We start from the raw sequence: 55535 nt of genomic DNA, 5'->3' as shown, positions 1-55535 counted from the left end.
GAGTGGAACTCACCGGCTGGTTCAGCGAAGACTTCACCCTCGCCGAACTGAAGACCCTGCGCGCCATCGAGCGCATCCCCACGATCCGCCCGGGCAATGCGCGCCTGGACGGCACCTTCGAGATCCCCACCCTGCAGGAGATCATCGACCTGGTGAAAAGCCTGCAGATCAGCCAGCAACGCACCATCGGCCTGTACCCCGAGATCAAGCACGGCACCCACTTCCAGCGCCTCGGCCTGGCCATGGAACGCCCGCTGGTGAAGACCCTGCACCGCAACGGCTACCTCGGTCCGCGCGCGCCGGTATTCATCCAGTCCTTCGAGGTGAACAACCTGAAGGAACTCAAGCGCCTCACCGGCATCCGCCTGGTCCAGCTCTACGGCAGCGGCCAGCCCTACGACCAGCAGGCTGCCGGCGGCAGCCTGACCTACGCCGAGATGGCCACCGCCAAGGGCCTGCGCCAGGTGGCGCGCTACGCCTACGGGGTCGGTCCGGACAAGAGCTACGTGATTCCCCGCGATGCCAACGGCAACCTCGGCCAGCCGACCCGCTTCGTCGGCGACGCCCACGCCGCCGGGCTGAAGGTGCATCCCTACACCTTCCGCGCGGAAAACAGCTTCCTTCCGGCGGAGTTCCGCAGCGCCGACGGCAACCCGCAGTCGCGCGGCGACCTGGCCGGCGAGATCAGGGCCTACCTCGACGCCGGCATCGACGGCCTGTTCAGCGACCAGCCGGACGTCGCCGTGCGCCTGCGCGAGCAGCGCTGACGCAGCCCGACCGGCGCTCGTACGCGGGCGCCGGCCTCATGGACACTCGATGTAGCCGTCGAAGGGCTGTGCCTTGCCTTTCTCCAGTGCCTGCCGCCTGATGTTCCGGCAGATCCGCCGATCGCGCTCGTGCATGGCGTCGATCGACGGGTTGCCAGTGGGTTCCATGCCCTTGTGGTCCTTCACGCCAAAGGTCACCAAGGGCTGCTCCGGCTCCACCCGGAAGCGCGACGGCGTTTCCTTCTCCTCCTTGCGCGACGGCGGATCCGCCGCCAGGGTCGGCAACTGGTCGGCCTGCACGCCATAGCGTTGCAGCAAGGAGCCATCGGGCAACTCGTCGGCCAGCGCGCCCGCCATCCCCAGCAACAGCGCCAGGGGGTATCGGCGTACTACCTTCATCTCAGTGTTCCTCTCGCTACCGGCGCCGAACGCTTTCGCCACGGCACCAGTCAAAATCCCACACCCCGCCGCCAGCCGGCTGGCAAGCCAGCATGAGCCGCCGGGGCGCTTTTTGCTATGTTTGGCGCTGATCAGACGCCGTTGGCCGGGCACGATTCACGCTCGGCAGGGAAATCGACACAGGAGGTGACTTGAGTCACACGACGCATCCCGGCCTCGACGCCCTCTGGCTGACCGAGGCCGTTCGCCTGCGCGAGGAGCAGGCCGGTCCGCTGGAAGACAGCGAGGCGGTTCGCCAGGCGCTGGCCCAGGGCGGTTCCCTGCCGCGCCGTATTCTCACCCGCGCCCACTGGCTGGGCCGCCGCGAGGGCCTGCTCGACGCCCAGCGGACCTGGCGCCAGGGTTCGCGGCTGGCGCTGGCCCTGCTGCTGGTGCTGGCCCTGGCCAGCGGCGCCGGACTGGCCTTCGCCGCGCTCGGCGATGGCCAGCGCCCGGTCAACGTGTTCTGGGCGCTGGCCAGCCTACTCGGCCTGCACCTGCTGACCCTGCTCGGCTGGGCCCTCGGCCTGCTCGCCGGCGGCGAGGCCGCGGGCGCGCTCGGCCGGCTCTGGCTGTGGCTCAGCGACAAGCTGGCGCGCGATGCCCGCGCCGCGCACCTGGCGCCGGCGCTATTGGTCCTGCTCGGCCGGCGCCGGCTGGCGCGCTGGGGCCTCGGCGCGCTGGTCCACGGGCTCTGGCTGCTCGGCCTGCTGACCGCGCTGGCCATGCTCCTCGGCCTGCTGGCGACCCGCCGCTACGGTTTCGTCTGGGAAACCACCATTCTCGGCAGCGATACCTTCATCGCCCTTACCCAGGCGCTCGGCGCCCTGCCGGCGTTGCTTGGCTTCCCGTTGCCGGACGCCGAGCTGATCCGCGCCAGCGGCGACGCCGCCCTGGCCAGCGAAGCCGCACGGCACGCCTGGGCCGGCTGGCTGGTAGGCGTACTGCTGGTCTATGGGGTCCTGCCGCGCGCGCTGCTCGGTCTGCTCTGCCTGTGGCGCTGGAAACGCGGCCTGGCCCACCTCGACCTGGACCTCGACGACCCAGGCTACAGCCTGCTGCGCGAACGCTTGATGCCGGCCAGCGAACGCCTCGGCGTCAGCGACGCGGCACCGGACTGGCTGCCGGAGCCGCAGGGCGGCCAGTCCGGCCAGGAAGCCGCCGGAGCGGTGCTGGTGGCGGTGGAGCTGGACGATCGCCGGCCCTGGCCGCCGAAGCTCGCCGAAGGCGTCGCCGACGCCGGCATCCTCGACGACGGCCAGCAGCGCCGTCGCCTGCTCGAACAACTGACCCGCTACCCGCCGGCGCGCCTGGCCATCGCCTGCGACCCGCGTCGCTCGCCGGACCGCGGCACCCTGGCACTGCTCGGCGAACTCGCCCGCTGCGCCGCCAGCACCCGCATCTGGCTGCTCCAGGCTCCGCCCGGCGAAGCGCTCGACAGCGACCGCCTGGGTGACTGGCACGCCGCCCTGGAACGCCTGCAACTGCCGCACGGCGAGACCTCGCCGCTGGCCTGGCTGGAGACCGGCCATGACTGAGCCGCTGATCCTGGCCGTGGTCGGCCACACCAATACCGGCAAGACCTCGCTGCTGCGCACCCTGACTCGCGACCGTGGATTCGGCGAAGTCTCCCATCGCCCCAGCACCACCCGCCACGTCGAGGGCGCCAGGCTGTCGGTGGACGGCGAAGCGCTGCTGGAACTCTACGACACGCCCGGCCTGGAAGACGCCATCGCCCTGCTCGACTACCTGGACGCCCTGGAGCGCCCCGGCGAGCGTCTCGATGGCCCGGAACGCATGGCGCGGTTGCTGGACAGCAACGAAGCGCGCGGGCGTTTCGAACAGGAAGCCAAGGTGGTCCGCCAGTTGCTCGCCTCCGACGCCGGGCTCTACGTGATCGACGCCCGCGAACCGGTGCTGGCCAAGTATCGCGACGAACTGGCGGTGCTCGCCGGCTGCGGCCGGCCGCTGCTGCCGGTGCTGAACTTCGTCGCCAGCCCGCAGCATCGCGAGGAGGAGTGGCGCGCCGCCCTCGCTCGCCTGGGCCTGCACGCCCTGGTGCGTTTCGACAGCGTGGCGCCGCCGCTGGACGGCGAGCGGCGCCTCTACGAGAGCCTGGCGCTGCTGCTGGAGCGCGCCCGGCCGCAACTCGACCGGCTGATCGCCGACCATGAGACCCAGGCCGCCGCGCGCCTGCGCGCCGGGCAACGGCTGATCGCCGAATTGCTGGTCGACGTCGCCGCCTGCCGGCGCCTGGTGCCCGGCGGCGAAAGCGCCGTGCAGGAAGCCACCCGCGACCTGCACCAGCAGGTGCGCAAGCGCGAGCAGGCCTGCGTGGAAGCGTTGCTGCGGCTCTACGCCTTCGCCAGGGACGACGCCCGCGCCGCCGACCTGCCGCTGCTCGACGGCCGCTGGGGCGACGATCTGTTCAATCCGGAGACCCTGCGCCAACTCGGTATTCGCCTCGGCGGCGGGGTTGCGGCCGGTGCCGCGGCCGGCGCCGGCATCGACCTGCTGGTGGGCGGCGTCACCCTTGGCGCCGCCGCCGCCCTCGGCGCCCTCGCCGGCGGCGCCTGGCAGACCGTCGGCCACTACGGCTCGCGCCTGCTCGGCAAGCTCAAGGGCGCCCGCGAGCTGACTGTCAACGACGCCGTGCTGCGCTTGCTCGCGCTGCGCCAACGGCAGCTCCTGGCAGCCCTGCAAACGCGCGGCCACGCGGCGGTCGAGGCGATCCGCCTGGAAACCCCGGAGGACAAGCAGTGGCGCGAAGGCAAGCTGCCGGAAGCGCTGCGCAAGGCGCGCGCGCATCCGGAGTGGTCGTCGCTGAACGGCAGGCGGGTGGGCGGCAGCGACCGCCAGGAACAGATCGACGCGCTGGCCGAATTGCTGGAGAGCGGGCGCGGGGAATGACAGACTGGGCGACGATCGCCCAAGAGGTAGGCCCATGCCCTTCGTTTCCTACGCGCAGAACCTGGAAGACGTCCGACTCTGGCGGGCCCTGAAACTCTTCCCCAGGGGGTTCTACATCGACGTCGGCGCCAGCCACCCGCGGATCGACTCGGTCACCCTGGCGTTCTACGAGCGCGGCTGGCGCGGCATCAACATCGAACCGCTGCCCCACCTGCACCGCGAGCTGGAGCGGGAACGGCCGGAAGACCTCAACCTGAACCTCGCCATTGGCGAGCGCGAAGGCCGCGCCACGCTCTACGAGATGGCCGCCTCGGGTCTCTCCACCCTGGACCCCGAGCTAGCCCGCCAGCGCCAGGCCGAGGGCTGCACGGCCACCCCGCGCGAAGTGAAGGTCAGCACCCTGGACGCGATCTGCGCGGCCCATGTCGAAGGGCCGATCCACTTCCTCAAGATCGACGTCGAAGGGCTGGAAGGCGCGGTGCTCCGCGGCCTCGACCTGAACCGCTGGCGCCCGTGGCTGATCCTCGCGGAAACTCCATTCGACCACGACCCCGAGTGGAAAGCGCCGCTGCTCGCCGCGGGCTACCGTTTCGTCCACTTCGACGGCCTCAACGGCTATTACCTGGCGGAGGAACAGGCACGCCTGGAAGGCGCCTTCGCGCTACCGCCGAACCTGCTGGACGACTTCCAGCTCTGCCATGGCCATGCCATGAGCCATCCGGTCGCTCCGCTGGAGCAGGCCCTGGAACAGGCGCTGCAACGCGCAGAAGATGCGGAGCGGGCTTTGCGGGACTGGCGCGCGCTTCCCTGGTACCGTCGCCTGTTCGGTTGAGCGGAGCCGACGGCTCCGCCGAAGGGTCAGACCGCGACCGGTGCCTTGATGTGCGGATGGGCCTCGTAGCCGACCAGCTCGAAGTCCTCGAAGCGAAAGTCGAACAGATCCTTCACCTCGGGATTCAGCTTCATGCTCGGCAACGGCAGCGGCTCGCGGGTCAGCTGCAGGTCGGCCTGCTCCAGGTGGTTGGCGTACAGGTGGCAATCGCCGCCGGTCCAGATGAACTCGCCCGGCTGCAGGCCGGCGACCTGCGCCACCATCAGGGTCAGCAGGGCATAGCTGGCGATATTGAAGGGTACGCCGAGGAAGATGTCCGCCGAACGTTGGTAGAGCTGGCAGCTGAGCTTGCCGTCGGCGACGTAGAACTGGAACAGCGCGTGGCAGGGCGGCAGGGCCATCTCGTCGATCAGCGCCGGGTTCCAGGCGGAGACGATCAGCCGGCGCGAGTCCGGATTCTTCTTCAGCATCGCCATCAGGTTGGCGATCTGGTCGATGTGGCGGCCGTCCGGCGCCGGCCAGGAGCGCCACTGGTAGCCATACACCGGGCCGAGGTCGCCGTTCTCGTCGGCCCATTCGTCCCAGATCGAGACGCCGTGCTCCTTGAGGTAGGCGATATTGGTGGAGCCCTTGAGGAACCACAGCAGCTCGTGGACGATCGACTTGAGGTGGCACTTCTTGGTGGTCACCAGGGGGAAGCCCGCGGCCAGGTCGAAGCGCATCTGGTGGCCGAACACGCTATAGGTGCCGGTGCCGGTGCGGTCGCTCTTGAAGGTGCCGTGCTCGCGCACGTGGCGCATCAGGTCGAGGTACTGTTTCATCGGAGGCTCGGATCGATATCGGTGCGGCGCCGACGTGGCGGCTCCCACCGAGGGATGACAGAAGGATGGCCAAGTCTACGGCGACGGAGCCTGCATCGCCAGTTCGGCGCGACCGGCGCAAGCCATGCACGCCCTGGAGCGGAAAGCCGGCTGCCCGGAGCGGATGACGCCTGCGACGTTATCCGCCCCGGGCACGAAAAGCGGCTCAGGCCGCCTTCGGCTGCGCCGCGTCGCGGCGGTAGGCCCAGACCATCAGGGCAATGCCGGCCAGCACCATCGGTACGCAGAGCACCTGGCCCATGGTCAGCCAACCCCAGGCGAGGTAGCCGAGCTGGGCATCCGGCACGCGGACGAATTCGACGACGAAGCGGAAGATCCCGTAGCACAGCACGAACAGGCCGGAGACCGAGGCGGTCGGCCGTGGCTTGCGGGTGAACAGCCAGAGGATGACGAACAGCGCCACGCCTTCCAGGGCGAACTGGTACAGCTGCGAGGGATGCCGCGGCAGCGGGCCGCCGTTGGGGAAGACCATGGCCCAGGGCACATCGCTGACCTTGCCCCACAGTTCCGAGTTGATGAAGTTGCCGATGCGCCCGGCGCCCAGGCCGATGGGCACCAGCGGGGCGATGAAGTCCATCAGCTGGAAGAAGCTCTTGCCATGGCGCTTGCCGAACCACCAGACCGCCAGCATCACGCCGAGCAGGCCGCCATGGAAGGACATGCCGCCTTTCCAGACCTCGAAGATCAGCGTCGGGTTGGCGATGTACTCGTCCAGGTTGTAGAACAGCACGTAGCCCAGGCGGCCACCGAGGATCACGCCGCAGGCGACCCAGAAGACCAGGTCGGAAAGGCGCTCCTTGGTCCAGGTCGGGTCGAAGCGCTTCATCCGGCGCGACGCCAGCAGCCAGGCGCCGCCGATCCCGATCAGGTACATCAGCCCGTACCAGTGGATCTTCAGCGGGCCGATGGCCAGCGCAACCGGATCGATCTGGGGATACGTCAGCATCGATAACTCCTACGACAGAAAAGCGAGATCGGGGGTCAGGAAACTTATGCCCACGCTGAACAGCAGCAGGGCGAACAGTCGCTTGAGTACGCGCGGCGACAAACGATGCGCCAGGCGCGCGCCGAAGCGGGCGAACAGCATACTGGTGGCGGCGATGCCGACCAACGCCGGCAGATAGACGTAGCCCAGGCTCCACTCCGGCAACTGCGGGTTGTGCCAGCCGACCGCGATGAACGACAGAGCGCCGGAAATGGCGATAGGAAGGCCGCAGGCCGAGGAAGTCGCCACCGCCTGCTGCATCGGCACGCTGCGCCAACTGAGGAAAGGCACGGTCAGCGAACCGCCGCCGATGCCGAAGATCGCCGAGGCCCAGCCGATCACCGCGCCGGCCAGGGTCAGGCCGCCCTTGCCGGGCACCTCGCGGCTACCCTTGGGCTTGAGGTCGAGAACCATCTGCAAAGCGACCAGGATGGCGAACACCCCGATTATCTTCTGCAACAGCGGCCCCTTGATCTGCGCCGCGGTCAGCGCGCCGAGGGCACTGCCGATGAGAATGCCGAGGGTCATCCAGGCGAACACCGGCCAGCGCACCGCGCCGCGCCGATGGTGTTCGAGAATGGAATTGATCGAAGTGAAGACGATGGTCGCCAGGGAGGTGCCGACCGCCATCTGGGTCAGGACGTCGCCGCCGAAACCGTGCGCGGTGAAGCTGAAGACCAGCGCCGGGACGATGATCAGGCCGCCGCCGACGCCGAACAGTCCGGCCAGCACGCCGGCACAGGCGCCCAGCACGATATAGAGGAGAAACTCCATGCACGCCCCCGTTGGAAAGCCGGCATGGTAACGGAATTGCGCGCCGTGCGGCAGGCGTCGTGCTTGAACGGCGATGGCGGATGCCTTTAGCCTGACGGCCAGCCCATCCCAAGGATCGCGCATGTGCCTGATCGTCTTCGCCTGGCAACCGGGGCACGCCCTGCCGCTGCTGGTCGCCGCCAACCGTGACGAATTCTATGCCCGCCCGAGCCTGCCGCTGGCGGCCTGGGAGGACGCCGAGGGGGTATTCGCCGGACGCGACCTGGAGGCCGGCGGCACCTGGCTGGGGCTCGGCCCGGCCGGCCGTTTCGCCGCCCTGACCAACGTCCGCGATCCGTCGCAGGCTCTCGGCAAGCGCTCCCGTGGCGAACTGGTGGCGGACTTCCTGCGCGGCGGCGGCAACCCGGCCGACTACCTGGCGCAGGTCGCCGGGCGCGCCGCGGACTATTCCGGCTTCAACCTGCTCATTGGCGATCGCCATCAGCTCTGGCACTACAACCCCCGCGTGGGGCCACCGCGCCTGCTGCCGGCGGGGATCTACGGGCTGTCCAACGCGGCCCTCGATACGCCCTGGCCGAAGCTGCTCAAGGCTCGCGCCGCCCTCGCCGAGCGGCTTGCCGAGCCGCATCCGCAGGCCCTGCTGGAGCTGCTGGCCGACGCAGCGCCGGCCGCCGACGGCCAGTTGCCGGATACCGGCGTGGGTCTGGCCACGGAACGCCTGCTCTCCAGCGTGTTCATCGCCAGCCCGAGCTACGGCACTCGCGCCAGCAGCGTCGTACTGGTACACGCCGACGGCACGCGGGAGATGATCGAGCGCAGCTTCGGGCCGTCCGGCGCCCGGCTCGGCGAGGTCAGCCTGGTGCTGCCGCCAGGCTGACCTTCAGCAACAGGCCACGCAATCGCGACGCTGCTTGGCCCGATAGAGGGCGTCGTCCACCCGGCACAGCAGCAGGTCGAGGGTCTCGCCATCATTCAGCACGCCGACGCCAAAGCTGGCGGTCAACCGCTCGCCCATCTCGAAGGACTGCGAGCGAACCCGCTGGCGCAGGCGTTCGGCCAAGGCCGCCGCGGCCTCCAGGCCGGTTTCCGGGAGCAGCAGGATGAACTCCTCGCCACCCCAGCGCGCCAGCACGTCGACCTCGCGCAGCTCGCTGGCAACCAGGCGGCCGAAGGCGACCAGCACGCGATCACCGGTGGAGTGGCCGAACAGGTCGTTGATCCGCTTGAAGTGATCGACATCGATCATCACCAGTGCCGTGGCGCGTCCATGGCGCTGCCGGCGCATCCATTCATGGTGCAGGCACTGCTCGAACTTGCGTCGGTTGTACAGCTCGGTGAGCGGATCGATTTCGCTCAGGCGCTGGGCCTCGGCCATCTTCGAGGCCAGCGCCTGGTTGACCCGGTGCAGCGCCTCGGTGCGCTCGGCCACCAGTTCCTCGAGACGCAGGTTCCAGTCGAACAGTTCCTCGTTGCGCTGCTGCAACTCCAGCTCGACCAGCTTGCGCTGATGGATCTCGTGGTGCGCACCGATCATCCGCCGCGGCTCGCCGCGCTCGTCGAACTCGACGAAACGCCCGCGATCGCTGATCCACAGGTAATCCCCGCTGTAGGTGCGGCAGCGGTATTCCTCGCAGTATTCCGGGCTTTCGCCGTCGAGGTAGGCCTGGAAGCTGGCCATCACCCGCGGATAGTCCTCGGGATGGATGATGCTCTTCCAGGTCTCCACGCTCTCCGGCAGGCTATGCGGCGGATAGCCGAGCATCAGGTACCAGCCGGCGCTGCGGCTGACCTGGTTGGTCGCGATGTTCCAGTCCCAGATCCCGTCGCTGACGATCTCCAGGGCATATCGCAGGGTTTTCTCAAGGTCTTCGCGTGACAGCGGAAGAAGACCTGGCGGCTTCGACGCCCGTTCGTCCATTTTGCGGCAATCCCTCGCACGTTCGACTGGCCAGTGGCCTCTACCGAATGGCAGGCAGTCTATACGCTTGCGGGGAAAGCGTAAGCGCCGCACGACGAAGCGTCCGGCGCGCGGGAAATCAGGGCTGGACGGTAGCCGCCGGGTTGATCACGCGACCCAGGCCGAGGTTGCGCAACGCCAGGTGCAGCGAGCTGTGGATGACCTGCGGGTTGTCGAAGGTGAGCAACTGGCCGAGCAGGTCCCGGGCCTTGTCCAGGGTGATCTGGCGCAGCAGCCACTTCACCTTGGGCAGGTTGGTGGCGTTCATCGACAGGCTGTCGAAGCCCATCGCCATCAGCAGCACGGCAGCCGCGGGATCGCCGGCCATCTCGCCGCAGATGCTCACCGGCTTGCCTTCCAGGTGGGCATCGTCGACCACCTTCTTCAACGCATGCAGAACGGCCGGATGCAGGTAGTCGTAGAGGTCGGCGACCCGCGGATTGTTGCGGTCGACCGCCAGCAGGTACTGGGTCAGGTCGTTCGAACCGACCGAAAGGAAGTCGACCTGGCGGGCCAGCTCGCGGGTCTGGTACACGGCGGCGGGAATCTCGACCATCATGCCGATGGGCGGCATGGCGATGTCCACGCCCTCGTCGCGCACCTCGCCCCAGGCGCGGTGGATCAGGTGCAGGGCCTCTTCCAGCTCGTGGGTGCCGGAGATCATCGGCAGCAGGATGCGCAGGTTGTCCAGTCCTTCGCTGGCCTTGAGCATGGCGCGGGTCTGGACCAGGAAGATCTCCGGGTGGTCGAGGGTGACGCGGATGCCGCGCCAGCCGAGGAACGGGTTGTCTTCCTTGATCGGGAAGTAGGACAGCGCCTTGTCGCCGCCGATATCCAGGGTGCGCATGGTCACCGGCAGCGGGTGGAAGGCACTGAGCTGCTCGCGGTAGATCGCCAACTGTTCCTTCTCGCTGGGGAAGCGGTCGTTGATCATGAACGGCACTTCGGTGCGGTACAGGCCCACTCCCTCGGCGCCACGCTCCTGGGCGCGGGCGACATCGGCGAGCAGGCCGGTGTTGACCCAGAGCGGCATGCGGTGGCCGTCGAGGGTCTCGCAGGGCAGCTCGCGCAGGGCCGCCAGGCCCTTGCTCAGCTCGCGCTCCTCGGCGACCACGTCGCTGTACTGGCGCACCAGCTCGGCGGAGGGGTTGGTGTAGACCTCGCCGTGGTAGCCATCGACGATCAGGTCGATGCCGTCGACCTTGGAGTACGGCAGGTCGACCGCCCCCATCACCGTGGGGATGCCCATGGCACGGGCGAGGATCGCCACGTGCGAGTTGCCCGAGCCGAGCACCGAGACCAGGCCGACCAGGCGCCCTTCCGGCACCTCGCCGAGCATCGCCGGCGACAGCTCCTCGCTGACGATGATGGTCTGCTCCGGGTAGGTCAGGTTCTGCTTGCGTTCTTCCTGCAGGTAGGCGAGCAGGCGGCGACCGATGTCCTTGACGTCGGAGGCGCGCTCGCGGAGATAGGCGTCGTCCATCAGCTCGAAGCGCTGCACGTGCTCCATCACCACCTGGCGCAGGGCGCCCTGGGCCCACTGGCCGGTACGGATGATGCGCTTGACCTCGTTGCCGATGGAGGCATCGTCGAGCATCATCAGGTAGACGTCGAACAGCGCGCGTTCTTCCTTGCGCAACTGGCTGGCGAGCTTGCTCGACAGCGCGCGCATGTCGGCGCGAACGCCCTCCAGGGCCTGCTTGAACAGGGCGATCTCGGCGTCGATGTCGTCGACCTGCTTGTCCGGCACCACTTCCAGGTCGGCCGGCGGCAACACCACCACCGCCTTGCCCACCCCGACCCCGGGGGCGCCGGGCACGCCGACGAACTTGGCTTCCTGGATGCCCTTGCCGAGCTTGCCCAGGCCGCGGATCGAACCGGTCGCCTCGGCATGCGCGATGACCCCGGCGAGCTGGGCGCTCATGGTGACGAGGAAGGCTTCCTCGCCTTCGTCGAACTGGCGGCGCTCCTTCTGCTGCACCACCAGCACCCCCATCACCCGCCTATGGTGGATGATCGGCGCGCCGAGGAACGACGCGTAGCGCTCCTCGCCGGTCTCGGCGAAATAGCGGTAGCGCGGGTGGGCGGCGGCGTTCTCCAGGTTGAGCGGCTCCTCGCGGGTGCCGACCAGGCCGACCAGGCCTTCGCTGGGGGCCATGCTGACCTTGCCGATGGAACGCTTGTTGAGGCCTTCGGTGGCCATCAGGACGAAACGCTGGGTCTCGGTGTCGAGCAGGTACACCGAGCAGACCTGGGTACCCATGGCTTCCTTGACCCGCTGCACGATGATGCCCAGCGCCGCCTTCAGATCCTTGGCGGAGTTCACTTCCTGGACGATCTTGCGCAGCGTGTTGAGCATGCTCGGGGCCTTGTCTCCGTGTTCAGTCCCGCGCCAGAAGGCGCGGGGCCAGTTCCTTCAGGGCGCGGCGGTAGACCTCGCGCTTGAAGGTCACCACCTGTCCCAGGGGGTACCAGTAACTCACCCAGCGCCAGCCGTCGAACTCGGGCTTGCTGGTGATATCCATGCGCACGCGCGCCTCGTCGGACATCAGCCGCAGCAGGAACCATTTCTGCTTCTGGCCGATGCACAGCGGCTGGCTGTGGGTCCGCACCAGGCGCTGCGGCAAACGGTAGCGCAGCCAGCCGCGGGTGCAGGCCAGGATGCGCACGTCCCCGGCCTCCAGCCCGACTTCTTCGTTCAATTCGCGATACAGCGCCTCTTCCGGCGTTTCGCGATCATTGATGCCTCCCTGCGGGAACTGCCAGGCTTCCTGATTGATACGCCGCGCCCACAGCACCTGCCCCGCCTCGTTGGCGAGAATGATGCCGACATTCGGGCGAAAACCATCGGAATCGATCACGCTGGGACATCCTCGAAATCGCATGTGCCCGCATTGTTCCATAAAGCTTGTGATAGCGGCAACGCGCGGCTTTGCGACTCGTGCGGGGAGGATACAGGGCCGGCAAAAGCCGGTAGGCTAGGGGTTTTCCCAAGGCCCGGTGGGAGCCTTCGCAAAAGGCTCTCGCGGCCCTCCCGCCACCCGCCAACCGATGGAGTCACCCCGTGCGTCTGGCCCTTTTCGATCTCGACAACACCCTGCTCGCCGGCGACAGCGACCATAGCTGGGGCGAATGGCTGTGCCAGCGCGGCCTGGTCGACGCCGCCGAATACCAGGCGCGCAACGACGCCTTCTATGCCGACTACGTGGCCGGCAAGCTCGACGTCCTTGCCTACCAGGCCTTCACCCAGGCGATCCTCGGTCGCACCGAGATGGCCCAGCTGGAAACCTGGCACCGCCAGTTCATGCAGGAAGTGATCGAGCCGATCGTGCTGGCCAAGGGCGAGGCGCTGCTCGCCGAGCACCGCGCCGCCGGCGACCGGCTGGTGATCATCACCGCCACCAACCGCTTCGTCACCGGCCCGATCGCCGAACGACTCGGGGTGGAGACCCTGATTGCCACCGAGTGCGAGATGCGCGACGGCCGCTACACCGGGCAGACCTTCGACGTGCCCTGCTTCCAGGGCGGCAAGGTGGTTCGCCTGCAACGCTGGCTCGACGAGAACGGCCTGAACCTGGAAGGCGCCAGCTTCTATAGCGACTCGCTGAACGACCTGCCGCTGCTGGAGAAGGTCAGCCGGCCGGTGGCCGTCGACCCCGATCCGCGCCTGCGCGCCGAGGCGGAAAAACGCGGCTGGCCGATCATTTCCCTGCGTTGACCCACTGACAGGCGCGCCGTCCGACGGGCGGCGCCACGGCGGACCCAGGATGCTCCACACCCCCGCTCCCGGCTCGCTGCGGCCGGTCGTGATCGTCGCCCTGGTCACCGCGCTATGCCTGGCCGGCGATTCGATGCTTTATATCGCCCTACCGATCTACTGGCACGAGGTCGGCCTGGAGGCGCTCTGGCAGGTCGGCGTGCTGCTGTCGATCAACCGCCTGATCCGCCTGCCCTTCAATCCGCTGATCGGCCGCCTGTACAAGCACCTGGCACTGAAGACCGGCCTGCTCCTGGCGGTCGTCATCGGCGTGCTGAGCACCGCCGGCTACGGCCTGGCCAGCGGTTTCCTGGCCTGGGTGCTGCTGCGCGGACTGTGGGGGATCGGCTGGTCGTTCTTCCGCATCGGCGGGCTCTCGGCGGTGGTCTACTGCGCCGCCGACCACCAGCGCGGCCACGCCATGGGCCTGTACAACGGCCTCTACCGCCTGGGCAGCCTGGTCGGCATGCTGCTCGGCGGGCTGCTGGTGCCGGTCCTCGGCCTGCCGGCGCTGGCGCTGTCCTTCGCGCTCCTGGCACTGCTCGGCCTGCCGCTGCTGGCGAAGGGTTTCGACCTGCCGGAGAATCCCGCCGGACATGCGCGGACCTCCGCCGCAACGGCATCCACCAGCGTCGCCAGGCGCCCGCCGCCGCGCGGCCTGGTGATCCTCAGCGGCTTCGCCACCGCGCTCCTGATCCAGGGCGTGCTCGCCGCCACCCTGAGCGCGCTGATCGCCCGCAGCTTCGGCACCGAGGTCAGCCTGCTCGGCCTGGCGCTCAGCGCCGCCGGCCTCTCCGGGATCATCCAGGCCCTGCGTTGGTCCTGGGAGCCCTGGCTGGCCGGGCGCTTCGGCGCCTGGTCGGATGGCCCGCGCGGGCGTCGGCGCTTCTACGTGGCTGCGCTACTGGTCGGCGCAATGGGCTTCGGCCTGCTTTCCAGCAGGCTGCCCATTCTCGCCTGGCTGGCCATCGCCCTGCTGGTGATGCTGGTCGCCACCGCCCTCACCACCCTGACCGACGCCCTCGCCGCCGACGTCGCCCGCGCCGGCGACGTGGTCGGCTTCATGACCCGCTACTCCATCGTCCAGGACCTCGGTGCCGCGCTGGGCCCGGCCCTGGCCTTCCTCCTGCTGGAGCGGCCCGGCGGCTTCGCCTGGTTGTACTGGGGCGGCTCCCTGGCGTTCCTGGTCCTGGCGTTGCTCTGGTTGCGCCGAGCGGACCCTCAGACCGGCTTGTTGACCATCAGGTAGAAGATGACCATGAAGGCGATGAAGGCCGGCCAGCCGAGGATGAACCAGGCGTTCATGTAGCGGTACGCCAGCGGTTCGATGGGCCGCGCCTCGCGCAAGGCCGCCTCGGCCATGTCGCGTACGCGGATCTGCAACCACACCACCGGTAGCCAGCAGAGCCCGGCGAACACGTAGAGGCCCAGGCTCCACAGCAACCAGCCCTGGGCCAGCGACCAGCCGGCGACATGCACCATGGCCAGGCCGCTGAGCGGCTGGAACACCGCGGTGGTGGCGATGAACAGCCAGTCGGCGGTGACCAGGTGGCGGAAGGTCACTGCGATCACCGGCAACTGCCCGCTGCGCCAGGCACGCAGGGCGTAGTAGGCCGACCCCAGGCCGGTGCCGAAGAGAATGGTCGAGGAAAGGATATGCAGGGTCTTCAGCAGCAGGTAAAGGTTCATCCACGGGCCTCCCTGGTTCGAGGTTCGTCGCCCAGCAGCCAGAGCGTGGCCACCATCAGCACGATGTTCTTGCCGACCGCCATGTAGGGGTCGTACCAGTAGTGCGGCAGGATCAGGCTGATCGCCAGGCTGTAGCCAAGCATCAGCCAGAACTGCGCCAGCAGCGCGCGCCGACGCCAGCGGCGGAGCAGCAGGCCGACGCCGAGCGCGCCGTCGAGCAGGGCCCCGGCGATCACCGCCAGGCTCGCCGGCCAGCCGTGGATGCCGGCCTCGCCGAGGATCCGCAGGCCCCAGCCGTAACCCGGCCCCAGGCAGGCGACCAGGGTACCCAGCCAGATCAGCACCAGGGCCGCCAGCATCAGCGGCCGCATCAGAGCCGCCAGGCTGCGTGCCGCCTGCGGCCAGCCGAGCAGCCGACTGGCCAGCGGCGCGCAACGATAGCCGCAGGCCTCATCGAGGAGTGCCGGGTCGGCCAGGTTGTCGTGGCGCACCAGCTTCAGCATCGATGGACTCAGTGTCCGCCAGCCAGCACGCCGGCCAAGCCCGCCCAACGCATCGAGAAGCGCCGCGGGCGGCACCACATAGCGGCCGCGCGGCCAACCCTGGGCGCGGCGCAGCTCGTCCAGCAGCTCGCCCTGGGTCAGCGCCTGCGGACCCACCAGCGGAATCACCTGCGCCCGCTCCGGCCAGCGGCGCAGCAAGGCCAGCACCGCGCCGACCAGGTCCTCGACATGCAGCGGTTGCAGGCGCGCGCGATTGTCCAGCAAGGGAATCAGCGGTAGCGGCGACAGGCGTTCCAGCCAGGCGCTGCTGGCGCCGCCCGGCCCCAGCAGCAGGGACGGGCGCAGCACCAGCGCCGGGATGCCCAGTTCCAGCAGGTGGCGGTCGGCCGCCGCCTTGCTGGCGAGGAAGGCCACGTCCGGGTGCGCACCGGCGCCCAGCGCGGAAATCTGCAGGACCTTCGCCCCATGGGCTGCAGCGAGGTCGAAGAGTGTTCGCGCGCCGCTGTCCTGGACGCGAGCCATGCTCGCCTCGTCGAGGCTCATGGTGCCGGCGGCATTGATCAGCAGGTCGACCCCGGCGGGCCAGGCGAAGCTGTCCGGCCTTTCCGCAAGCCGCTCCAGGTCGAGCGCCAGCCAGCGTACGCCGGCAGGCGCATCGACCGGCGGGCGGCGCGCGGTGAGGAGCAGTTCGTGTCCGGCGGCGAGCAGCGCCGGGAGCAGGTGCCGCCCGACGAAACCTCCCGCGCCTACCAGCAGAATACGCATGCGTTCCTACAGAACCGGCGAAGGCCGGTGAAGTCCATTTCGTTGGCGTTTCAGAGCGGCTTGCTGACCATCAGTACCGCCACCGCGATGAAGCTGGCCGCACCGAGCAGGGCCATGACCAGGCCCACCTTGATCTCGCGCAGGGTCTGCTCGCCCAGCGCGGCCCCCGCCGTCTCGGCGGCGCCGGCCTGGTGCTGGACCCGCGCCAGGCGGCCGGCGAGGACCAGCCAGAAGATGCAGCCGAGCAGATAGAGGCAGGCGCCGAACAGCAGCCAGCTCTGGCCCAACGGCCAGCCGGCCAGGTGCACCAGCCACCAGCCGCTGACCGGCAGGGCCAGCAGGCTGAGCCCCAGCAGCGGCCAGCCGATCAGGCGGACCCGCTTGAAACCGCGCGCGACCCGAGCCGCGTCGCCCGTCCGCCAGCTGCGCCAGGCGTAGAACGCCAGGCCGAGCAGGCCGCCGAACAGCAGCACGGTGGCGACTCCGTGGAGAATCTTGATCTGGAGAAAATGTTCCATCAGCGCATCCTTGTCCGTGTTCCCGGCCCGTTTGAGGGGCCGGGGGCGGGCTCAGTTCCCGAGGAAGGAGATCACCTGCCCGTGAAGCTTAGCAGCCCGTGTCGGCGAGCCGCCGCGGGTCAGCCGAGGAACAGCTGGTAGGCCGGGTTGGCGGTCTCGTCCCAGTACGGATAGCCGATCGCCTCCAGGGTCTGCGGGATCAGGTGGCGCTCGTCTTCCGGCACCTGCAACCCGGCCACCACCCGGCCGTCGGCCGCGCCATGGTTGCGGTAGTGGAACATCGAGATGTTCCAGCGCCCGCCGAGCTTGGTGAGGAAGTTGAACAGCGCGCCGGGCCGCTCGGGGAATTCGAAGCGGAACACCATCTCGTCGCTGACTTTCACTGCATGGCCGCCAACCATATGGCGGATGTGCAGCTTGGCCAGTTCGTTGTCGGTCAGGTCGAGGACCGGGAAGCCCTTCTCGCGCAGATAGGCCACCAGCGCCTCGCGCGGGTCGTTCTCCGGGTGGGTCTGCACGCCGACGAAGATGTGCGCCTCGCTGCCGCTGTGGTAGCGATAGTTGAACTCGGTGATCTGGCGCTTGCCGACCGCCTCGCAGAAGGCCTTGAAGCTGCCCGGCCGCTCGGGAATGGTCACCGCGATGATCGCTTCGCGGCGCTCGCCCAGTTCGGCGCGTTCGGCGACATGCCGCAGGCGATCGAAGTTGACGTTGGCGCCGGAGTCGATCGCCACCAGGGTCTGCCCCTCGGCGCGCTCGCGCTCGACGTACTTCTTGATCCCGGCCACCGCCAGCGCGCCGGCCGGCTCGGTGATCGAGCGGGTGTCGTCGTAGATGTCCTTGATCGCCGCACAGATCTCGTCGGTGCTGACGGTGATCACTTCGTCGACGTGGTCCTTGCAGATGTCGAAGGTGTGCTGGCCGATCTGCGCCACCGCCACGCCGTCGGCGAACAGCCCGACCTGGCCCAGCACCACCCGCTCGCCGGCGGCCATGGCCGCCTGCAGGCAGTTCGACTCGTCCGGCTCGACGCCGATCACCTTGATCTCCGGACGCAGGTACTTGACGTAGGCGGCGATGCCGGCGACCAGTCCGCCACCGCCCACCGGGACGAAGATCGCATCGAGGCGGCCGGGCTGCTGGCGGAGGATCTCCATGGCCACGGTGCCCTGGCCGGCGATGGTGTCCGGATCGTCGTAGGGATGGACGAAGGTGTAGCCCTTCTCGTCGACCAGCTTCAGCGCGTGGGCCAGCGCCTCGGGGAAGGCGTCGCCGTGCAGCACCGCCTTGGCGCCGTGGGCGCGCACCGCCTGGACCTTGATCTCGGGGGTGGTCTTGGGCATCACGATGACCGCCCTGATCCCCTGCCGCTTGGCCGCCAGGGCCAGGCCCTGGGCGTGATTGCCGGCCGAGGCGGCGATCACCCCGCGGGCCTTCTCCTCCTCGGTGAGCTGCGCGACCTTGTTGTAGGCGCCGCGGATCTTGAAGGAAAACACCGGCTGCAGGTCCTCGCGCTTGAGCAGGACCTGGTTGCCGAGGCGTTCGGACAACTGGCGGGCGGGTTGCAGGGGCGTTTCCACCGCGACGTCGTAGACGCGCGAGGTGAGGATCTTCTTGACGTATTGTTCGAGCATCGGAGGCGGTTCGGCGGACTTCACGGAAGCCCGGAGTCTACTCCAGGCCCGCCGGGCGGACTACCGGCGCGCCGCAGGAAAACACCGCGACTGCCGGTCATCCGGGGCAAGACCGGAGGACGCCAGGCCGCTATAATTCGTCCCTTCGTATCGCAGCGGCACAGGACGTGCCGGAAACCCGCCGGGCCGCCCCGGCCGCGCGCACCCTCCGCCTGCGCCGCCGGGACGGCCGGCCAGGCAACCAGACAGGCACCCGGGATGAACCAGGATCAGCTCAAGCAGGCAGTGGCACAGGCCGCCGTCGACCACATTCTTCCGCACCTCGACAGCAAGAGCATCGTCGGCGTCGGCACAGGCTCCACCGCCAACTTCTTCATCGATGCCCTGGCCCGCCACAAGGCCGAGTTCGACGGCGCAGTAGCCAGTTCGGAGGCCACCGCCAAGCGCCTGAAGGAGCATGGCATCCCGGTCTACGAGCTGAACACGGTCAGCGAGCTGGAGTTCTACGTCGACGGCGCCGACGAAAGCAACGAGCGCCTGGAGCTGATCAAGGGCGGCGGTGCCGCGCTGACCCGCGAGAAGATCGTCGCCGCGGTGGCCAAGACCTTCATCTGCATCGCCGATGCCAGCAAGCTGGTGCCCATCCTCGGCCAGTTCCCGCTGCCGGTGGAGGTCATCCCGATGGCTCGCAGCCACGTCGCCCGCCAACTGGTGAAGCTCGGCGGCGATCCGGTCTACCGCGAAGGCGTGCTGACCGACAACGGCAATATCATCCTCGACGTGCACAACCTGCGCATCGACAGCCCGGTGGAACTGGAAGAGAAGATCAACGCCATCGTCGGCGTGGTCACCAACGGCTTGTTCGCCGCCCGCCCGGCCGACTTGCTGCTGCTCGGCACCGCCGACGGCGTCAAGACCCTCAAGGCCTGAGCCCGCTCGCCCCAGGCCGATGACCGGAGCGGGGCGACACTGCAACAAAAGCGGCTACGCTGTGTCTCAGCAGACGGCTGGTCCGTTGCGATCCGCCTCACCCTGTGAACAAGGAGCTAGACATGGCAGCCAAATTCCATCTGAAGAAAGCGAAAGACGGCCAGTTCCACTTCAACCTGCATGCCGCCAACGGCGAGATCATTCTCACCAGCGAACTGTACAAGGCCAAGGACTCGGCGCTCGGCGGCATCGAGTCGGTGCGCAAGAACTCCCAGCGCGACGGTGCCTTCGAGGTCAAGCCGGCCAGCAACGGCAAGTTCCACTTCGTACTCAAGGCCACCAATGGCCAGGTCGTCGGCCAGAGCCAGCTCTATGCCAGCCAGGCCAACGCCGAAGCCGGCGTGCAGTCGGTGAAGCGCGCAGCGCCGGAAGCCGGTCTCAGCGACGAAAGCTGACCCAGCCCTGGCCGCCGTCGACACCGGCGGCGGCTGCGGGCCTCAGGACAGCCATTCGATGGCGAACGGCTTGTGCCGGATGCGCAAGCGCCGCGCCTCCTGGCACGCCTGCGGCGGCCGACGCTCCAGCGCCTCGACGCAGGCCTGCGGATCGTCCAGCGGCAATTCGCCAAGCACGTCCAGCGGCAACTCCCACCAGCGACTCGCCAGCAGTCGCTCGATCAGCTCCGGCGCGAAGCGATAGCGGAGCACCCGCGCCGGCGAGCCCGCCACCACCGCGTAGGGCGGCACGTCGCGATTGACCAGCGATTGCGCGCCGATCACCGCGCCGGTGCCGATCTCCACCCCATCGAGGATCAGCGCGTCACGCCCGATCCATACATCGTGGCCGATCCGCGCCGGGGTCGCTTCGCGCTCGGGCTGCAACGGCTTGCGCAACAGCTTCGGATTGGCGGTGAAGGCGTGGGTGCTCAGCCAGTGCATTGGATGCGAGCGGCGCGGCTGACCGATCACCACCCCGGTGGCGATCGAGCAGAAGCGGCCGATGCTGGCCACCTCCAAGAACTCGCAGCCGCTGACCACGTCGGTATAGGCGCCGACCTCCAGTGCCGGCGAATGGATCTTCGCCTTGCCCAGCTTCACGTTCGGCTCCAGCGTCACCTGCGTGCCGTCGCGCAGCGTCTCGACCCCGCTGGCCATGCGGCAACCGTGACGTGCCAGGGCCTTCTTCAGGCGACGGTTGAGCAGGGCTTCGCGGAAAATGTTCATGCGACGGGTATCCAGGAGATCGGCAGGGCGAGCACTGTAAATCGACCGCTCGCGGTTACCAAGCCCCGAAACGGGAAGTCACGCCCCAGTACCGGCTATCGCCGGTAACACTACGTCCAGCACGAAGCTTCCCGCCCATCGCCAGGAGCGACGCTTCTTACAACCTGGCGACACCGCAGGTCGACCAGGCGTCACTTCGTGCCACCGGGACATGAAACGGTCCGCATCCTGCTTTCCGCGGCGCGAGCATCATTCGATGCACCATCGTACCGACACAGAGGAAAGTGCCGTGTTCAAACCATTAGCTGTCGCTGTAGGCCTGGGATGTGCCGCGCTGTCGTTGGGCGCCAACGCCTACCAATACGGGGAATACGCCGGGGAGACCCTGGAGCGCCTGATCACCGACTACCCGGGCCGCTATCGCGGCACCGCCAGCTTCGCCGGCGCCAGCGAACTGATGCAGTCGCGCCTGGGCTTCGGCTACCAGACCAGTCGCCAGGACTTCACCTGGGCCGGCAACCGCAGTTCACAGAACGTCATCGCCTCGGCGCCCGGTAGCAGCGGGAAGTTCCTGGTACTCGGCGCGCACTACGACACCTACTACGGTCGCCCGACCCTGCAGGGCCTGGACGACAACGCCTCGGGCGCGGCGGTGCTCACCGAGATCGCCCGCAACCTCGGCGGCATCGCCCTGGAGAACGGCCTCGAGGTGGTCGGTTTCGGCGCCGAGGAGGAAGGCCTGCGCGGTTCGCGTGCCTACGTCGAGTCCCTCGACGCCAGCCAGCGCGCCAACCTGCTGGGAATGATCAACCTCGACAGCCTGGTCACCGGCGACAAGATGTACGCCCATGCCGGCTCCAACAGCGTGTCCAGCCCGGCCCTCGGCGCCTACCGCGAACAGATCCTGCGCATCGCCCGCGAGCTGGACATCCCGTTGTTCACCAACCCCGGCCTGAACGCCGAATACCCGGCGGGTACCGGCTGCTGCAGCGACGGCGAAAGCTTCAACGGGATGGACATCCCGGTGTTGTTCATCGAGGCGACCAACTGGGAACTGGGCGACCTGGACGGCTACGAGCAGACCGACAACCCGGCGATTCCCGGCGGCTCAACCTGGCACGACCCGGCCGAGGACAACAAGGAAGTACTGACCAACGCCCTCGGCCAGGAGCGCATCGAGCAACGCATGCGCGACTTTTCCCGCCTGCTGACGCGCCTGGTGCTGGAGCTGACCAACGCCGACCTGCTGGCCTCCACCGCCTCCGGCGGCGCCCTGGCGCGGCAGATGGAAGACCAGTTGCAGCGCCAGCATCAGGCACTGACCCGCCTGCACGACCGCCGCTGGCTGACCCTGCTCGGCAGCAACCGGCCGGTAGGCAGCTTCGACGGCGAGGTGGGCGCGGAGGGCGAGGTCTCGCCGGACAGCGGTTTCGACATGCCTGGCAATCCGGAGTCCAGGCGCGCCGGCGTGCATCTGCTCGGCGACTACCGCTACAGCGAGGCCCTGACCCTCGGCGGCAGCCTGGCCTTCCAGCGCAGCCGCGACAAGCTGGACCATGGTGGGCGCATCGAGGGCGACACCTGGCAGCTCGGCCTGTTCGGCCTGTACAACGACGGCGGTCCGGAATGGCTGGCCGGCGAGCTGAACCTCGGGCATACCCGCTACGACAGCAAGCGTTCGGTCTACCTCCAGGCCGCCGGCGGGCCGGTGCTGCTCGACCAGCGTCTGTCGGGCGACACCTCGGCCTGGTCCTGGGGCGCCCGGCTGGAAGGCGGCTATGACTTCAGCTTCGGCGAACTGCGGAGCGGGCCGCTGGCCGGCCTCGACTACATGCACTACCGCATCGACGACTTCCGCGAGGACGAGGCCCTGCGTACCGCACTCGGCTACGAGAAGCAGGACTACGACTCGCTGGAGGCGAGTCTCGGCTGGCGCCTGCGCGGCGAGCTGGCGCTGGGCGCGAGAATGCGCCTGCAACCCTACGCCAGCCTGCGCTGGGTCCGCGAGCTGGCGGACGGACGCCTGGACGACATGGACCTGACCAGCCGCGGCGACGGGCGTGTCCGGGTCGCCGACATGGGCGGCGTGGACAAGGATTTCGGCCGCGCCCAGCTTGGCGCGCAACTGGCGATCACCGAGCAGCTCGGGGTCTTCGCCGAAGCCAACAGCCGCTTCGCCCACAGCGAAGGCAACCAGGCGGGCTATTCGCTCGGGGTGAACTGGCAGTTCTGAGCGGGCCAGGGGACGCTCCTGCCGTCCCCGTATGCCGCGTCAGGGCTGCGCCGGCTCGTCCTTGCTGAACACGTAGAACAGGTTCGGCTCGCTGACCAGGTAGAGCACGCCACGGTCGTCCATCGCCACGCCCTCGGCCTGCGGCACGCTGCGCTTCAGGCCGTGCATGCCGCGCAGCAGCGACAGGGTGCTGACCGGCTCGCCGTCGGTGTCCAGCTCGACTACCAGACGCGACTCGTCGGACAACGCCAGCAGGTGCCCGGTGCCCTCGTCGAACTGCAGGCTGGACAGGTCGCGGACGAACAGGCGCTTGTCGCGCCCGGGGTCGTCCACCACGTGCACGGCGAACGGTTTGTCCGCCTGGGTGTGGGGGAAACCGTGGATCTCGTAGATGCGCACCGGGTCACGCTCCTTGGCGACGAACAGGCGCTTGCCCTCGGCGTCGTAAGCTAGCCCTTCGAAACCCTTGTTGCCGTTGAGGCCGATACCCAGCGAAAGCTGCTGGGCATCGGCAGCGTCGATGAAGCGCGTGTCGTCCTCCAGGCGCACCTTGACCAGGCGTTGCTGGCGCTCGTCGGTGATCACGTAGACGCCGCGGCTGATGTACTCGATGGCCTCGGCGTCGCCGAAGCCGGTCAGCGGGATGGTCCGCAGTACCTTGCCCTGCAAGGACAGCTCGATGATCTGCGCCGGCTGGTTGGTCACGGTGAACAGGGTGCGCCGGTCGGAATCGAAGGTCAGCGCGGAAACGTCGTCGTTCAACCCCTCGATGGGCTGCGCCTCGATCCGCACGCGGTAGTCCGGCAGCCATATCGAGCGCTCTTTCCAGGCATCGGCGTGACGCCACTCCTGGACGGCGAACCAGGCCCGGTCGAAGACCCGGAAGCTCTGGCCGAGAAGGACCAGCGCGGACAGCGCGACCAGCAGGACGGCCAGCAGCAGACGGCGAGGCGTGAAAGCTCGGGACATGGAAAACGGCTCGGGAGTTTGGGCGTGGATAGTCATAGCATAGAGCCTGTACGCTGTATGGAAACGGGCTGCGCCCGACCTTTCCTACGCAAGCTACGGCTCCAGGCTGAAGCCAAGCTTAAAGTCAGCCAGCCGCCCGGGCGACTCGGACAGGTCCGAGTTTCCTGTCCGAAAGAGACGACAAGAGAGCATCCGCAGTCTTCTTCCAGCGCCACCAGATTGGCCTGTTCGATCCCTTATTGGCCGCATCTATCGTTCTGCGCCCGCGGCGCCCCGGTCATTATCGAACCGCAGCAGGTGAAGCGGGCCCCAGAAACCGCAAAACCTCAACAATAACAACTGCTTGACTGCATGGAATTCAGCATGACCAGCGCGATAGCCATCGAGCGGATCTGCATGGAATTCGGTACCCCCGGCCAAGGCCTGAAGGCCCTTGACGATGTGTCCCTGGATATCCACGCCAACGAATTCTTCACCCTCCTCGGCCCTTCCGGCTGCGGCAAGACCACCCTCCTCCGCCTCATCGCCGGCTTCGAACAGCCCAGTTCCGGCAGCATCCGCCTCTATGGCGAACACATGGAAGGCCTGCCGCCGTTCCGCCGCCCGGTCAACACGGTGTTCCAGAGTTATGCGCTGTTCCCGCACATGAGCGTCGCCGACAACATCGGCTTCGGCCTGGAGATGCAGGGCCGCCCGCGCAGCGAGATCGACGCCACCGTGAGCCGCATGCTCGACCTGGTGAAGCTGCCGGAGGTCGGCAAGCGCCGCGCCGACCAGTTGTCCGGTGGCCAGCAGCAACGCATCGCCCTGGCCCGCGCGCTGGCCAGCCGGCCCAAGGTGCTGCTGCTCGACGAGTCGCTGTCGGCGCTGGACCTGAAGCTGCGCAAGGAAATGCAGATCGAGCTGAAGCGCCTGCAGCACGAGACCGGGATCACCTTCATCTTCGTCACCCACGACCAGGAGGAAGCGCTGACCATGTCCGACCGCATCGCGGTGATGAGCAAGGGCAAGGTGTTGCAGGTCGGCACGCCCAGCGACATCTACGAGGCGCCGCTGAACCGGGCGGTCGCCGACTTCATCGGCGAAACCAACTTCCTCGAGGGCCAGGCCGACGCCGACGGCGTGCGCCTGGCGGACGGCCAGCGGCTGGCCGCGACGACCCCGGGCAGCGGCGCTGTGACCTTGGCGATCCGCCCGGAGCGCACCGAACTGGCCGCCGACGGCCAGTTGGAAGGCGTGCTGGAAAACATCGTCTATGTCGGCACCGATACCGTCTACCACCTGAACGTGGCCGGACAGCCGGGCTTCCGCGTGCGCCAGCAGAACCGCGACGGCGCACGCTGCCCGCACAGTCCGGGGGCGAAGGTGCGGGTGCGGATTCCCGCCGCCGCCATCCGGGTGCTTGCCGAATGAGCACCGCCGGCCGACCTACCGCGCAACAGTCGGCCGAACGCCGGCAGCTGCGTCGGCGCCTGCTGCTGAGCAGCCCGGCGATGCTGATGCTGGTGCTGTTCCTGGTGATCCCGCTGGGCATCATGTTCGCCGTGTCGATCCAGCAATCCGGCGACTACGGCGGAGTGAAATGGGGCCAGCACAGCCTGGAGGCCTACCTCAATTTCCTCTGGGAACGCGACCTGGACGACAGCCTGGTGTTCAACGCCGACTACCTGGGCATCTTCCAGCGCTCGTTCTGGCTGTCGCTGCTGACCACCCTCGGCTGCCTGGCGCTCGGCTTCCCCACCGCGCTGTACCTGGCGTTGCAACCGGAACGCCGGCGCAACCTGCTGCTGTTCCTGGTCACCGTGCCGTTCTGGACCAACCTGCTGGTGCGGGTCTACGCCTGGATCCTGCTGCTGCGCAACGGCGGGCTGGTGGACGCCGGCCTGCAAGGCATCGGCCTGACCGACACCGGGCTGGGGCTGCTCTATACCGACAACGCGGTGATCATCGGCCTCCTTTATACCTACCTGCCGTTCATGGTGCTGCCGATCTACAGCAGCCTGGAAAAGATGGACTGGCGCCTGGTGGAGGCGGCATTCGACCTCGGCGCCAACCGCTGGAAAGCGCTGCGCCGGGTGATCGTGCCGCTGGCGATGCCGGGGATAGTCGCCGGCTGCATCCTGGTATTCATCCCGGCCCTGGGCAGCTACATCATTCCGGAATTGCTCGGCGGCGGTAAGGCGCTGATGATCGGCAACCTGATCCAGCTGCAATTCGGTACCGCGCACAACTGGCCGTTCGGCGCCGCCCTTTCGTTCGCCCTGCTGGCCTTCGTCCTGCTGGCGATGCTGATCTACAACCTGCGCTTCCGGGCCAACGCCGGCGGAGGCCAGCCATGAACGGCCGCAATCCACTCTGGACCTTCAGCGGCGTGCGCCAGGCCGCCTGGCTGTTCTTCGCCTTCCTCTACATCCCGATCCTGGTGCTGGTAGTGCTCAGCTTCAACAGCGGCCAGTCGGCGACGCTCTGGGAGAGCTTCAGCCTGAAATGGTATGCGGTGGTGGCCAACGATCCGGAAATCCTCCGCGCGGCGAAGAACTCGCTGCTCGTCGCCACCCTCGCCACCCTGGCCTCGACCGTCCTGGCCACCCTCGCCGCGCTGGGCATGCGCGGTCGCGCCTTCCGCGGGCAGACCCTGATGAACGGCGTTCTCGGCCTGCCGCTGCTGGTGCCGGAGATCGTCACCGCGGTGGCGACCCTGATGTTCTTCTCCTTCATCGGCCTGAAGCTGTCGTTGTTCACCATCCTCATCGCCCACATCGTGTTCTGCATCCCCTTCGCCTACCTGCCGATCCGCGCCCGCCTGGAGGGCCTGGACCCGCGCCTGGCGGAGGCCGCCGCCGACCTCTACGCCTCGCCGTGGAAGGCCTTCTGGAAAATCACCCTGCCGCTGCTGATGCCCGGCGTGCTGTCCGGGGCGATGCTCGCGTTCATCATCTCGATGGACGATTTCGTCATCACCTATTTCGTCGCCGGCGCCGGCGCAACCACCCTGCCGGTGTACATCTTCAGTTCCATCCGCATGGGCATATCCCCGAAGATCAATGCGATTTCCTCGATCATCCTCATGATTTCCATCGCCTTCGTCGCCCTGTCGTACTACCTCGGCCAACGCCGCCGCTGAGAACCTGCCTCCACGAAGAAAAAACAGAAGATCGCCAGGAGTCCATCATGACCTACCGCACACCGCTCACCCTGCTCTTCGCCGCCGGTCTAGCCCTGGGCGGCCAGGCTCGCGCCGAAGGCACCCTGCACTTCGCCAACTGGTCGGACTACTACCCGCCGGAGTTACTGAAAAAGTTCGAGAAGGACACCGGGATCAAGGCCACCCTCGACGCCTACGACAGCAACGAGACGCTGCTGGCCAAGCTCAAGGCCGGTGGCGGCGCCTACGACGTGGTGGTGCCGTCGGACAGTTTCATAGAAATATTCGTCAAGGAGGGGCTGCTGCAAAAGCTCGACAAGAGCCAGTTGCCGAGCCTGGGCAATCTGAAGGAAAACTTCCGGACCCTTGGCTTCGATCCCGGCCACGACTACAGCATTCCCTATCTCTGGGGCACCACCGGCTACAGCTACGATACGGCGAAGGTGCCGGGCGGCAGGCTGGAAGAAAGCTGGAAGCCGTTCTTCGAACCACCAGCCGAGCTGAAAGGCAAGGTGGTGGCTCTAAACTCCATCGAGGAACTGTTCATTCCCGCCACCTACTACCTCGGCATCGACGAATGCACCGAGGACGCCAGGGAAGCGCAGAAGGTCCTCGACCTGCTGCTCAGGCAAAAGCCGGCGCTGGCCATGTACAACAGCGACGGCACCATCGAGCGCATGGCCGCCGGCGAGGTCGCCATGCACCAGCAGTGGAACGGCGCCTTCCACCGCGCCCACGCCCAACGCGCCAGCCTCGAATACGTCTATCCGAAGGAAGGCATCCGGCTGTTCATCGACAACTTCGCGATTCCGCGCGACGCCAGCAACGTCAAGGAAGCCCACGTCTTCATCGACTGGATGATGCGCCCGGAGAACATCGCCGCCGCCTCCAACTTCGCCAAGTACAACAACGCCATCGTCGGCTCGGAGAAATTCATGGAGAAAGCACTGTTCGACGACCCGGCGATCAACACCCCGCAGGACAAGCTCGACCGCCTGAAGCCGTTCAAGCTCTGCTCGCCGAAAGCCCTGGCGTTGCGCAGCAAGGTCTGGACCAAGCTTAAGAAATGATCGACGCGGCGCTGGCGGCCAGCTCGCGCCAGCGCTGGCCGGCCAGCCAGCTTGGCCATTTCGATCCCTTTTTGACCGTCTACAGGGTTCTCCCCGGCGAAACCGGATTGCTAGAGTCGAACCGCGCCCTCCTCGAGGGGTCGCCCGGAGCCGCGGAAACGGCGCCGGCAGAGCCCAAGGGAACCTCGCGACCGCGAGCTAGAAATCCAACAAGAACGCTTCCTGAGAACGCCATGAACACTATCGACGCCCCAACGCCCGTGCCCGCACACGCCACGCGCCCTCTCGTCACTGCCATTTCCACCGACCCGGCGGAAACCCCAGCGGTTTTCCACTAGCCCGTCCATTCACCCGGCGCAGGAAAGGTCCGCCCAAGCGGCCGCCTGCGGGATCGATACGGCATTTCGCGAGGAGCGGAACATGGCCAGCGAACGCAACAACGGCATCCTCATCGGCGGCAAGCGCCCCGAGTACGTCCACAGCGCCCAGGGCACCGGCCTGCGGCGCATCCTCGGGCTTCCCGCCCTGGTCTTCTTCGGGCTGGTCTACATGGTTCCGCTGACCATGTTCACCACCTACGGGGTAGTCACCGAGATCACCGGCGGTCGTACCGCCAGCGCCTACCTGATCACCCTGGCGGCGATGCTCTTCACCGCCTTTTCCTACAGCTTCATGGTGAAGAAATATCCCATCGCCGGCTCGGCCTATTCCTATACCAGCCTCAGCTTCGGCCCCTGCGTCGGCTTCCTCGCCGGCTGGTCGCTGCTGCTCGACTACCTGTTCCTGCCGATGATCAACTACCTGCTCATCGGCCTGTTCCTCAACATCGCCTTCCCGATGGTGCCGGCCTGGGTCTTCGTGCTCGCGGCGATCGGCCTGGTCACCGTGCTCAACGTGATCGGCATCAGCTCGGTGGCCGGCATGAGCAACGTGATCGTCGGCGCCCAGTTCGTCTTCGCCGTGGTGTTCGTCGCCATGGCGGTCAAGCACCTGGCCGGCATCCCCTCGCTGGACCTGAGCCTGCCCTTCGTCGGTGACGGCAGCCAGCCGGGCTTCGCCCCGTTGATGGCCGGCGCGGCGGTGCTGTGCCTGTCGTTCCTCGGCTTCGACGCGGTCTCGACCCTGGCCGAGGAAACCCGCGACCCGCAACGCGACATCCCGCGCGCCATCGTCATCACCACGGTCGGCGCCGGCCTGCTGTTCACCGTGCTGGCGGTCTTCAGCCAACTGGTGTTCCCCGGCAGCGTATTCCAGGACGCCGAGTCGGCGGCCAACGAAGTGATGCTGGCGGCCGGCGGCAAGTTCCTCGCCAGCTTCTTCACCGCCGCCTACGTCGCCGGCGCCGCCGGCTCGGCGCTGGCCTCGCAGGCCTCGGTGTCGCGCATCCTCTACAGCATGGGCCGCGACGGCATCCTGCCGCGGCGCGTGTTCGGCAGCCTCTCGGAGCGCTTCAAGACGCCAGTGATCGCGATCCTGGTGGTCTCGGTGATTTCCCTGCTGGCGGTGGTCATCGATCTCACCACCCTGGCCTCGATGATCAGCTTCGGCGCGCTGGTGGCGTTCTCCGCGGTGAACCTGGCGGTGATCCGCAGCTACCTGCTGCTCGACGGCCGCCGCGCCCCGCGCGACCTGCTGCGCTACGGGCTGGTGCCGGCCATCGGCCTGGGCCTGACCCTGTGGCTGTGGACCAGCCTCTCGGCGCTGACCCTGGTGATCGGCCTGACCTGGTTCGCCGCCGGCCTCGCCTACCTGGCGTTGCATACCGGCGGTTTCCGCCGCAAGGCGCCGACCGTGACCTTCTCCGAACAGAACTGAGCCCGGGAGCCCGACATGCTGACCATCTACAGCGACGACCATCGCCTGCACCACGGCCGGCACGAACTGATCGGCGGCCAGTTCACCCCCTGCTTCGAAAAACCCAGCCGCGCCGACATGGTCCTCGACCGCGTGAAGGCCGTCGGCCTCGGCGAAGTCCGCGCACCGCGCGACTTCGGCCTGGAACCGATCCGCCGGGTGCACAGCGAGGGTTTCGTGCGTTTCCTGCAGAACGCCTGGCAGGACTGGCTGGCCACCGGCCGCAGCCACGACATGCTGCCGATCGCCTGGCCGACCCGGCGCCTGCGGCAGACGGAGCCGGACAACATCGACGGTCGCCTCGGCTACTACTCCTTCGACGCCGGCGCGCCGATCACCGCCGGGACCTGGCAGGCGATCACCAGTTCGGCCAACGTCGCCCTCAGCGGCCAGTCCGAACTCGCCAACGGCGCGCGCTCGGTATTTTCGCTCTGTCGCCCGCCGGGCCACCACGCCGCGGCCGACTACATGGGCGGCTATTGCTTCTTCAACAATGCCGCCATCGCCGCCCAGGCCTTCCTCGACCGGGGCGCCGGGCGGGTGGCGATCCTCGACGTCGACTACCACCATGGCAACGGCACCCAGGACATCTTCTACGACCGCGCCGATGTGCTGTTCACCTCGATCCACGGCGATCCGCGCTTCGAATACCCCTATTTCCTCGGCTACGCCGACGAGAAGGGCAACGGCGTCGGCACCGGCTACAACTTCAACTACCCACTGGCGGCCGGCAGCGACTGGGCGACCTGGAGCCAGGCGCTGCAGGCGGCGATCCGGCAGATCCAGGCCTATGCGGCGGACGTCCTGATCGTTTCCCTGGGGGTGGATACCTTCAAGGAGGACCCGATTTCCCAGTTCCGCCTGGACAGCCCCGACTACCTGCGCATGGGCGAAGCCATCGGCAAGCTCGGCCTGGCCACGCTGTTCGTGATGGAGGGAGGCTACGCGGTGGAGGAAATCGGGATCAACGCGGTGAACGTGCTACAGGGTTTCGAAGGGGTTCACCGGTAAGCCCGCCCGCAACTTCGCCCGGTCGGAACGCGAAACGGCCCGCCTCTCTTCCGGGAGGCGGGCCGTTTCGATTCAGGGCCTTACTTGATCACTTCGACGAACTCGACGTCGATCTCGCGGCCGACCAGGTCGCGGTCGACTTCGCCGGTCAGCTTGACCCGGGTCTTGTCGTTGATTTCCATCGGCGGGAAGTCTTCGTCGTCGATCTCCACCTTCATGCTGCCGGTGGCATCGCGGAACTCGTAGATGTCGCCCTTGATGCGCTTGACGATGGTGCCCTGGAGGACCACCGGGGTGTCGTCGGCGGCTTCCAGCGCGGCCTTCACCGTGGTGGTGGTCGGGGTAGCGCCCGGGCCGGTATAGCCGGCGGCCAGGGTGACGGTGGAGAACAGGCCGATGGCAGCGATGAGGGGCAGGTGACGAAGTTTCATGGGTAACGCCTCGTAGTTGGTTTCGATGGGTCCAGGCTACGAAGCCTTGCTGAAACCAGGCTTAATCGGCGCTTAAGCGAAGCTTAATCGGCGTCGCTGGTGGCCAGGCGCTCGCCGCTCTTCTTGCGGAACACGTAGAACAGGTTCGGCTCGCTGACCATGTAGATGGTGCCCTCGTCGTCGATGGCCACCCCTTCGGCGCGCGGGATCTTGCTGTCCAGGCCGTTGAAGCCGCCGAGCAGGCTGATGAAGCTGACCGGCTCGCCCTTCTCGTCCAGCTCCAGCAGCAGATGCGATTCGGCCGACAGCACCAGGGTATGGCCGGTACGCGGGTCGACGCTGAGGGCCGAGACGTTGCGCATGTACAGGTCGTCGCTCGGTAGCGCGGTCATCGCCCCGCTCAGGCTCGGCCCGCCGTCGCTCTTCCAGCTGAACAGGGTCATCGGATCGCGCTCCTTGCTCAGCAACAGACGCTGCTGGCGCGGATCCCAGGCGATGCCCTCGAAGCCCTTGTTCTTCTTGCCGATATTGCCCAGCGGGAATTCGGCCAGGCTCTTGGTGCTCAGCTCGGCGGTCTGCGGGTCGACATGGAAGATGGTCAGGGTATTGCGGCGCTCGTCGGTCACCGCGACGTTGCCGTTCTCCAGCACCGCCACGCCTTCGGGATTGCTCAGGCCGAGCAGCGGGATGGTGCGCAGCACGTCGCCGGTGAGCGACAGCTCCACCAGCAGCGGCCGCTTGCCGGTAACGGTGAACAGGGTCCTGGTTGCCGGGTTGTAGGCCAGGTCCGAGGTTTCTTCCTCCTCCAGGCCCCGCAACGGCTTGGCGTCGATCACCACCCGATAGCCCGGCAGCCAGATGCTTTCGTCGCGCTGCTGCTGGCTGGCCTGGCTTTCCTTCCACCAAAGGCCGGCGCGATCGTCCCAATGCATGACGATGGTCAGCACCACGCCGACGAGCACGACGAACGCCGGCAGCAGCCAGCGGAAACGGGGAAGCTTGGAGGCAAGGGACATGGGCGAGGCTCGACTGTTTGGCCAGGTGTTTTCTTGGGCGTCGCCATGAAAGGGCATTGCCCCCGGCCTGTCAATCGAAGCGTCGGCCAGCCGACCGACAGTCGCTTCCGCTGCCGGCGCTAGGGAAGTCGGCCGCCCCCGGCGGCCGCAGCGGTTCAGAGCACGCGGGTCTCGAAACGGCTGGCGCCCGGCAATTCGAGCAGCAACTCGTCGCCGCTGTTCAGCGGCCCGACCCCGGACGGCGTGCCGGTCAGCACCACATCGCCGGCCTGTAGCGAGAAATGCCCGGCGATGTGCTGGATCAGCGGCACGATCGGATTGAGCATGTCGCGGCTGTTGCCGTCCTGGCGCACCTCGCCGTTGATGGTCAGGCGGATGCCGATGTCGGTCGGGTCGGGAAACTGGTCGGCGTTCACGAACGGCGACAGCACGCCGGCGCCATCGAAGCTCTTTGCCAGCTCCCAGGGCAGGCCCTTTTCCTTCAGTTTCGCCTGGACCTCGCGCAAGGTCAGGTCCAGCGCCGGCGCATAGCCGGAGATCGCGTCGAGGACCTCCTCGCGGTTCGGCTTGCGCGACAGCGGCTTGCCGATCAGCACGGCGATTTCCGCCTCGTAGTGTACCGAGCCGCGCTCCTGCGGCAGGCTCAGCCCGCCGCTCACCGGCACCACGCAGGAGCCGGGCTTGATGAACAGCAGCGGCTCGGTGGGAACCGGGTTGTTCAGTTCCTTGGCGTGTTCGGCGTAGTTGCGCCCGACGCAGACCAGCTTGCCCAGGGGGAAGTGGATCGGGGTGCCGTCGATATATTGATGCTGGTAACTCATTTACCGACTCCTGAACGGGTGGAAAGGCATCCGTGGCGCCCGCCACAGACGAGAAGGGCCGGATGACCGGCCCTCTGCGTTGCGACACCTGCTACTCGGCGAAGATCTTGCCGGGATTCATGATCCCGTTGGGGTCGAACACCGCCTTCAGTGCCTTCATGTAGGCAATTTCGGTTTCCGAGCGGGTGTAGGTCAAGTAGTCGCGCTTGGTCATGCCCACGCCATGCTCGGCGGAAATCGAGCCGTTGTACTTCTCGACGGTCTCGAACACCCACTTGTTGACGGTCGCGCACTTGGCGAAGAACTCGTCCTTGCCGAGGTTTTCCGGCTTGAGGATGTTCAGGTGCAGGTTGCCGTCGCCGATGTGGCCGAACCACACCACCTCGAAGTCCGGGTAGTTGGCCTCGACGATGGCGTCGATGTCCTTGAGGAAGGCGGGCACCCGGGAAACCGTGACCGAGATGTCGTTCTTGTACGGCGTCCAGTGGGAGATGGTCTCGGAGATGTACTCGCGCAGCTTCCACAGGTTCTGCAACTGCTGCTCGCTCTGGCTCATCACCCCGTCCAGCACCCAGCCCTGCTCGACGCAGTGCTCGAAGGTGGCCAGCGCCTCGTTGGCGACTTCCTCGGTGGTCGCCTCGAACTCCAGCAGGGCGTAGAACGGGCAGTCGGTTTCGAACGCCCGCGGTACGTCGCCACGGGCCAGGACCTTGGCCAGGGCCTTGTCGGAGAAGAACTCGAAGGCGGTCAGGTCGAGCTTGCTCTGGAAGGCATGCAGCACCGGCATGATCGAGTCGAAGTCGGGCGTGCCGAGGACCATAGCGGTGAGGTTCTTCGGCGTGCGCTCCAGGCGCATGGTCGCCTCGACCACGAAGCCCAGGGTGCCTTCGGCGCCGATGAACAGCTGGCGCATATCGTAGCCGGTGGCGTTCTTGATCAGGTCCTTGTTCAGCTCGAGCAGGTCGCCCTTGCCGGTGACGACCTTCATCCCGGCCACCCAGTTACGGGTCATGCCGTAGCGAATGACCTTGATCCCGCCGGCATTGGTGCCGATATTGCCGCCGATCTGGCTGGAACCGGAAGAAGCGAAGTCAACCGGGTAGTACAGGCCGTTTTCCTCGGCGAAGGTCTGCAGTTGCTTGGTAACCACGCCCGGCTGGCAGACTACGGTGCGGTCGAAGGCATTGAAGTCGAGTATCCGGTTCATGTAGTCGAAGGCCACCACGACTTCGCCGTTGGCCGCCACGGCCGCGGCGGAGAGCCCGGTACGACCGCCCGACGGGACCAGACCGACCTTGTGCTGGTTGGCCCAGCGGACGATCGCCTGGACCTGCTCGACGCTCTTGGGGAACACGATGGCCAGCGGCGCAGGGGCGAAATGCTTGGTCCAGTCCTTGCCGTAGGCGTCCAGGGAGGCGGCGTCGTCGAGCAGCTTGCCAGGCTCGACCAGGGGCTTGAGCGATTCGATCAGGGCTTCGCGGGTCATTCGGGAACTCTCAAATGATTCATGGTCGTCCTGAGAACAACTCAGGTCGCAACCGGGCAAGGAAAAGGGAGAACATGCTAGCATACGCCCCCCGCGCTTAGTGCCTCTGGGCGCCGAGTTGCGGGTGCCGGCCAGCGCCGGCCGGACCCGCTTCGCGCAGTTCGCTTTCCAGCCACTTCCTCCGGGACAACAGGTTTACGCAGATGAGCAAGACCTCTCTCGACAAGAGCAAGATCAAGTTCCTTCTTCTCGAAGGTGTCCACCAGAACGCCGTGGACACGCTGAAGGCCGCCGGCTACACCAACATCGAGTACCTCAAGACCGCGCTTTCCGGCGACGAGCTGAAGGAAAGGATCGCCGATGCGCACTTCATCGGCATTCGCTCCCGCACCCAGCTGACCGAAGAGGTCTTCGACTGCGCGAAGAAACTGATCGCGGTCGGCTGCTTCTGCATCGGCACCAACCAGGTCGACCTCAACGCCGCCCGCGAACGCGGTATCGCCGTGTTCAACGCGCCCTACTCGAACACCCGCTCTGTGGCTGAGCTGGTACTGGCCGAGGCGATCCTGCTGCTGCGCGGCATCCCGGAAAAGAACGCCTCCTGCCATCGCGGCGGCTGGATCAAGAGCGCGGCGAATTCCTTCGAGATCCGTGGCAAGAAGCTCGGCATCGTCGGCTACGGCTCGATCGGCACCCAGCTCTCGGTACTCGCCGAGGCCCTGGGCATGCAGGTGTTCTTCTACGACACCGTGACCAAGCTGCCGCTGGGCAACGCGGTGCAGATCGGCAGCCTGCACGAGCTGCTGGGCATGTCCGACATCGTCTCGCTGCACGTTCCCGAACTGCCCTCCACCCAGTGGATGATCGGCGAGAAGGAAATCCGCGCGATGAAGAAGGGCGGCATCCTGATCAACGCCGCGCGCGGCACAGTGGTCGAGCTGGACCACCTGGCCGCCGCGATCAAGGACGAGCACCTGATCGGCGCCGCCATCGACGTGTTCCCGGTCGAGCCGAAATCCAACGACGAGGAATTCGCCAGCCCGCTGCGTGGCCTGGACCGGGTGATCCTGACCCCGCACATCGGCGGCTCCACCGCCGAGGCACAGGCCAACATCGGCCTGGAAGTGGCGGAGAAGCTGGTCAAGTACAGCGACAACGGCACCTCGGTGTCCTCGGTCAACTTCCCCGAAGTGGCCCTGCCGTCGCACCCAGGCAAGCACCGCCTGCTGCACATCCACGCCAACATCCCCGGCGTGATGAGCGAGATCAACAAGGTCTTCGCCGACAACGGCATCAACGTTTCCGGCCAGTACCTGCAAACCAACGAGAAGGTCGGCTACGTAGTGATCGACGTCGATGCCGAGTACTCGGACCTGGCCCTGGAGAAACTCCAGCAGGTCAACGGTACCATCCGTAGCCGCGTGCTGTTCTAAGGCAGCGTCCGGCGGAAAGGAAAAAGGAGGCCCAGCGGCCTCCTTTTTTCGTTTCCGTCACTTGACGGTAACGGTGATCTTCTCCGACTCCACGGTCGGCTCCAGCGGCACGTGGTTCTTGTCGCCCACCAGCAGTTGCAGGGTGTGCTTGCCCGGCGGCAGGGTGATCTCGGTTTCGGTCTGGCCCTTGCCGAAGTGGCGGATGTTGTCGGTCATCGGCAGCGGCAGGTTCATCGCCGGCTGCTCCTTCAGGTCCACCAACAGGTGATGGTGGCCGGTATCCGGCATGTCGACGCCGGCCGGCGCCACGCCCATGCCTTTCAGGCCGAATTTCACGGTGAAGGTCTTGTCGACGGTTGCACCATCGGCCGGCGTGATGAAATACACTTTCGCCCCTTCGGGCGCCTTCGTCCGGGGCAGGTCGGCAGCCATCAGGCTGGCGGATGCGCCGAACATCAGGGCGGCTAGACCGAGGCAAGGCAATGTCACTCTCATGGGAGTCTCCTGTTTTCACTTCCGTTAGCACCCGGGAAACACCACTGGACGGAATTTCCCCGGCACTCTTCGTGCCTTCCGAATCAGGGAAAGGCATCGCTGGCACAGCGATTTCCACTGCGAAGCCCGTGTTAGAGCGGCGCTCGCGCACATAATCCGGGTCAATGCCCGCAACCCCTGGAAAGACCGCATGCAACCCAGTAGGTTCGCGATTGTCCAGGACGCGGGCCCGGCTAAGCTGAACGAACAGCATAGGCCCGACCGACGTTCATTCCCACCCGAGGAGTACTACATGCGATTTCTGCCCCGCCTGCTGATGCTGGTATCCCTGGCCGCTCCGCTGGCCCATGCCGAGCTGCTCGACGACGTCCACCAGCGCGGCGCCCTGCGCATCGCCCTGGAGGGCACCTATCCGCCGTTCAACTTCAAGCAGGGCGGCAAGCTCACCGGCTTCGAGACCGAACTGGGCGAACTGCTGGCCGCCGAACTGGCGGTCAAGCCGGAATTCGTCACCACCGAATGGAGCGGCATCCTCGCCGGCCTGCAGAGCGGCAAGTACGACATCGCGCTGAACCAGGTCTCGGTGAACGAGCAGCGGCGCAAGGTCTTCGACTTCAGCGAGCCATACACCATCTCCAGCGCCCAGTTGATCGTGCGCGCCGACGAAACCCGCCAGTTCAAGTCGCTGGAAGACCTCAAGGGCCTCAAGCTCGGCGTCGGCCAGGGCACCAACTACGCCGACCTGGCGAAGTCGGTGGCCGGCGTCAACGTGCGCACCTATCCGGGCGCCCCGGAATACCTGCAGGACCTGGCCAGCAAACGCATCGACGCGGCGCTCAACGACCGCCTGCTGATCCCCTTCGCCATCCGCGAGGCCAAGCTGCCGGTCAAGCCCGGCGCGGCGGTGGGACCGGTGGCGAACATGGCGATTCCCTACCGGAAGAACAATCCGAAGTTCGGCGAGGCGCTGAATGCGGCGCTGGAGAAGATCAAGGCCGACGGCCGCTTCGCCAAGCTCTCGGAAAAGTGGTTCGGCCTGGACGTCAGCCAGCCGCCGAAGTGAGCTCCCGCCCGAACGGGGGAAGCGGCCGCGCCCGAGAGACGCGGCCGTCGTGTTTGTCGATGGAGTGTTGAATGAATTCGCTGCAGAAATTGCTCGAATGGCTCGCCAACCTGGTCGAGCTGCTCGGGATGGCCTGGCCCTTCCTGCTCCAGGGCGCGATGTATACCGTGCTGTTCGCCGCGGTATCGATGGTCCTGGGCCTGATCCTCGGCTTCAGCGTCGCGGTGGTCCGGGTGACCAAGGTGCCGGTGGTCTCGCAGATCGCCGCGGTCTACGTCAGCGCCTTCCGCGGGACGCCACTGCTGGTGCAGATCTTCGTCCTGTACTACGGGCTGCCGAGCGTAGGCATCGAGTTCACCCCGGTCACCGCGGGCATCCTGGCGCTGACCCTGAATGTCGCGGCCTATCTCTCGGAGTCCATGCGCGGGGCGATCCTCGGCATCGACAAGGGACAATGGGAAGCCGGGCTCTCGGTCGGCCTGACCTGGGGCCAGACCCTGTGGAACATCATCACCCCGCAGGCCCTGCGCCTGGCGGTGCCGAGCCTGTCGAACAGCCTGATCAGCCTGATCAAGGACACCTCGCTGATCTCCGTGATCACCGTGACCGAACTGATGCTGGCGACCAAGGAGGTCATCGCCGAGACCTTCCAGCCGCTGCCGCTCTATCTCGCCGCCGCCGGGATCTACTGGCTGCTTTCGGCACTCTTCGAGCGTGTGCAGAAAGCCCTGGAGAACCGCCTGACCGCGCCGCTGCGGCGCTGAGTTCAGCCGCCGGCGTCGAGGCCGGCCAGGCAGACCGCGGCGCGGTCCAGTTCATCCTCGTTGAATACCAGCACGCCCATGCGCTTGAGGGCGGCGGCGGTAACGCCCTCGCCGGCGACCCGGTTGCCGTTGAAGCGCCCGTCGTAGTTCTCCAGGTTGCCGCAGGAAGGACTGCGCGCCTTGAGCACGGCCATCCGGATGTCATGGCGGCGGACCAGTTCCACTGCCGCCTCCGCACCCAGCAGGAATGCTTCGCTGACATCCTCGCCGTCGACGGTGAAGACCCGGTTCAGCCGGTCCAGCACTTCGCCGCCCTGGCCGCCGGGGATCTCCGCTGGCGGGCGGGGCGTCGGCAGGCCTCCGGCGACCTCCGGGCAAAGGGCGACGATCCGCCCCTGCGCATGCCAGCGCGAGAGCAGGTCGAACGGGCCATGGCTGCCACCGTCGTAGCGCACCAGGTGGCCCAGCAGGCAACGGCTGACCAGAACCTTCTGCATGGATGCTCCACCCCTTTGACAGGCACACAGAGTAGCCCGCCGCTCGCCGATGGTCACGCCCGGTAACAGTAGCCGGGAAACACCGGGGAAACCCGCCCTCGACCCAACCGGAGTTAGGCCTCGCGGTAGCGCTCCAGCGCCCGTATGGCGGGGACCAGGGCTATTTCTTGCCGATCCTTAGGATAGAACTGCGGGCGGCCCATGGCGAACCTCCGCCGCCCCGAGCAGACTGGCTTCCCGCGCAACCGCGAAGGACCCGCCCGTCATGCTCCCGACCCGCTCGCTTCTACCGTTTTTCCTGGCCCCCGCGTTGCTCGCCAGCGCTGCCAGCCAGGCGGCCATGGAGGCCCTGGACAACGACAGTCTCAGCCAGGTCACCGGCCAGGCCGGCATCAGCCTGCGCCTGGACCTGCGCGCCGGCGCGGCCAGGGTCGCCTGGGTGGACGACGGCGGCAGCCTCTCGCTGCGCAACCTGGTGATCGACAACGGCTGCGTGAAGGCCGGCGACTGCCCGGACGGGCGCGGCGGCAACATCCCCCTGGGCGCCGCCCAGCTCGGCCTGAGCTTGCCGATCTTCGGCGTCGAGCAGCCGACCCTGGCACTGGACGTGACCACCGGCAGCGGCGGCGGGCAGCAACTGGCGATCAGCCTGCCGGACCTCGCCACCATCAACGACCAGTTGATCGCCAGCGGCCTGCCGGCGCAGCGCATCCGCCTGCGGGTGGCCAGCGACCTGTACATCGGCGACAACTCGATCGGCCGCATCGAACTGCGCGACATCACCGACCTGCGCGGCACGATCAAGGTCTGGGGTCACTGAGGCGGCGACGCCGCCGAGGGTTCAGGAGAGTTGCAGGAGGGATTCGTTGCGCCGGCGGAACCAGCCGGTCAGCGACAGCCGGTCGCGGCTGGCGGGCAGGACTTCGTGCTCGGTGCCGGCGGACATGAACACCACCAGGCTACCGCCCGTCGGCTGGATGTCCACCTGCCGCTGCGGCAGGTGCAGGCGCAGCGCGCCGCCATGCTCGGGCAACCAGGCATCGTTGAGGTAGAGAACCGCGGAGACGGTGCGTGCGTCGTCGTCGCGGAAACGATCGACATGCTTCTGGTAATAGGCGCCCGGCGGGTACAGCGCGAAGTGGCACTCGAAATCCTCGAGGCCGAGGAACAGCGAGGCGTTGAGCGCCTGGCGCAAGCTGTCCATCACCCCCAGGTATTCGTCGCAGGCCTCGGATTCTCCGGGCTCCAGCCATTGCGTGAGGTCGCCGCGGATGCCTTCGCGGATCACCTGGCCGTCGCCGCGGCCGATCGCCGCCGGGGTCAGGTCGCCCGCGACCGCACGGGTGCGGCACTCTTCGGCCAATCTGGTGGTCAGACGCTCAGGCATGAAGATGCTCTGGTGCGACCAGCCCTGGTCGACCAGTTCATCGACGATGCGATGCAGGAGGGGATGATTGACGTTGATGTGCATTGTCCATTGTAGCGTGCCGCCCCGGTGTCTCGACAAGCGGTCCGCCGCATGTCGACAATAGCGCCCCATGGACGGCACCACCCGAACGACGAGGCTTTCGCCGCCAAAGGAGTATCAATGCGCGCTTTGCTCGCCTTCGCTTTACTGCTGGTTGGTCTGCCCGCCCTGGCCGACCCTTATCAACGCCTGTACCAGGCCGCTGGCTGGCCCGACCAGCGCGCGCATTTCAGCGATGCCCTGGACGCGGCGCAGAAGCGCTACCAGGACAAGCTGCCGCCCGCGCTCTACCAGACCCTGGTGGACAACAGCAATCGCCGCTTCGCCCCGGCCGAAGTCGACCAGCGCGCCCTCAACGGCCTGCGCGAGAACCTGCCGGACAGCGCCAGCCCGCTGAATTTCTTCGAGTCGCCGCTGGGGCGCAAGGTGGTCGCCGCCGAGGTGCTCGCCACCCGCCGCGACCAGTTGCTCCAGCACAGCAACGGCCTGCCGCGGCAGACCGCCAGCGAGCCACGCCGGGCCCTGGTCAAGCGCCTGGCCCAGGTCCTTCCGGCCCGAGAGGCCGGCGCGGAAGTCAGCCTGGCCCTGGCCGGGGTCGCCGCCGACAGCCTCAGCCAGATGCTTCCGGGCCTCCCCGGCCTGCTTGGCGGCGGACAGACCGGCCAGTTGCTGGAAGGCCAGCGCCAGCGCCTGGTGCAGCAGATCGGCGCGGACCTGGAGAACACCCTGCTGTATGTCTACCGCGATCTCTCCGATGCGGAACTCACCCAGTACGTGAACTTCGCCGAGTCGCCGGCCGGCCGCAGCTACTACCAGGCGGCCCTGGCCGCGCTGAAAGCCGGCCTGGCGGTGGACCAGGCGGTCGCCCCCTGATCGACGCGGGGCCTGGAACTCAGGCCCCCAGCGCGTCGCTCAGGAAATCGAAATAGCGCCGCCGCAGCCCCTCGCTTTCGTTCGCCAGGTGATGGCGCGCCTCTTCCAGCAACAGTATCCGCGGCTCGTCGAATTTCTCCCGCAGCACCTTCAGGCCATGGCGCCAGTCCACCGTCTCGTCGGACTCGCCCTGCACCACCAGGGGGCTCAGGGCACGCCGAGGTGCCCGCTCGATGCGCGGCACCCAGCGGGTCAGCGCGCCGACCCAGGCGGTCGGCAGGGTGCGTGGCTGCAACGGATCGTGCTCGCGGAGGAAGTCGAGGAACTGCGGATCGCTGGAGTTCTCCGAGAAGCGCCGCGGGATCGAGTCGACGAAGGGGCTCAGCAGGCGGTAGCTGAGCTTCGACCAGCCCCAGGCGCGCGGGCGCACCAGCGGCGCCAGGAGAATCGTCTCGCCCAGCTCGGGACGTTCGCCGCCGTGCAGCAGGTAGTCCAGCAGGATCGCCCCACCAGTGCTTTGTCCGCAGAGGTGCCAGGGCGCCGCCAGGTCGAGTTCGGCAGCCTGGCCCAGCAGGCCCTTGAACACAGCCTGGTATTCGGCGAAGTCGCGGATGCTGGCCCGCTCGCCTTCGGACAGGCCATGCCCCGGCAGGTCGCAGGCGAGCACCGAGAAGCCCATGCCCAGCGCCCAGTCGACCACGTGCCGATACAGTCCCATGTGGTCGTAATAGCCATGCATCAGCAACAGGCTGCCGCGCGCTTCCGGCAGCAGCCAGGCCTGCACCGCCAGGCGGCGCCCGTCGACCGCCATGCTGCCGAGCCGCGCTTGCAGGCGCGGATGGCGGGAGCGCAGGTCCAGGCCGTAGTAGGCCTGGTAGGCGAGGACGGCGGCGTCCGCCTCGGCCGCGGCCAAGGGTCGCAGGTGCTGGCGCAGGTAATCGGGGTTGAAGGCTTCTGACATCGGCGGTTCCGGGCTGCAATCGATTCGTGGCCGGGCCACGGGCGAAACCCAGGGATATTCAGCTGCGCGCGAACACATGGCAAGCTTGGCACCCGTTTTCCGTGTGAATGCCATGACTCCCCGCCGCAAGACGCTCCTCGTCAGCCTGGTCGGCCTGCTCTGGGCCGGCGGCCTGCTCGCCGCCTACTGGTGGTTCGAGATCCGCTACATCCGCCCGTTCAGCGAGCAGACCACCCTGTTCTCCGGCGACAGCCTGCGCCTGCCGGCCGAGCTGGCCGGGCCGGGGGCGATCCGCCTGGTGCATTTCTGGGACCCGGCCTGCCCCTGCAACGTCGGCAACCAGCAGCACCTCGGCGAGCTGATCGAACGCTTCGCCGGCAAGGGCGTGGAGTTCCATGTCCTGCAGAAGCCTGGCAGCCAGGGCCGCCTGCCGGACAACCTGGCCGCCCTGCGCCCCCTCGCTGGTCTGCCCGGTTCCGAGCAGTTGCCGGCCAGCCCGGCCGTGGCGATCTGGGACCGCGACGGCCGCCTGGCCTACTTCGGCCCCTATAGCGAGGGCGCGGTATGCACCTCCAGCAACAGCTTCATCGAACCGATCCTCGAAGCGCTGCTGCAGGGACGTCCGGTGGATGCCACCCATACCCTCGCCGTGGGTTGCTACTGCCCCTGGACCCCGGAAAAAGGCTGACCTGGCTCAACACCGGGCCTTCCGGAGGGGGCGCCGGAAGGCGTAGCGGCTACACTGCCCGGGTCGGCCCACGAGGGGCCGTTGCCGAACCAAGGAGTCGCTGCATGTCCCTACGTCCCACCCTCGCCCTGCTCGCCCTCGTCAGCCTGCCACTGATGGCCGCCCAGAACGACCCTCAGCCCAGCAGCAAGGAACTGATGAAGGAGCACCAGGCGCAGATCCAGAACGACCTGGCCGACGTCGACTACAAGCGCAAGCGCATCGTCGAGGCCAACATGAACCTCACCGACCAGGAAGGCGAGAAGTTCTGGCCGATCTACAACACCTACCGCACCGAGTCGGACAAGCTCAGCAAGGAAACCCTCAAGCTCCTGCTCGACTACGCCCAGGCCTACAACAGCGGCAACGTCAGCGACGACCAGGCGAGCAAGCTGATCGAGCGTGTCGACGACCTCCAGGAGGACCGTCTGGAACTGCGCGACAAGTACGTCAAGCGCATCGCCAAGAACGTCTCGCCCAAGCGCGCCATGCGCTTCCTGCAGATCGAGATCCAGCTCGACGCCATCGCCACCCTGGAGATCGGCCGTCAGGTACCGCTGGTCGAGTAACCCTCTTCCCGCTTCGCCAGCCGCGCCCTGTATTGCTCCGGGGGCGCGGCGTGCCAGCGGCGAAAGGCCCGGTAGAACGGCGACAGCTCGGCGAACCCGCAAGCCTTGGCCACCTCGCGGATGGCGCGACCGGCCAACAGCATCTCGCTCGCCCGCTGCCGGCGAACCTCATCGCGAACCTGCCGGAAACTCGCTCCCCCAGCGGCCAGCGCACGCTGCAAGGCACCGCTGCCAAGGCCCAGCTCCGCCGCGCACTGGCGCAAGCCATAGCCCTCCCCGAGGCGCAGCTCGATCAGGTAGCGCACGCGATTGAGCAAGCGGTTCTCGCTGAGTTCGCGGGACTGTTCTTCCGCGTGGCGGGTCAGCACGTCATGCATGTCCGGATTGGCGTTGCGCGAAGGACGCCGCAGCAAGGCGGCGGAAAACACCAGGGCATCGTGCGGCCGCGAGAACAGCGGCAGCCTGCCGAACAACCGGCGGTGTTCGCCCAGCCGCGGCGGGGCTCGGTGGCGGAACTCGATGCGCTCGGCGACGAACTCGTCGTCGCTGATCAGCGCCAGCAGCTTGAGGAACAGCAGCATCAGGCATTCGATCTGCTGGCGCAGCGAGGCATAGCCCAGGTAGTTGATGTCGAGGATCAGCCTTGCCGTTTCCCCTTCGACCTCGAGGCGCGCGGCGAAACCGCCGGAGAGAATGTGCTGGAAACGCACGAAGCTGCGCAGCGCCTCCTCCAGGTCGCGCGCGGACAGCAGCAGGTAGCCGACCACATCGAGCAGGCGCGGCTTCATTGCCTCGCCCAGGTGCAGGCCGATGTCGGCATCGCCGGTCACCGCCGCCAGCTCGGTCCAGAACAACGGGGCGTTGTCATGCACCAGGCGGCCGCCCAGGGTCGGCGGCGGCAGCGGGATACGCCGGTAGACGCTGCGGTAGACGCGGGTGGGGTCGAGCCCGAGGGCGTCCAGGGCTTCATACAACAGACGCCGCAACGTGGCGGAATGGGTCAGGGGGCTGGTAGACGGGTCGTCCTGCATGGCGGCTCCTCGCGATTGACCAAAGACTTCCAGGGTCCGAGCATTCGGTCAATGCCGCGGGCCGGCGGCATCCGCAGAATGCTCGGCACTACAACAAGGAGAAAGGATCGATGAAACGCACCCTGACCGTGATCGCCGTGGCGGTCGCCGCCGCGGCTGCCGGCGGCGCCTGGTACCTCCATGCCAAGCAGCCGCTCCGCAACGGCTCGCTCGCCGTGGCCCACCTGCAGGCGCCGGTCGACGTGCGCTACGACGAGCGCGGGGTTCCGCACCTGTACGCGCAGAACCAGACCGACCTCTACCGCGCCCTCGGCTACGTGCACGCCCAGGACCGCCTGTTCCAGATGGAAATGCTGCGGCGCCTGGCGCGCGGCGAGCTGGCCGAAGTGCTCGGACCCAAGCTGGTGGATACCGACCGTCTGTTCCGCACCCTGCGCATCCGCGACCACGCCGCCGAGTACAGCGCCCGCCAGGACAAGCAGTCGCAGCCCTGGAAAGTGCTGGAGGCCTACCTGGACGGGGTCAACCAGTTCCAGGAAAACAACCCGGCGCCGCTCGAATTCGATCTGCTGGGCATACCCAGGCGTCCCTTCACCCCCGAAGATACCCTGAGCATCGCCGGCTACATGGCCTACAGCTTCGCTGCCGCCTTCCGCACCGAGCCGGTGCTGACCTACATCCGCGACGAACTGGGCAGCGACTACCTGCGCATCTTCGATCTCGACTGGCATCCGCAGGGCGTGCTGACGCCCTCCGGCGCACTGGGCGCCGGCGACTGGAAGGACCTCGGCGCCCTCGCCCGTCTCAGCCAGCAGGCCCTGGAGGACGCCGGCCTGCCGCAGTTCGAGGGCAGCAACGCCTGGGTCGTCGCCGGCAGCCGCACCGCCAGCGGCAAGCCCCTGCTGGCCGGCGACCCGCATATCCGCTTCGCCGCGCCGGCGGTATGGTACGAGGCCCAGCTGAGCGCGCCCGGCTTCGAACTCTATGGCCACCACCAGGCGCTCAACCCCTTCGCCTCGCTGGGCCACAACCGTGCGTTCGGCTGGAGCCTGACGATGTTCCAGAACGACGACCTCGACCTGGTCGCCGAGAAGGTCAACCCGGACAACCCCAACCAGGTCTGGTACCAGGGCGAATGGGTCGACCTGCAGAGCGAGGAGCAGGAAATCGCGGTCAAGGGCGCTGCGCCGGTGAAGCTCACCCTGCGCCGCTCGCCCCACGGTCCGATCGTCAACGACGCGCTCGGCGCCAGCTCCGGCAAGACCCCGATCGCCATGTGGTGGGCTTTCCTCGAGACCGAGAACCCGGTGCTCGACGCCTTCTACCAGCTGAATCGCGCCGATACCCTGGCCAAGGCCCGCGCGGCGGCCTCGAAGATCCATTCGCCGGGACTCAACCTGGTCTGGGCCAACGCCGCCGGCGATATCGGCTGGTGGGCCTCGGCGGCCCTGCCGAAGCGGCCGGAGGGGGTGAACCCGAGCTTCATCCTCGACGGCAGCAAGGGCGAGGCGGACAAGTCCGGCTTCTATCCGTTCGCCGACAACCCACAGGAGGAAAACCCGGCGCGCGGCTATATCGTCTCCGCCAACTTCCAGCCGGTCCCGGCCAATGGCCGGCCGATTCCCGGCTACTACAACCTGGCGGACCGCGGCCAGTGGCTGGATACCCAACTGGCCGACCGCGGCACCAAATGGAACCTGGACAACAGCCGCGCGCTGCAACTCGGCAATCGCACCGGCTACGCGCCACGCCTGCTCGCACCCTTGCTGCCGGTCCTGCGCGAGGTGGTCGACGACGCCGAAGGCAAGCGCCTGGTCGAGCAACTGGCGGCCTGGAAGGGCGACTACCCGGTCGACTCGACCGCCGCCACGCTGTTCAACCAGTTGCTGTTCCAGATTGCCGAGGGCGCCTTGCACGACGAACTGGGCGATGCCTTCTTCGACAGCCTGATCGCCACCCGCGCCATCGACAGCGCGCTGCCTCGGCTGGCTGGCGACGCCGACTCGCCCTGGTGGGACGACCGCCGCACAGAACACCGGGAAACCCGCGCGGATATCGTCAGGACCGCCTGGAACGCCTCCCTCGCGCATCTGCGCAGCACCCTCGGCAACGACCCGTCCGGCTGGCTGTGGGGCAAGGCGCATACCCTGACCCACGAGCACGCCCTGGGCCAGCAGGCGCTGCTCAAGCGCCTTCTCAACGTCGGTCCGTTCGCCGCCCCCGGCACCCACGAGGTACCGAACAATCTGTCGGCGAAGATCGGCCCGGCCCCCTGGGCGGTCACCTACGGTCCATCGACCCGGCGCCTGGTGGACTTCGCCGACCCGACCCACAGCCTCGGCATCAACCCGGTCGGGCAGAGCGGCGTGCCCTTCGACGGCCACTACGACGACCAGGCCGAGGCCTACATCGAGGGCCACTACCTGCCGCAGCACTACGAGGAAAACGAGGTGAAGGCGAACAGCAAGGGCGTGCTGGTGCTGGAGCCGAAGCGCTGAGCCGGCCGGCGTGGGGTCGGGCGAGTAGCCGCATGGTGGTTGTCCGCCGGATACAACGGGCTATCGGCGGATAACGCCTCGGGCGTCGCCCTACGGAGCGTAGCCAGGCATTTCCCGCCACCGACGCGCCAATGAAAAAGGCCACCCGCAGGTGGCCTTTTCTTTTCGGCGGAGGGCTCAGGCCGGGGTCGGCGAGCCTTTCTGCCAGTCGGTCGCGGTCTCTTCCATCGCCTGCTGGATCGCCCGGCGACGCCGCTCCTCGGCCTGGCGGGTGAAGTACCAGGCGAAGAAGGTGAACAGCGAAACGCTCAGCAGGATCAGGCTGGCCACCGCGTTGATCTCCGGCTTCACGCCCAGGCGTACCGCCGAGAACACTTCCATCGGCAAGGTGGTCGAGCCGGGTCCGGAGACGAAGCTGGCCAGTACCAGGTCGTCCAGCGACAGGGCGAAGGACATCATGCCGCCCGCCGCCAGCGAGGGCGCGATCATCGGGATGGTGATCAGCAGGAACACCTTCCAGGGCTTGGCGCCCAGGTCCATCGCCGCTTCCTCGATCGACAGGTCGAGTTCACGCAGGCGCGCCGACACCACCACCGCCACGTAGGACGAGCAGAAGCTGGTGTGGGCGATCCAGATGGTCACGATACCCCGTTCCTGCGGCCAGCCGATCAGTTGCGCCATGGCCACGAACAACAGCAGCAGCGACAGGCCGGTGATCACTTCCGGCATCACCAGCGGCGCGGTGACCATGCCGCCGAACAGCGTACGACCGCGGAAGCGCGGGATGCGGGTGAGGACGAAGGCCGCCAGGGTGCCGAGGAGCACCGAGGAGAACGCCGTATAGAAGGCGATCTCCAGGGAGCGTCCGACCGAGCTGACCAGTTGGGTGTTGTCCAGCAGGCCGACGTACCACTTCACCGACCAGCCGCCCCACACCGTCACCAGCTTGGAGGCGTTGAACGAATAGATCACCAGGATCAGCATCGGCAGGTAGATGAAGAGCAGGCCGACGATCAGCATGACGTTGGAGAAATTCCAGCGCTTCATACCTTGCCCTCCAGTTCTTTGGCCACGCTTCTGGATGGAGAGCCTGTTGAACGGGATACGGAGCGGGATACGCTGTGCTGGCTCATACCTTGCCCTCCAGTTCTTTGGCCTGGTTCTTGTTGAACAGGATGATCGGGATGATCAGGATCGCCAGCATCACCACCGCCAGGGCGGACGCCACCGGCCAGTCGCGGTTGTTGAAGAACTCCTGCCAGAGCACCTTGCCGATCATCAGGGTCTCGGGGCCGCCGAGCAGTTCCGGGATGACGAACTCGCCCACCGCCGGGATGAACACCAGCATGCAGCCGGCGATGATGCCGTTCTTCGACAGCGGCACGGTGATCTTCCAGAAGCTGGTGAAGTTACGCGCGCCCAGGTCGGAAGCGGCCTCCAGCAGGCTCGGGTCGTGCTTCACCAGGTTGGCGTAGAGCGGCAGGATCATGAACGGCAGGTAGGAATAGACGATGCCGATGTACACCGCGATGTTGGTATTGAGGATGGTCAGCGGCTCGCTGATGAGCCCCAGCCCCATCAGTACGCTGTTGAGCAGGCCGTTGTTGGAAAGGATGCCCATCCAGGCATAGACCCGGATCAGGATCGCCGTCCAGGTCGGCATCATGATCAGCAGCAGCAGGACGGTCTGCGAGGACTGGCTGGAGCGGGCGATGGCGTAGGCCATCGGGTAGCCCACCAGCAGGCAGATCAGGGTACTGATGAAGGCCATCTTCAGCGAGCCGAGGTAGGCATCGATGTAGAGCGGGTCATCGGTCAGCATCAGGTAGTTGCCGAGGTTGAGGAGCACCTGCAACTGCTGGTCCGCGTAGGCGAAGATCTCGGTGTAGGGCGGGATGGCCACGTCCGCTTCCGCCAGGCTGATCTTCAGCACGATGGCGAAGGGCAGCAGGAAGAACAGGAAGAGCCACAGGAACGGCACCCCGATGACCGCATGCCGCCCGGTGGGCATGCGCTTTTTCAGGCTGTTGGCGAATTTCATGACTGCAGTACCACGCCGCTGTCGTCGTACCAGCTGATGTACACCGACTGGTCCCAGGTCGGCCGGGCGACGTGGCGCTCGGCGTTGGCCATGAAGGCCTGGACGATCATCCCGGAGGCCAGCTTGATGTAGTACACCGAGTGGCCGCCAAGGTAGGCGATGTCGTAGACGGTGCCCTGGGCCCAGTTGTGCCCGGCGTGTTCCAGGTTGTCCGGCTTCTGCGCGCTGATCATCACTTTCTCCGGCCGCAGCGCGTAGGTGATGCGCTTGTCCTCGGCGCGGGTGCTGATGCCGTGGCCGATGTAGATCGGGTTCTCCAGCTGCGGGCAAGCAATCACCGCATGGTCCTGCACGTCCTCCACCAGCACGCCGTCGAACAGGTTGACGTTGCCGATGAACTCGCAGACCAGGCGGCTCGCCGGGGTCTCGTAGATGTCCATCGGGCTGCCGATCTGCTCGATGCAGCCCAGGTGCATGATGGCGATGCGCTGGGCCATGGTCATGGCCTCTTCCTGGTCGTGGGTCACCATCACGCAGGTCACGCCGACGCGCTCGATGATCTCCACCAGTTCCAGTTGCATCTGCGAGCGCAGCTTCTTGTCCAGCGCGCCCATCGGCTCGTCGAGCAGCAGCAGCTTCGGCCGCTTGGCCAGCGAACGGGCCAGGGCCACCCGCTGGCGCTGGCCGCCGGAGAGCTGGTGCGGCTTGCGCTTGGCGTACTGGGTCATGTGCACCAGCTTGAGCATCTCGGCCACGCGCTCGTCGATCTCGGCCTTGGGCAGGCCGTCCTGCTTGAGGCCGAAGGCGATGTTCTGCGCCACGCTCATGTGCGGGAACAGCGCATAGGACTGGAACATCATATTGATCGGCCGCTCGTAGGGCGGCAGGTCGGTGATGTCCTGGCCATCGAGGAAGATCCGCCCCTCGGTGGGCCGCTCGAAACCGGCGAGCATGCGCAACAGGGTGGATTTACCCGAACCGGAGCCGCCGAGCAGGGCGAAGATCTCGCCCTTGTTGATGGTCAGGGACACGGTGTCCACCGCCAGCGTCTCGTCGAACTGCTTGGTTACCCGGTCGATCTTTACCAGCACCTCTTTCGGCTGCTGGTTGCCCTCTAGGGCTTTCTTGTAGGCACCGGAGGCTATCGCCATTACCACAACTCCCAAGTCGTTGAGCCCGGTCACGCTACCGGGCGGAATTTGAACTTATTTGCCGGTCTTGATCCGGGTCCAGGTACGGGTCTGCAGGCGCAGCACCTTGGCCGGCAACACGGCGGAAACGTAGAGCTTGTCGAGCACGGCCTGCGGCGGATACACCTCCTCGCTGTCGCTGACGCTCTTGTCCATCAGCGGGCGGGCCCCCGGTATCGCGTTGGCGTAGCCGACGTAGTCGCTGACCTTGGCGATCACCTCCGGACGCAGCAGGTAGTCGATGAACGCGTAGGCGTTATCGGCGGCCTTGGCATCGGCGGGAATCGCCATCAGGTCGAACCACAGGTTGGCGCCTTCCTTGGGAATCACGTACTGGATGTCGATGCCCTTGCCGGCCTCTTCGGCGCGGGCAGCGGCCTGGAAGACGTCCCCGGAATAGCCGAAGGCGACGCAGATGTTGCCGTTGGCCAGGTCGGAGATGTACTTGGAGGAGTGGAAGTAGCTGACGTAGGGGCGAACCTTGGTCAGGACTTCCTCGGCCTTCTTGTAGTCCTTCGGGTCGTGGGTGTTGGGGTCCAGCCCCAGATAGTTGAGGGCGGCGGGCAGCATCTCGTCGCCGCTGTCCATGAAGGCCACACCGCACTTGGCGAGCTTCTTCATGTTCTCCGGCTCGAAGAGGATGGCCCAGGAGTCGATCGGCTGGTCGCCGAGGACTTCCTTGACCTTGGCCACGTTGTAACCGATGCCGTTGGTGCCCCACAGGTAGGGAACCGCGTACTGGTTGCCCGGGTCGCTGACCTCCAGTTGCTTGAGCAGCGCCGGATCGAGGTTCTTCCAGTTCGGCAGCTTGCTCTTGTCCAGCTTCTGGAAGGCACCGGCCTGGATCTGCTTGCCGAGGAAGTTGTTCGACGGCACCACGATGTCATAGCCGGAGTGGCCGGAGACCAGCTTGCCCTCGAGGGTCTCGTTGGAGTCGAAGACGTCGTAGCTGACGTCGATCCCGCTCTCCTTGGTGAAGTCCTTGAGGGTGGTGGGAGCGATGTAATCGGTCCAGTTATAGATGTGCAGGCTCTTCTTCTCCGCCTGCACGGGGCCCGCGATCGCCGTAGCCAGAGCGGCTACCAGCAGTGTCTTGCCAATGGAATGTTGCATGTCCGACTCCTGTTCCGGGCCTTTTCACGGCAGCACCCTGCCTGTTCGACCCGTGTTCTTCAAGTGCCGATGTAAGCCCAGATCACTCGGGTTTCATGACAACCCGACGATTCCGCCGGGAAACATGAGTGAGCTGGGTTCCCTACCGGCGTGTTGGTTTCAGGTTTTCCGGGCCCTCGGCCCCGGTGCGAGCGACACGACCGGCCCCGGCGCGGCAGATTGGCGCAGCGCCCATGGCAGCGTCTTCGTCGTCGATACTGCGTCCGGTCGTCGGGCCCCCAGGAGGAAGCGTCTGGACGAACGGGCAAAAGAGTCGAACCTCTTCGCAGGGGAGCGTGGCCGGAGGAAACCCGGCCGCGTTCCGGTTCTCTCGTGCCGGAGCGCCGGCGGCGTCAGGCGCCGCCGGGCTCCTCGCGGATCACTTGCCGGACTTGATCTTGGTCCAGCTGCGGGTCATCGCCCGCTGGGTCTTGGCCGGCAGGTCGGGGAAGGTATACAGCTTCTTCATGACCTCTTCGCTCGGGTAGATGCCCGGGTCGTTGCGGATCGCCTCGGACACCAGCGGGGTGGCCGCCGCGTTGCCGTTGGGGAACTGAACCACGTCGGTGATCTCGGCCATGATTTCCGGCTTCATCAGGAAGTTGACGAAGGCCAGGGCGCCCTCGGTGTTCTCGGCGTCCTTCGGAATGGCGACCATGTCGAAGAAGCTGCCGGCGCCTTCCTTGGGAATGTTGTACTTGACGGTGACCTTGTTCTTCGCCTCTTCGGCGCGGGACTTGGCCTGGTAGATGTCGCCGGAGTAGCCGATGGCGACGCAGATGTTGCCGTTGGCCAGGTCGGAAATGTACTTCGACGAGTGGAAGTAGGTGACGTAGGGACGGATCTTCAGGAACAGCTCTTCGGCCGCCTTGAGTTCCTTGGGATTGTCGGTGTCCGGCTTGTAGCCGAGATAATGCAGGGCCGCCGGGAGGATCTCGGTCGGCGAGTCGAGGAAGCTGACGCCGCACTGCTTAAGCTTCTGGATGTTCTCCGGCTTGAATACCAGGTCCCAGGAATCCACCGGCGCGTTGTCGCCGAAGGCCGCCTTGACCTTGTCCGGGTTGTAGCCGATGCCGATGGTGCCCCACATGTAGGGAATCGCATGCTCGTTGCCCGGGTCGCTGACTTCCAGGGTGTGCATCAGGTCCTTGTTCAGGTTCTTCCAGTTCGGCAGCTTGGATTTGTCGAGCTTCTGGTAGACCCCGGCCTTGATCTGCTTGGCGAGGAAGGAGTTGGACGGCACCACCACGTCGTACCCGGACTTGCCCGCCAGCAACTTGGCTTCCAGCACTTCGTTGCTGTCGTAGACGTCGTAGACGACCTTGATCCCAGTTTCCTTGGTGAACTTCTCCAGGGTGTCCGGCGCGATGTAGTCGGACCAGTTGTACACGTGCAGCACCTTGTTGTCCGCAGCCTGCGCCATACCGGCCACAGAGCCCGCCAAGGTCAGGGCGAGCAGGGTCTTACCGAAACGTTTCATCATGCGGGGTAGCTCCATTTTTGTTGAAGTATCCGGGCGGTGGCGCAACCGATCGCGTCACCACCCGGTGAGCCTGGCCAACGCACTGGCGCAGTCTGGCAAAAGTCCGCTCAGGGACTCAAGCCAGGACGGCGGCGGCGGTCTGATCGAGGCACTTGCGCGCCAGGGTGATCAACTCATCGATCTGCGACGGATCGATCACCAGCGGCGGCGAGATAATCATAGTGTCGCCCACCGCGCGCATGATCAAACCGTTGCGGAAACAATGTTCCCGGCACAGCATCCCGACGCCCTTGTCGGTGAAACGCTCGCGGGTCTTCTTGTTCTTGACCAGCTCCAGGGCGGCGACCATGCCGACCCCGCGCGCTTCGCCCACCAACGGGTGGTCGGCCAGCTCCTGCCAGCGTTTCTGCAAATACGGTGCCGTTTCCGCCTTCACCTTCTCGATGATCTTCTCTTCGCGCAGGATGCGGATGTTCTCCAGGGCCACGGCGGCCGCCACCGGGTGACCGGAATAGGTGAAGCCGTGGTAGAACTCGCCGCCCTGGTTGAGCACTTCGACGATCTCGTCGCGCACCACCACCCCGCCCATGGGGATGTAGCCGGAGGTGAGGCCCTTGGCGATCGGCATCAGGTCCGGGGCGTTGCCGTAGTACTGGCTGCCGAACCACTCGCCGGTACGGCCGAAGCCGCAGATCACTTCGTCGGCGATGAACAGGATGTCGTACTTGGCGAGGATCTCGCGGATCTTCGGCCAGTAGGTGTCCGGCGGGACGATCACGCCGCCGGCGCCCTGGATCGGCTCGGCGATGAAGGCGGCGACGTTTTCCTCGCCCACTTCGAGAATCTTCTTCTCCAGCTGCTCGGCGGCCCAGACGCCGAACTCGTCCGGCGACATGTCGCCGCCCTCGCCGTACCAGTAGGGCTGGGCGATGTGGACGATGCCCGGGATGGGGAAATCACCCTGCTCATGCAACGCCTTCATGCCGCCCAGGCTGACGCCGGCGACGGTGGAGCCGTGGTAGCCGTTCCAGCGGCCGATCACCACTTTCTTCTGCGGCTGGCCCTTGGTCGCCCAATAGTGGCGGACCATACGCAGCACGGTGTCGTTGGCCTCGGAGCCGGAGCCGGTGAAGAACACGTGGTTCATGCCTTCCGGAGCGACGTCGGCGATCGCCTTGGCCAGCTCGACCACCGGCGGGTGGGCGGTCTGGAAGAACAGGTTGTAGAACGGCAACTCGCGCATCTGCCGGGTGGCGGCCTGGACCAGCTCCTCGCGGCCGTAGCCGACGTTGACGCACCAGAGGCCGGCCATCGCATCGAGGATCTTGTTGCCCTCGCTGTCCCAGATATAGACGCCTTCGGCCTTGGTGATGATCCGCGCGCCCTTCTCGTTCAACTGCTTGTAGTCGGTGAACGGCGGCAGATGGTGGTCGCGGCTCAACGCCTGCCACTCACGGGTCTTGGCGTTGGTGATTTGGCTGTTCATGTCACACCTCTTCTATTCAAGACTGTCCGGGAGCGGCGGACCACGCCGGCCGCCCCCGGTCAGGATCAAACGGAAAGCAGGAGGAATTCCCGCTCCCAGGAGCTGATTACCCGCTTGAAATTCTCGTGCTCCGCACGCTTCACCGCGACGTAGCCGCTGATGAACTTGCTGCCGAGATACTGCTCGAGGGGCTTGCAGTTCTCCATGCGCTCCAGCGCCGCTTCGATCGTCAGCGGCAGGCGCAGGTTGCGGCGTTCATAGCCGCGACCTTTGACCTGGGCGCTCGGCTTGATGCCTTCGACCATGCCGATGTAGCCGCACAGCAGGCTGGCAGCCAGCGCCAGGTAAGGGTTGGCGTCGGCGCCGGCGAGACGGTTCTCGACCCGGCGGTTCTCCGGGCTGGAGTCCGGCACGCGCAGGCCGACGGTACGGTTCTCTTCGCCCCACTCGACGTTCACCGGCGCCGAGGTATCGGGCAGGAAGCGGCGGAACGAGTTCACGTTGGGCGCGAACAGCGGCAGCACTTCCGGGATGAACTTCTGCAGGCCGCCGATATGGTGCAGGAACAGCTCGCTCATGGTGCCGTCGGCATTGGAGAAGATGTTCTTGCCGGTCTTCACGTCGACGATGCTCTGGTGCAGGTGCATCGCGCTGCCCGGCTCGCCGGTCATCGGCTTGGCCATGAAGGTCGCGGCGACGTTGTGCTTGAGCGCGGCCTCGCGCATGGTGCGCTTGAACACCAGGATCTGGTCGGCCAGGTCGAGGGCGTCGCCATGACGGAAGTTGATCTCCATCTGCGCGGTGCCTTCCTCGTGGATCAGCGTATCCAGGTCAAGGCCCTGGGCCTCGCACCAGTCGTACATGTCCTCGAACAGCGGGTCGAACTCGTTGGCGGCGTCGATGGAGAACGACTGACGCCCGGTTTCCTGGCGTCCGGAGCGGCCCACCGGGGCTTGCAACGGATAGTCGGGGTCGTCGCTGCGCTTGGTCAGGTAGAACTCCATCTCTGGCGCCACGATCGGCCGCCAGCCCTTGTCGGCATACATCTTCAACACGCGCTTGAGGATGTTGCGCGGCGACAGCTCGATGGGATTGCCGAGCTTGTCGAAGGTGTCGTGGATCACCATCGCGGTGGGCTCGATGGCCCAGGGGACGAGGAACACGGCATTCTCGTCCGGGCGGCAGACCATATCGATGTCGGCCGG

Annotated in this window: 53 protein-coding genes (2 of these 53 running past the window's edge); 24 read left to right on the top strand and 29 right to left on the bottom strand. The window is 66.8% G+C overall.

Features of this window, described 5'->3' with window-relative positions:
• Window positions 1-767: the 3' portion of a glycerophosphodiester phosphodiesterase gene (locus tag LE197_RS30825; protein ID WP_003102904.1), read on the top strand. It extends 385 nt beyond the left edge of the window; the window shows 767 of its 1152 coding nt (coding positions 386-1152); the start codon falls outside the window, past its left edge; it ends in the stop codon at window positions 765-767.
• 36 nt (window positions 768-803) lie between these two features.
• Here the strand turns inward: LE197_RS30825 and LE197_RS30820 are convergent, their stop codons facing one another.
• The gene (locus LE197_RS30820) at window positions 804-1166 is read right to left on the bottom strand and encodes a hypothetical protein (RefSeq protein ID WP_003102907.1); all 363 of its coding nucleotides are present in this window, start codon (window positions 1164-1166) and stop codon (window positions 804-806) included.
• Between the two features lie 191 nt (window positions 1167-1357).
• On the opposite strand from LE197_RS30820, the gene LE197_RS30815 reads away from it, so the two are divergent.
• Genes LE197_RS30815 through LE197_RS30805 form a run of 3 tightly spaced genes read left to right on the top strand, consistent with a single transcriptional unit; the run spans window position 1358 to window position 4947 of the window.
• Window positions 1358-2743 (top strand): DUF2868 domain-containing protein, encoded by a 1386-nt coding sequence (locus LE197_RS30815; RefSeq protein ID WP_061362883.1) that lies wholly within the window; start codon window positions 1358-1360, stop codon window positions 2741-2743.
• Window positions 2736-4115 carry a GTPase/DUF3482 domain-containing protein gene (locus LE197_RS30810; RefSeq protein WP_003117881.1) on the top strand — a complete coding sequence of 460 codons (1380 nt, stop codon included), beginning with the start codon at window positions 2736-2738 and terminating at the stop codon, window positions 4113-4115. The genes LE197_RS30815 and LE197_RS30810 overlap by 8 nt, the downstream gene beginning before the upstream one ends.
• Before the next feature lie 34 nt (window positions 4116-4149).
• Window positions 4150-4947, top strand: a complete 798-nt coding sequence (locus LE197_RS30805; RefSeq protein ID WP_196752342.1) for an FkbM family methyltransferase — start codon at window positions 4150-4152, stop codon at window positions 4945-4947.
• Window positions 4948-4973: 26 nt separating this feature from the next.
• On the opposite strand, the gene LE197_RS30800 is transcribed toward LE197_RS30805, so the two are convergent.
• The 3 genes from LE197_RS30800 to LE197_RS30790 all read right to left on the bottom strand — a co-directional run bounded on the left by LE197_RS30800 (window position 4974) and on the right by LE197_RS30790 (window position 7587).
• Window positions 4974-5768, bottom strand: a complete 795-nt coding sequence (locus LE197_RS30800) for a thymidylate synthase (RefSeq protein ID WP_003110588.1) — start codon at window positions 5766-5768, stop codon at window positions 4974-4976.
• Between the two features lie 205 nt (window positions 5769-5973).
• Window positions 5974-6774: a prolipoprotein diacylglyceryl transferase gene (gene lgt / locus LE197_RS30795; RefSeq protein ID WP_003112963.1), complete on the bottom strand. Its 801-nt coding sequence runs from the start codon at window positions 6772-6774 to the stop codon at window positions 5974-5976.
• Between the two features lie 9 nt (window positions 6775-6783).
• Window positions 6784-7587 carry a sulfite exporter TauE/SafE family protein gene (locus tag LE197_RS30790; RefSeq protein ID WP_003110587.1) on the bottom strand — a complete coding sequence of 268 codons (804 nt, stop codon included), beginning with the start codon at window positions 7585-7587 and terminating at the stop codon, window positions 6784-6786.
• 121 nt (window positions 7588-7708) lie between these two features.
• Between LE197_RS30790 and LE197_RS30785 the strand changes: the two genes are divergently transcribed.
• Window positions 7709-8464: an NRDE family protein gene (locus LE197_RS30785; RefSeq protein ID WP_196752343.1), complete on the top strand. Its 756-nt coding sequence runs from the start codon at window positions 7709-7711 to the stop codon at window positions 8462-8464.
• A gap of 3 nt (window positions 8465-8467) precedes the next feature.
• Here LE197_RS30785 and LE197_RS30780 read toward each other — a convergent pair whose 3' ends face one another.
• The 3 genes from LE197_RS30780 to LE197_RS30770 form a co-directional block, all read right to left on the bottom strand.
• Window positions 8468-9505, bottom strand: coding sequence for a sensor domain-containing diguanylate cyclase (locus LE197_RS30780; RefSeq protein WP_003112961.1), 1038 nt, complete (start codon window positions 9503-9505; stop codon window positions 8468-8470).
• Window positions 9506-9623: 118 nt separating this feature from the next.
• Window positions 9624-11903, bottom strand: coding sequence for a phosphoenolpyruvate--protein phosphotransferase (gene ptsP / locus LE197_RS30775; RefSeq protein ID WP_003084404.1), 2280 nt, complete (start codon window positions 11901-11903; stop codon window positions 9624-9626).
• A gap of 22 nt (window positions 11904-11925) precedes the next feature.
• On the bottom strand, window positions 11926-12405 hold the full coding sequence (locus LE197_RS30770; protein ID WP_003084400.1) for an RNA pyrophosphohydrolase: 480 nt from the start codon (window positions 12403-12405) through the stop codon (window positions 11926-11928).
• Window positions 12406-12608: 203 nt separating this feature from the next.
• Here LE197_RS30770 and LE197_RS30765 point away from each other — a divergent pair, with 203 nt between their 5' ends.
• Together LE197_RS30765 and LE197_RS30760 are read left to right on the top strand one after the other, a co-directional pair.
• Entirely contained in the window at window positions 12609-13262 is a 654-nt protein-coding gene (locus LE197_RS30765; protein WP_003084397.1) for an HAD family hydrolase, read from the top strand.
• 49 nt (window positions 13263-13311) lie between these two features.
• Window positions 13312-14550, top strand: a complete 1239-nt coding sequence (locus tag LE197_RS30760; RefSeq protein ID WP_196752344.1) for an MFS transporter — start codon at window positions 13312-13314, stop codon at window positions 14548-14550.
• Here the strand turns inward: LE197_RS30760 and LE197_RS30755 are convergent.
• The 4 genes from LE197_RS30755 to ilvA all read right to left on the bottom strand — a co-directional run bounded on the left by LE197_RS30755 (window position 14523) and on the right by ilvA (window position 18410).
• A complete protein-coding gene (locus tag LE197_RS30755) occupies window positions 14523-14990 on the bottom strand; it encodes a DUF2269 family protein (RefSeq protein WP_003084393.1) in 468 nt (155 codons plus the stop codon). The two genes, LE197_RS30760 and LE197_RS30755, sit on opposite strands and share 28 nt — an antisense overlap.
• Window positions 14987-16258 carry an SDR family oxidoreductase gene (locus LE197_RS30750; RefSeq protein WP_073666717.1) on the bottom strand — a complete coding sequence of 424 codons (1272 nt, stop codon included), beginning with the start codon at window positions 16256-16258 and terminating at the stop codon, window positions 14987-14989. The genes LE197_RS30755 and LE197_RS30750 overlap by 4 nt, the downstream gene beginning before the upstream one ends.
• 50 nt (window positions 16259-16308) lie before the next feature.
• Window positions 16309-16776, bottom strand: coding sequence for a DUF2269 domain-containing protein (locus LE197_RS30745; protein ID WP_003112958.1), 468 nt, complete (start codon window positions 16774-16776; stop codon window positions 16309-16311).
• A 119-nt stretch (window positions 16777-16895) separates the two neighbouring features.
• Window positions 16896-18410: a threonine ammonia-lyase, biosynthetic gene (gene ilvA, locus LE197_RS30740; protein WP_003110582.1), complete on the bottom strand. Its 1515-nt coding sequence runs from the start codon at window positions 18408-18410 to the stop codon at window positions 16896-16898.
• A 258-nt stretch (window positions 18411-18668) separates the two neighbouring features.
• Between ilvA and rpiA the strand changes: the two genes are divergently transcribed.
• Both rpiA and LE197_RS30730 read left to right on the top strand, forming a co-directional pair.
• Window positions 18669-19340, top strand: a complete 672-nt coding sequence (gene rpiA / locus LE197_RS30735; RefSeq protein WP_003084386.1) for a ribose-5-phosphate isomerase RpiA — start codon at window positions 18669-18671, stop codon at window positions 19338-19340.
• Window positions 19341-19462: 122 nt separating this feature from the next.
• On the top strand, window positions 19463-19795 hold the full coding sequence (locus LE197_RS30730; protein WP_003117874.1) for a YegP family protein: 333 nt from the start codon (window positions 19463-19465) through the stop codon (window positions 19793-19795).
• A gap of 42 nt (window positions 19796-19837) precedes the next feature.
• Here LE197_RS30730 and LE197_RS37195 read toward each other — a convergent pair whose 3' ends face one another.
• Window positions 19838-20563 (bottom strand): CatB-related O-acetyltransferase, encoded by a 726-nt coding sequence (locus LE197_RS37195; RefSeq protein WP_003117873.1) that lies wholly within the window; start codon window positions 20561-20563, stop codon window positions 19838-19840.
• Between the two features lie 289 nt (window positions 20564-20852).
• Here LE197_RS37195 and LE197_RS30720 point away from each other — a divergent pair, with 289 nt between their 5' ends.
• Entirely contained in the window at window positions 20853-22796 is a 1944-nt protein-coding gene (locus LE197_RS30720; protein ID WP_019371361.1) for an autotransporter outer membrane beta-barrel domain-containing protein, read from the top strand.
• A 39-nt stretch (window positions 22797-22835) separates the two neighbouring features.
• Here LE197_RS30720 and LE197_RS30715 read toward each other — a convergent pair whose 3' ends face one another.
• Entirely contained in the window at window positions 22836-23801 is a 966-nt protein-coding gene (locus LE197_RS30715; protein ID WP_073666718.1) for an SdiA-regulated domain-containing protein, read from the bottom strand.
• Between the two features lie 327 nt (window positions 23802-24128).
• Between LE197_RS30715 and LE197_RS30710 the strand changes: the two genes are divergently transcribed.
• From LE197_RS30710 to aphB, 6 genes are all read left to right on the top strand, one after another.
• Window positions 24129-25178: an ABC transporter ATP-binding protein gene (locus LE197_RS30710; protein WP_003112954.1), complete on the top strand. Its 1050-nt coding sequence runs from the start codon at window positions 24129-24131 to the stop codon at window positions 25176-25178.
• Complete coding sequence (locus LE197_RS30705) at window positions 25175-26104, top strand: ABC transporter permease (protein WP_003112953.1); 930 nt, start codon at window positions 25175-25177, stop codon at window positions 26102-26104. Before LE197_RS30710 ends, LE197_RS30705 begins: the two co-directional genes overlap by 4 nt.
• Entirely contained in the window at window positions 26101-26889 is a 789-nt protein-coding gene (locus tag LE197_RS30700) for an ABC transporter permease (RefSeq protein ID WP_003112952.1), read from the top strand. Before LE197_RS30705 ends, LE197_RS30700 begins: the two co-directional genes overlap by 4 nt.
• A 47-nt stretch (window positions 26890-26936) precedes the next feature.
• Window positions 26937-27980 carry an extracellular solute-binding protein gene (locus LE197_RS30695; RefSeq protein ID WP_003084365.1) on the top strand — a complete coding sequence of 348 codons (1044 nt, stop codon included), beginning with the start codon at window positions 26937-26939 and terminating at the stop codon, window positions 27978-27980.
• Window positions 27981-28400: 420 nt separating this feature from the next.
• On the top strand, window positions 28401-29795 hold the full coding sequence (locus LE197_RS30690; RefSeq protein ID WP_003112951.1) for an APC family permease: 1395 nt from the start codon (window positions 28401-28403) through the stop codon (window positions 29793-29795).
• Window positions 29796-29810: 15 nt separating this feature from the next.
• Window positions 29811-30845, top strand: coding sequence for an acetylpolyamine amidohydrolase AphB (gene aphB, locus LE197_RS30685; RefSeq protein WP_003110574.1), 1035 nt, complete (start codon window positions 29811-29813; stop codon window positions 30843-30845).
• Window positions 30846-30925: 80 nt separating this feature from the next.
• On the opposite strand, the gene LE197_RS30680 is transcribed toward aphB, so the two are convergent.
• From LE197_RS30680 to LE197_RS30665, 4 genes are all read right to left on the bottom strand, one after another.
• Complete coding sequence (locus LE197_RS30680; protein WP_003084357.1) at window positions 30926-31276, bottom strand: NirD/YgiW/YdeI family stress tolerance protein; 351 nt, start codon at window positions 31274-31276, stop codon at window positions 30926-30928.
• Window positions 31277-31359: 83 nt separating this feature from the next.
• Window positions 31360-32349 carry an SdiA-regulated domain-containing protein gene (locus LE197_RS30675; RefSeq protein WP_016561505.1) on the bottom strand — a complete coding sequence of 330 codons (990 nt, stop codon included), beginning with the start codon at window positions 32347-32349 and terminating at the stop codon, window positions 31360-31362.
• Window positions 32350-32447: 98 nt separating this feature from the next.
• Window positions 32448-33113 (bottom strand): fumarylacetoacetate hydrolase family protein, encoded by a 666-nt coding sequence (locus LE197_RS30670; protein WP_003110705.1) that lies wholly within the window; start codon window positions 33111-33113, stop codon window positions 32448-32450.
• 91 nt (window positions 33114-33204) lie between these two features.
• Window positions 33205-34599: an FAD-binding oxidoreductase gene (locus LE197_RS30665; RefSeq protein WP_003112948.1), complete on the bottom strand. Its 1395-nt coding sequence runs from the start codon at window positions 34597-34599 to the stop codon at window positions 33205-33207.
• 203 nt (window positions 34600-34802) lie between these two features.
• Here LE197_RS30665 and serA point away from each other — a divergent pair, with 203 nt between their 5' ends.
• Window positions 34803-36032 carry a phosphoglycerate dehydrogenase gene (serA, locus tag LE197_RS30660; RefSeq protein ID WP_003112947.1) on the top strand — a complete coding sequence of 410 codons (1230 nt, stop codon included), beginning with the start codon at window positions 34803-34805 and terminating at the stop codon, window positions 36030-36032.
• A 57-nt stretch (window positions 36033-36089) separates the two neighbouring features.
• On the opposite strand, the gene LE197_RS30655 is transcribed toward serA, so the two are convergent.
• The gene (locus LE197_RS30655; RefSeq protein WP_003084345.1) at window positions 36090-36527 is read right to left on the bottom strand and encodes a DUF4399 domain-containing protein; all 438 of its coding nucleotides are present in this window, start codon (window positions 36525-36527) and stop codon (window positions 36090-36092) included.
• Window positions 36528-36819: 292 nt separating this feature from the next.
• On the opposite strand from LE197_RS30655, the gene LE197_RS30650 reads away from it, so the two are divergent.
• Complete coding sequence (locus LE197_RS30650; protein ID WP_003112946.1) at window positions 36820-37590, top strand: cystine ABC transporter substrate-binding protein; 771 nt, start codon at window positions 36820-36822, stop codon at window positions 37588-37590.
• 71 nt (window positions 37591-37661) lie between these two features.
• Complete coding sequence (locus tag LE197_RS30645) at window positions 37662-38354, top strand: amino acid ABC transporter permease (RefSeq protein WP_003084339.1); 693 nt, start codon at window positions 37662-37664, stop codon at window positions 38352-38354.
• Between the two features lie 2 nt (window positions 38355-38356).
• Here LE197_RS30645 and LE197_RS30640 read toward each other — a convergent pair whose 3' ends face one another.
• Window positions 38357-38851 (bottom strand): DUF523 domain-containing protein, encoded by a 495-nt coding sequence (locus LE197_RS30640; RefSeq protein WP_003112945.1) that lies wholly within the window; start codon window positions 38849-38851, stop codon window positions 38357-38359.
• Between the two features lie 265 nt (window positions 38852-39116).
• Here LE197_RS30640 and LE197_RS30635 point away from each other — a divergent pair, with 265 nt between their 5' ends.
• On the top strand, window positions 39117-39671 hold the full coding sequence (locus LE197_RS30635; RefSeq protein WP_003084327.1) for a DUF6160 family protein: 555 nt from the start codon (window positions 39117-39119) through the stop codon (window positions 39669-39671).
• A gap of 21 nt (window positions 39672-39692) precedes the next feature.
• Here LE197_RS30635 and LE197_RS30630 read toward each other — a convergent pair whose 3' ends face one another.
• A complete protein-coding gene (locus tag LE197_RS30630) occupies window positions 39693-40391 on the bottom strand; it encodes a 2OG-Fe(II) oxygenase (RefSeq protein WP_003118764.1) in 699 nt (232 codons plus the stop codon).
• Between the two features lie 48 nt (window positions 40392-40439).
• Here LE197_RS30630 and LE197_RS30625 point away from each other — a divergent pair, with 48 nt between their 5' ends.
• Entirely contained in the window at window positions 40440-41192 is a 753-nt protein-coding gene (locus tag LE197_RS30625) for a hypothetical protein (RefSeq protein ID WP_003084320.1), read from the top strand.
• 19 nt (window positions 41193-41211) lie between these two features.
• Here the strand turns inward: LE197_RS30625 and LE197_RS30620 are convergent, their stop codons facing one another.
• Window positions 41212-42153 (bottom strand): alpha/beta hydrolase, encoded by a 942-nt coding sequence (locus LE197_RS30620; protein ID WP_003084318.1) that lies wholly within the window; start codon window positions 42151-42153, stop codon window positions 41212-41214.
• Between the two features lie 76 nt (window positions 42154-42229).
• Between LE197_RS30620 and LE197_RS30615 the strand changes: the two genes are divergently transcribed.
• A complete protein-coding gene (locus tag LE197_RS30615) occupies window positions 42230-42841 on the top strand; it encodes a DUF6436 domain-containing protein (RefSeq protein WP_003118762.1) in 612 nt (203 codons plus the stop codon).
• 104 nt (window positions 42842-42945) lie between these two features.
• A complete protein-coding gene (locus LE197_RS30610; protein ID WP_003112942.1) occupies window positions 42946-43449 on the top strand; it encodes a transcriptional regulator in 504 nt (167 codons plus the stop codon).
• On the opposite strand, the gene LE197_RS30605 is transcribed toward LE197_RS30610, so the two are convergent.
• Complete coding sequence (locus tag LE197_RS30605; RefSeq protein WP_003112941.1) at window positions 43428-44480, bottom strand: AraC family transcriptional regulator; 1053 nt, start codon at window positions 44478-44480, stop codon at window positions 43428-43430. The genes LE197_RS30610 and LE197_RS30605 overlap by 22 nt on opposite strands.
• A gap of 110 nt (window positions 44481-44590) precedes the next feature.
• Here LE197_RS30605 and hacB point away from each other — a divergent pair, with 110 nt between their 5' ends.
• Window positions 44591-46978 (top strand): N-acylhomoserine lactone acylase HacB, encoded by a 2388-nt coding sequence (gene hacB, locus LE197_RS30600; RefSeq protein ID WP_003160937.1) that lies wholly within the window; start codon window positions 44591-44593, stop codon window positions 46976-46978.
• Window positions 46979-47155: 177 nt separating this feature from the next.
• On the opposite strand, the gene LE197_RS30595 is transcribed toward hacB, so the two are convergent.
• The 7 genes from LE197_RS30595 to LE197_RS30565 all read right to left on the bottom strand — a co-directional run.
• On the bottom strand, window positions 47156-48025 hold the full coding sequence (locus LE197_RS30595) for an ABC transporter permease subunit (protein ID WP_003084307.1): 870 nt from the start codon (window positions 48023-48025) through the stop codon (window positions 47156-47158).
• A gap of 82 nt (window positions 48026-48107) precedes the next feature.
• Window positions 48108-48989: an ABC transporter permease subunit gene (locus tag LE197_RS30590; protein ID WP_003121722.1), complete on the bottom strand. Its 882-nt coding sequence runs from the start codon at window positions 48987-48989 to the stop codon at window positions 48108-48110.
• 26 nt (window positions 48990-49015) lie between these two features.
• Window positions 49016-50170, bottom strand: coding sequence for a polyamine ABC transporter ATP-binding protein (gene potA, locus LE197_RS30585; protein WP_003084303.1), 1155 nt, complete (start codon window positions 50168-50170; stop codon window positions 49016-49018).
• A 54-nt stretch (window positions 50171-50224) separates the two neighbouring features.
• Window positions 50225-51322: a spermidine-binding protein SpuE gene (spuE, locus tag LE197_RS30580; RefSeq protein ID WP_003084301.1), complete on the bottom strand. Its 1098-nt coding sequence runs from the start codon at window positions 51320-51322 to the stop codon at window positions 50225-50227.
• A 418-nt stretch (window positions 51323-51740) separates the two neighbouring features.
• Window positions 51741-52844 (bottom strand): putrescine-binding protein SpuD, encoded by a 1104-nt coding sequence (gene spuD, locus LE197_RS30575; RefSeq protein WP_003084299.1) that lies wholly within the window; start codon window positions 52842-52844, stop codon window positions 51741-51743.
• Window positions 52845-52959: 115 nt separating this feature from the next.
• Window positions 52960-54330: a putrescine--pyruvate aminotransferase gene (gene spuC, locus LE197_RS30570; protein WP_003084297.1), complete on the bottom strand. Its 1371-nt coding sequence runs from the start codon at window positions 54328-54330 to the stop codon at window positions 52960-52962.
• A 65-nt stretch (window positions 54331-54395) separates the two neighbouring features.
• Window positions 54396-55535 carry the 3' portion of a glutamine synthetase family protein gene (locus LE197_RS30565; protein WP_003084290.1) on the bottom strand. It continues 219 nt past the right edge of the window, so the window shows 1140 of its 1359 coding nt (coding positions 220-1359); its start codon lies beyond the right edge, outside the window; it ends in the stop codon at window positions 54396-54398.

The sequence above is a fragment of the Pseudomonas sp. PS1(2021) genome (assembly GCF_020405165.1).
In the GTDB taxonomy this organism is placed as follows: Bacteria; Pseudomonadota; Gammaproteobacteria; order Pseudomonadales; family Pseudomonadaceae; genus Pseudomonas; species Pseudomonas aeruginosa.
The sequence above is the reverse complement of the archived record's forward strand: the minus strand, read 5'-3'. Positions and strand labels throughout refer to the sequence as shown.

What these genes read in the sequence shown, in the direction of transcription:
- LE197_RS30820 (WP_003102907.1), bottom strand. Translation starts at nt 1,166, where the DNA reads ATGAAGGTAGTACGCCGATACCCCCTGGCGCTGTTGCTGGGGATGGCG.
- LE197_RS30810 (WP_003117881.1), top strand. Translation starts at nt 2,736, where the DNA reads ATGACTGAGCCGCTGATCCTGGCCGTGGTCGGCCACACCAATACCGGC.
- LE197_RS30805 (WP_196752342.1), top strand. Translation starts at nt 4,150, where the DNA reads ATGCCCTTCGTTTCCTACGCGCAGAACCTGGAAGACGTCCGACTCTGG.
- LE197_RS30800 (WP_003110588.1), bottom strand. Translation starts at nt 5,768, where the DNA reads ATGAAACAGTACCTCGACCTGATGCGCCACGTGCGCGAGCACGGCACC.
- lgt (WP_003112963.1), bottom strand. Translation starts at nt 6,774, where the DNA reads ATGCTGACGTATCCCCAGATCGATCCGGTTGCGCTGGCCATCGGCCCG.
- LE197_RS30790 (WP_003110587.1), bottom strand. Translation starts at nt 7,587, where the DNA reads ATGGAGTTTCTCCTCTATATCGTGCTGGGCGCCTGTGCCGGCGTGCTG.
- LE197_RS30785 (WP_196752343.1), top strand. Translation starts at nt 7,709, where the DNA reads ATGTGCCTGATCGTCTTCGCCTGGCAACCGGGGCACGCCCTGCCGCTG.
- LE197_RS30780 (WP_003112961.1), bottom strand. Translation starts at nt 9,505, where the DNA reads ATGGACGAACGGGCGTCGAAGCCGCCAGGTCTTCTTCCGCTGTCACGC.
- ptsP (WP_003084404.1), bottom strand. Translation starts at nt 11,903, where the DNA reads ATGCTCAACACGCTGCGCAAGATCGTCCAGGAAGTGAACTCCGCCAAG.
- LE197_RS30760 (WP_196752344.1), top strand. Translation starts at nt 13,312, where the DNA reads ATGCTCCACACCCCCGCTCCCGGCTCGCTGCGGCCGGTCGTGATCGTC.
- LE197_RS30755 (WP_003084393.1), bottom strand. Translation starts at nt 14,990, where the DNA reads ATGAACCTTTACCTGCTGCTGAAGACCCTGCATATCCTTTCCTCGACC.
- LE197_RS30750 (WP_073666717.1), bottom strand. Translation starts at nt 16,258, where the DNA reads ATGCGTATTCTGCTGGTAGGCGCGGGAGGTTTCGTCGGGCGGCACCTG.
- LE197_RS30745 (WP_003112958.1), bottom strand. Translation starts at nt 16,776, where the DNA reads ATGGAACATTTTCTCCAGATCAAGATTCTCCACGGAGTCGCCACCGTG.
- ilvA (WP_003110582.1), bottom strand. Translation starts at nt 18,410, where the DNA reads ATGCTCGAACAATACGTCAAGAAGATCCTCACCTCGCGCGTCTACGAC.
- rpiA (WP_003084386.1), top strand. Translation starts at nt 18,669, where the DNA reads ATGAACCAGGATCAGCTCAAGCAGGCAGTGGCACAGGCCGCCGTCGAC.
- LE197_RS30730 (WP_003117874.1), top strand. Translation starts at nt 19,463, where the DNA reads ATGGCAGCCAAATTCCATCTGAAGAAAGCGAAAGACGGCCAGTTCCAC.
- LE197_RS37195 (WP_003117873.1), bottom strand. Translation starts at nt 20,563, where the DNA reads ATGAACATTTTCCGCGAAGCCCTGCTCAACCGTCGCCTGAAGAAGGCC.
- LE197_RS30715 (WP_073666718.1), bottom strand. Translation starts at nt 23,801, where the DNA reads ATGACTATCCACGCCCAAACTCCCGAGCCGTTTTCCATGTCCCGAGCT.
- LE197_RS30710 (WP_003112954.1), top strand. Translation starts at nt 24,129, where the DNA reads ATGACCAGCGCGATAGCCATCGAGCGGATCTGCATGGAATTCGGTACC.
- LE197_RS30705 (WP_003112953.1), top strand. Translation starts at nt 25,175, where the DNA reads ATGAGCACCGCCGGCCGACCTACCGCGCAACAGTCGGCCGAACGCCGG.
- LE197_RS30700 (WP_003112952.1), top strand. Translation starts at nt 26,101, where the DNA reads ATGAACGGCCGCAATCCACTCTGGACCTTCAGCGGCGTGCGCCAGGCC.
- LE197_RS30695 (WP_003084365.1), top strand. Translation starts at nt 26,937, where the DNA reads ATGACCTACCGCACACCGCTCACCCTGCTCTTCGCCGCCGGTCTAGCC.
- LE197_RS30690 (WP_003112951.1), top strand. Translation starts at nt 28,401, where the DNA reads ATGGCCAGCGAACGCAACAACGGCATCCTCATCGGCGGCAAGCGCCCC.
- aphB (WP_003110574.1), top strand. Translation starts at nt 29,811, where the DNA reads ATGCTGACCATCTACAGCGACGACCATCGCCTGCACCACGGCCGGCAC.
- LE197_RS30680 (WP_003084357.1), bottom strand. Translation starts at nt 31,276, where the DNA reads ATGAAACTTCGTCACCTGCCCCTCATCGCTGCCATCGGCCTGTTCTCC.
- LE197_RS30675 (WP_016561505.1), bottom strand. Translation starts at nt 32,349, where the DNA reads ATGCCCTTTCATGGCGACGCCCAAGAAAACACCTGGCCAAACAGTCGA.
- LE197_RS30670 (WP_003110705.1), bottom strand. Translation starts at nt 33,113, where the DNA reads ATGAGTTACCAGCATCAATATATCGACGGCACCCCGATCCACTTCCCC.
- LE197_RS30665 (WP_003112948.1), bottom strand. Translation starts at nt 34,599, where the DNA reads ATGACCCGCGAAGCCCTGATCGAATCGCTCAAGCCCCTGGTCGAGCCT.
- serA (WP_003112947.1), top strand. Translation starts at nt 34,803, where the DNA reads ATGAGCAAGACCTCTCTCGACAAGAGCAAGATCAAGTTCCTTCTTCTC.
- LE197_RS30655 (WP_003084345.1), bottom strand. Translation starts at nt 36,527, where the DNA reads ATGAGAGTGACATTGCCTTGCCTCGGTCTAGCCGCCCTGATGTTCGGC.
- LE197_RS30650 (WP_003112946.1), top strand. Translation starts at nt 36,820, where the DNA reads ATGCGATTTCTGCCCCGCCTGCTGATGCTGGTATCCCTGGCCGCTCCG.
- LE197_RS30645 (WP_003084339.1), top strand. Translation starts at nt 37,662, where the DNA reads ATGAATTCGCTGCAGAAATTGCTCGAATGGCTCGCCAACCTGGTCGAG.
- LE197_RS30640 (WP_003112945.1), bottom strand. Translation starts at nt 38,851, where the DNA reads ATGCAGAAGGTTCTGGTCAGCCGTTGCCTGCTGGGCCACCTGGTGCGC.
- LE197_RS30635 (WP_003084327.1), top strand. Translation starts at nt 39,117, where the DNA reads ATGCTCCCGACCCGCTCGCTTCTACCGTTTTTCCTGGCCCCCGCGTTG.
- LE197_RS30630 (WP_003118764.1), bottom strand. Translation starts at nt 40,391, where the DNA reads ATGGGGCGCTATTGTCGACATGCGGCGGACCGCTTGTCGAGACACCGG.
- LE197_RS30625 (WP_003084320.1), top strand. Translation starts at nt 40,440, where the DNA reads ATGCGCGCTTTGCTCGCCTTCGCTTTACTGCTGGTTGGTCTGCCCGCC.
- LE197_RS30620 (WP_003084318.1), bottom strand. Translation starts at nt 42,153, where the DNA reads ATGTCAGAAGCCTTCAACCCCGATTACCTGCGCCAGCACCTGCGACCC.
- LE197_RS30615 (WP_003118762.1), top strand. Translation starts at nt 42,230, where the DNA reads ATGGCAAGCTTGGCACCCGTTTTCCGTGTGAATGCCATGACTCCCCGC.
- LE197_RS30610 (WP_003112942.1), top strand. Translation starts at nt 42,946, where the DNA reads ATGTCCCTACGTCCCACCCTCGCCCTGCTCGCCCTCGTCAGCCTGCCA.
- LE197_RS30605 (WP_003112941.1), bottom strand. Translation starts at nt 44,480, where the DNA reads ATGCAGGACGACCCGTCTACCAGCCCCCTGACCCATTCCGCCACGTTG.
- hacB (WP_003160937.1), top strand. Translation starts at nt 44,591, where the DNA reads ATGAAACGCACCCTGACCGTGATCGCCGTGGCGGTCGCCGCCGCGGCT.
- LE197_RS30595 (WP_003084307.1), bottom strand. Translation starts at nt 48,025, where the DNA reads ATGAAGCGCTGGAATTTCTCCAACGTCATGCTGATCGTCGGCCTGCTC.
- LE197_RS30590 (WP_003121722.1), bottom strand. Translation starts at nt 48,989, where the DNA reads ATGCCCACCGGGCGGCATGCGGTCATCGGGGTGCCGTTCCTGTGGCTC.
- potA (WP_003084303.1), bottom strand. Translation starts at nt 50,170, where the DNA reads ATGGCGATAGCCTCCGGTGCCTACAAGAAAGCCCTAGAGGGCAACCAG.
- spuE (WP_003084301.1), bottom strand. Translation starts at nt 51,322, where the DNA reads ATGCAACATTCCATTGGCAAGACACTGCTGGTAGCCGCTCTGGCTACG.
- spuD (WP_003084299.1), bottom strand. Translation starts at nt 52,844, where the DNA reads ATGATGAAACGTTTCGGTAAGACCCTGCTCGCCCTGACCTTGGCGGGC.
- spuC (WP_003084297.1), bottom strand. Translation starts at nt 54,330, where the DNA reads ATGAACAGCCAAATCACCAACGCCAAGACCCGTGAGTGGCAGGCGTTG.